General features: G+C 35.2%; 54 protein-coding genes and 1 pseudogene. 31 read left to right on the forward strand and 24 right to left on the reverse strand.

Features of this window, described 5'->3' with window-relative positions; genetic code table 11:
* Window positions 1-332: 332 nt before the first annotated feature.
* Both WH267_RS22910 and WH267_RS22915 read left to right on the forward strand, forming a co-directional pair.
* Window positions 333-1676: a cytochrome ubiquinol oxidase subunit I gene (locus tag WH267_RS22910; RefSeq protein ID WP_340011225.1), complete on the forward strand. Its 1344-nt coding sequence runs from the start codon at window positions 333-335 to the stop codon at window positions 1674-1676.
* Window positions 1673-2677, forward strand: a complete 1005-nt coding sequence (locus WH267_RS22915) for a cytochrome d ubiquinol oxidase subunit II (RefSeq protein WP_115971053.1) — start codon at window positions 1673-1675, stop codon at window positions 2675-2677. Before WH267_RS22910 ends, WH267_RS22915 begins: the two co-directional genes overlap by 4 nt.
* A gap of 203 nt (window positions 2678-2880) precedes the next feature.
* Here the strand turns inward: WH267_RS22915 and WH267_RS22920 are convergent.
* From WH267_RS22920 to WH267_RS22930, 3 genes and pseudogenes are all read right to left on the reverse strand, one after another.
* A pseudogene (locus WH267_RS22920) lies at window positions 2881-3048 on the reverse strand (transposase); the annotation flags it as partial.
* Between the two features lie 199 nt (window positions 3049-3247).
* Window positions 3248-4432 (reverse strand): NAD(P)-dependent alcohol dehydrogenase, encoded by a 1185-nt coding sequence (locus WH267_RS22925; protein ID WP_340011228.1) that lies wholly within the window; start codon window positions 4430-4432, stop codon window positions 3248-3250.
* Window positions 4433-4619: 187 nt separating this feature from the next.
* Window positions 4620-4784: a transposase gene (locus WH267_RS22930; protein WP_228455724.1), complete on the reverse strand. Its 165-nt coding sequence runs from the start codon at window positions 4782-4784 to the stop codon at window positions 4620-4622.
* A 325-nt stretch (window positions 4785-5109) separates the two neighbouring features.
* Between WH267_RS22930 and WH267_RS22935 the strand changes: the two genes are divergently transcribed.
* On the forward strand, window positions 5110-5292 hold the full coding sequence (locus WH267_RS22935; protein ID WP_340011230.1) for a hypothetical protein: 183 nt from the start codon (window positions 5110-5112) through the stop codon (window positions 5290-5292).
* Between the two features lie 340 nt (window positions 5293-5632).
* Window positions 5633-5935, forward strand: a complete 303-nt coding sequence (locus tag WH267_RS22940; protein ID WP_340011232.1) for a hypothetical protein — start codon at window positions 5633-5635, stop codon at window positions 5933-5935.
* A 361-nt stretch (window positions 5936-6296) separates the two neighbouring features.
* On the opposite strand, the gene WH267_RS22945 is transcribed toward WH267_RS22940, so the two are convergent.
* From WH267_RS22945 to WH267_RS22975, 7 genes are all read right to left on the reverse strand, one after another.
* The gene (locus tag WH267_RS22945; RefSeq protein WP_340011234.1) at window positions 6297-7733 is read right to left on the reverse strand and encodes a glutamate synthase subunit beta; all 1437 of its coding nucleotides are present in this window, start codon (window positions 7731-7733) and stop codon (window positions 6297-6299) included.
* On the reverse strand, window positions 7733-12265 hold the full coding sequence (gltB, locus tag WH267_RS22950) for a glutamate synthase large subunit (RefSeq protein WP_340011235.1): 4533 nt from the start codon (window positions 12263-12265) through the stop codon (window positions 7733-7735). Before gltB ends, WH267_RS22945 begins: the two co-directional genes overlap by 1 nt.
* 679 nt (window positions 12266-12944) lie before the next feature.
* On the reverse strand, window positions 12945-14282 hold the full coding sequence (locus tag WH267_RS22955) for a T9SS type A sorting domain-containing protein (protein ID WP_123319760.1): 1338 nt from the start codon (window positions 14280-14282) through the stop codon (window positions 12945-12947).
* A gap of 345 nt (window positions 14283-14627) precedes the next feature.
* On the reverse strand, window positions 14628-16328 hold the full coding sequence (lysS, locus tag WH267_RS22960; protein ID WP_340011237.1) for a lysine--tRNA ligase: 1701 nt from the start codon (window positions 16326-16328) through the stop codon (window positions 14628-14630).
* Window positions 16329-16493: 165 nt separating this feature from the next.
* Entirely contained in the window at window positions 16494-17423 is a 930-nt protein-coding gene (rlmF, locus tag WH267_RS22965) for a 23S rRNA (adenine(1618)-N(6))-methyltransferase RlmF (protein WP_340011238.1), read from the reverse strand.
* Between the two features lie 3 nt (window positions 17424-17426).
* Window positions 17427-17798, reverse strand: a complete 372-nt coding sequence (locus WH267_RS22970) for a c-type cytochrome (protein WP_340011239.1) — start codon at window positions 17796-17798, stop codon at window positions 17427-17429.
* On the reverse strand, window positions 17798-18010 hold the full coding sequence (locus tag WH267_RS22975) for a hypothetical protein (protein WP_115971047.1): 213 nt from the start codon (window positions 18008-18010) through the stop codon (window positions 17798-17800). Before WH267_RS22975 ends, WH267_RS22970 begins: the two co-directional genes overlap by 1 nt.
* Before the next feature lie 204 nt (window positions 18011-18214).
* On the opposite strand from WH267_RS22975, the gene WH267_RS22980 reads away from it, so the two are divergent.
* The 15 genes from WH267_RS22980 (at window position 18215) to WH267_RS23045 (ending at window position 29968) form a co-directional block, all read left to right on the forward strand.
* On the forward strand, window positions 18215-18670 hold the full coding sequence (locus WH267_RS22980; RefSeq protein ID WP_123319763.1) for a cupin domain-containing protein: 456 nt from the start codon (window positions 18215-18217) through the stop codon (window positions 18668-18670).
* A gap of 250 nt (window positions 18671-18920) precedes the next feature.
* Entirely contained in the window at window positions 18921-19565 is a 645-nt protein-coding gene (locus tag WH267_RS22985; protein ID WP_340011240.1) for a hypothetical protein, read from the forward strand.
* Between the two features lie 257 nt (window positions 19566-19822).
* Complete coding sequence (locus tag WH267_RS22990) at window positions 19823-21250, forward strand: anthranilate synthase component I family protein (RefSeq protein ID WP_340011241.1); 1428 nt, start codon at window positions 19823-19825, stop codon at window positions 21248-21250.
* 36 nt (window positions 21251-21286) lie between these two features.
* Window positions 21287-21889 carry an anthranilate synthase component II gene (locus tag WH267_RS22995; protein WP_340011243.1) on the forward strand — a complete coding sequence of 201 codons (603 nt, stop codon included), beginning with the start codon at window positions 21287-21289 and terminating at the stop codon, window positions 21887-21889.
* Between the two features lie 68 nt (window positions 21890-21957).
* Entirely contained in the window at window positions 21958-22944 is a 987-nt protein-coding gene (trpD, locus tag WH267_RS23000; RefSeq protein WP_340011245.1) for an anthranilate phosphoribosyltransferase, read from the forward strand.
* Window positions 22945-23004: 60 nt separating this feature from the next.
* Window positions 23005-23778: an indole-3-glycerol phosphate synthase TrpC gene (gene trpC / locus WH267_RS23005; protein ID WP_340011246.1), complete on the forward strand. Its 774-nt coding sequence runs from the start codon at window positions 23005-23007 to the stop codon at window positions 23776-23778.
* Window positions 23779-23823: 45 nt separating this feature from the next.
* The gene (locus WH267_RS23010) at window positions 23824-24534 is read left to right on the forward strand and encodes a phosphoribosylanthranilate isomerase (protein WP_340011247.1); all 711 of its coding nucleotides are present in this window, start codon (window positions 23824-23826) and stop codon (window positions 24532-24534) included.
* Between the two features lie 69 nt (window positions 24535-24603).
* Window positions 24604-24762, forward strand: a complete 159-nt coding sequence (locus tag WH267_RS25215) for a transposase (protein ID WP_445223283.1) — start codon at window positions 24604-24606, stop codon at window positions 24760-24762.
* Window positions 24698-25057 carry a transposase gene (locus WH267_RS23015; protein WP_340011249.1) on the forward strand — a complete coding sequence of 120 codons (360 nt, stop codon included), beginning with the start codon at window positions 24698-24700 and terminating at the stop codon, window positions 25055-25057. The genes WH267_RS25215 and WH267_RS23015 overlap by 65 nt, the downstream gene beginning before the upstream one ends.
* Before the next feature lie 93 nt (window positions 25058-25150).
* Complete coding sequence (locus tag WH267_RS23020) at window positions 25151-25696, forward strand: GNAT family N-acetyltransferase (RefSeq protein ID WP_340011251.1); 546 nt, start codon at window positions 25151-25153, stop codon at window positions 25694-25696.
* A 4-nt stretch (window positions 25697-25700) separates the two neighbouring features.
* A complete protein-coding gene (trpB, locus tag WH267_RS23025) occupies window positions 25701-26879 on the forward strand; it encodes a tryptophan synthase subunit beta (RefSeq protein WP_340011252.1) in 1179 nt (392 codons plus the stop codon).
* Window positions 26880-26927: 48 nt separating this feature from the next.
* A complete protein-coding gene (gene trpA / locus WH267_RS23030; RefSeq protein WP_340011253.1) occupies window positions 26928-27662 on the forward strand; it encodes a tryptophan synthase subunit alpha in 735 nt (244 codons plus the stop codon).
* A gap of 31 nt (window positions 27663-27693) precedes the next feature.
* A complete protein-coding gene (lipB, locus tag WH267_RS23035) occupies window positions 27694-28422 on the forward strand; it encodes a lipoyl(octanoyl) transferase LipB (RefSeq protein WP_115971036.1) in 729 nt (242 codons plus the stop codon).
* A 204-nt stretch (window positions 28423-28626) separates the two neighbouring features.
* Entirely contained in the window at window positions 28627-29586 is a 960-nt protein-coding gene (locus WH267_RS23040) for a protein-glutamine glutaminase (RefSeq protein ID WP_148060772.1), read from the forward strand.
* A gap of 70 nt (window positions 29587-29656) precedes the next feature.
* Window positions 29657-29968: a hypothetical protein gene (locus tag WH267_RS23045; RefSeq protein WP_340011255.1), complete on the forward strand. Its 312-nt coding sequence runs from the start codon at window positions 29657-29659 to the stop codon at window positions 29966-29968.
* Between the two features lie 18 nt (window positions 29969-29986).
* Here WH267_RS23045 and WH267_RS23050 read toward each other — a convergent pair whose 3' ends face one another.
* Window positions 29987-30742, reverse strand: a complete 756-nt coding sequence (locus WH267_RS23050; protein WP_340011258.1) for an SDR family oxidoreductase — start codon at window positions 30740-30742, stop codon at window positions 29987-29989.
* A gap of 243 nt (window positions 30743-30985) precedes the next feature.
* Between WH267_RS23050 and WH267_RS23055 the strand changes: the two genes are divergently transcribed.
* The 5 genes from WH267_RS23055 to WH267_RS23075 all read left to right on the forward strand — a co-directional run bounded on the left by WH267_RS23055 (window position 30986) and on the right by WH267_RS23075 (window position 34008).
* Window positions 30986-31618, forward strand: a complete 633-nt coding sequence (locus WH267_RS23055; RefSeq protein ID WP_123319776.1) for an NAD(P)H-dependent oxidoreductase — start codon at window positions 30986-30988, stop codon at window positions 31616-31618.
* 30 nt (window positions 31619-31648) lie between these two features.
* Window positions 31649-32083, forward strand: coding sequence for a MarR family winged helix-turn-helix transcriptional regulator (locus WH267_RS23060; RefSeq protein ID WP_123319777.1), 435 nt, complete (start codon window positions 31649-31651; stop codon window positions 32081-32083).
* Complete coding sequence (locus WH267_RS23065) at window positions 32084-32509, forward strand: organic hydroperoxide resistance protein (RefSeq protein WP_123319778.1); 426 nt, start codon at window positions 32084-32086, stop codon at window positions 32507-32509.
* A gap of 152 nt (window positions 32510-32661) precedes the next feature.
* On the forward strand, window positions 32662-33114 hold the full coding sequence (locus tag WH267_RS23070; RefSeq protein ID WP_340011261.1) for a hypothetical protein: 453 nt from the start codon (window positions 32662-32664) through the stop codon (window positions 33112-33114).
* 3 nt (window positions 33115-33117) lie between these two features.
* Window positions 33118-34008: a chitinase gene (locus WH267_RS23075; RefSeq protein WP_340011263.1), complete on the forward strand. Its 891-nt coding sequence runs from the start codon at window positions 33118-33120 to the stop codon at window positions 34006-34008.
* A gap of 51 nt (window positions 34009-34059) precedes the next feature.
* On the opposite strand, the gene WH267_RS23080 is transcribed toward WH267_RS23075, so the two are convergent.
* The 9 genes from WH267_RS23080 to WH267_RS23120 form a co-directional block, all read right to left on the reverse strand.
* Window positions 34060-34689 (reverse strand): peptide deformylase, encoded by a 630-nt coding sequence (locus tag WH267_RS23080; protein ID WP_340011265.1) that lies wholly within the window; start codon window positions 34687-34689, stop codon window positions 34060-34062.
* A gap of 309 nt (window positions 34690-34998) precedes the next feature.
* On the reverse strand, window positions 34999-35871 hold the full coding sequence (locus WH267_RS23085; protein ID WP_115971026.1) for a ChaN family lipoprotein: 873 nt from the start codon (window positions 35869-35871) through the stop codon (window positions 34999-35001).
* Window positions 35872-36020: 149 nt separating this feature from the next.
* Window positions 36021-37049 (reverse strand): hemin-degrading factor, encoded by a 1029-nt coding sequence (locus WH267_RS23090; protein ID WP_340011266.1) that lies wholly within the window; start codon window positions 37047-37049, stop codon window positions 36021-36023.
* A 4-nt stretch (window positions 37050-37053) separates the two neighbouring features.
* Window positions 37054-37704: a class I SAM-dependent methyltransferase gene (locus WH267_RS23095; RefSeq protein ID WP_340011268.1), complete on the reverse strand. Its 651-nt coding sequence runs from the start codon at window positions 37702-37704 to the stop codon at window positions 37054-37056.
* A gap of 2 nt (window positions 37705-37706) precedes the next feature.
* Window positions 37707-38480, reverse strand: coding sequence for a heme ABC transporter ATP-binding protein (locus tag WH267_RS23100; RefSeq protein ID WP_340011269.1), 774 nt, complete (start codon window positions 38478-38480; stop codon window positions 37707-37709).
* Window positions 38480-39520, reverse strand: coding sequence for a FecCD family ABC transporter permease (locus WH267_RS23105; RefSeq protein WP_340011271.1), 1041 nt, complete (start codon window positions 39518-39520; stop codon window positions 38480-38482). Before WH267_RS23105 ends, WH267_RS23100 begins: the two co-directional genes overlap by 1 nt.
* Window positions 39504-40382 (reverse strand): heme/hemin ABC transporter substrate-binding protein, encoded by an 879-nt coding sequence (locus WH267_RS23110; protein WP_123319785.1) that lies wholly within the window; start codon window positions 40380-40382, stop codon window positions 39504-39506. Before WH267_RS23110 ends, WH267_RS23105 begins: the two co-directional genes overlap by 17 nt.
* 48 nt (window positions 40383-40430) lie before the next feature.
* The gene (locus tag WH267_RS23115; RefSeq protein ID WP_340011274.1) at window positions 40431-41546 is read right to left on the reverse strand and encodes an HmuY family protein; all 1116 of its coding nucleotides are present in this window, start codon (window positions 41544-41546) and stop codon (window positions 40431-40433) included.
* A gap of 11 nt (window positions 41547-41557) precedes the next feature.
* On the reverse strand, window positions 41558-43666 hold the full coding sequence (locus WH267_RS23120; RefSeq protein WP_340011277.1) for a TonB-dependent receptor plug domain-containing protein: 2109 nt from the start codon (window positions 43664-43666) through the stop codon (window positions 41558-41560).
* 390 nt (window positions 43667-44056) lie between these two features.
* Here WH267_RS23120 and WH267_RS23125 point away from each other — a divergent pair, with 390 nt between their 5' ends.
* Window positions 44057-45367 (forward strand): T9SS type A sorting domain-containing protein, encoded by a 1311-nt coding sequence (locus WH267_RS23125; RefSeq protein ID WP_340011279.1) that lies wholly within the window; start codon window positions 44057-44059, stop codon window positions 45365-45367.
* A gap of 280 nt (window positions 45368-45647) precedes the next feature.
* On the opposite strand, the gene WH267_RS23130 is transcribed toward WH267_RS23125, so the two are convergent.
* The 4 genes from WH267_RS23130 to WH267_RS23145 form a co-directional block, all read right to left on the reverse strand.
* Window positions 45648-45938, reverse strand: coding sequence for a putative quinol monooxygenase (locus WH267_RS23130; RefSeq protein ID WP_115971017.1), 291 nt, complete (start codon window positions 45936-45938; stop codon window positions 45648-45650).
* Window positions 45939-46026: 88 nt separating this feature from the next.
* On the reverse strand, window positions 46027-46914 hold the full coding sequence (locus WH267_RS23135) for a sulfite exporter TauE/SafE family protein (protein WP_123319790.1): 888 nt from the start codon (window positions 46912-46914) through the stop codon (window positions 46027-46029).
* Entirely contained in the window at window positions 46908-47039 is a 132-nt protein-coding gene (locus WH267_RS23140) for a hypothetical protein (protein WP_340011284.1), read from the reverse strand. The genes WH267_RS23135 and WH267_RS23140 overlap by 7 nt, the downstream gene beginning before the upstream one ends.
* Window positions 47040-47127: 88 nt before the next feature.
* Window positions 47128-47535, reverse strand: a complete 408-nt coding sequence (locus tag WH267_RS23145; RefSeq protein WP_114820611.1) for an RrF2 family transcriptional regulator — start codon at window positions 47533-47535, stop codon at window positions 47128-47130.
* Between the two features lie 140 nt (window positions 47536-47675).
* Here WH267_RS23145 and WH267_RS23150 point away from each other — a divergent pair, with 140 nt between their 5' ends.
* From WH267_RS23150 to WH267_RS23175, 6 genes are all read left to right on the forward strand, one after another.
* Window positions 47676-48104 carry a DUF4268 domain-containing protein gene (locus WH267_RS23150; RefSeq protein WP_123319791.1) on the forward strand — a complete coding sequence of 143 codons (429 nt, stop codon included), beginning with the start codon at window positions 47676-47678 and terminating at the stop codon, window positions 48102-48104.
* 107 nt (window positions 48105-48211) lie between these two features.
* Window positions 48212-48850 (forward strand): hypothetical protein, encoded by a 639-nt coding sequence (locus WH267_RS23155; protein ID WP_340011289.1) that lies wholly within the window; start codon window positions 48212-48214, stop codon window positions 48848-48850.
* 41 nt (window positions 48851-48891) lie between these two features.
* Window positions 48892-49707, forward strand: a complete 816-nt coding sequence (locus WH267_RS23160; protein WP_340011290.1) for a DUF2314 domain-containing protein — start codon at window positions 48892-48894, stop codon at window positions 49705-49707.
* A gap of 222 nt (window positions 49708-49929) precedes the next feature.
* Window positions 49930-51171 carry a serine hydrolase domain-containing protein gene (locus tag WH267_RS23165; RefSeq protein ID WP_340011291.1) on the forward strand — a complete coding sequence of 414 codons (1242 nt, stop codon included), beginning with the start codon at window positions 49930-49932 and terminating at the stop codon, window positions 51169-51171.
* A gap of 59 nt (window positions 51172-51230) precedes the next feature.
* Complete coding sequence (locus WH267_RS23170; protein ID WP_340011293.1) at window positions 51231-51596, forward strand: helix-turn-helix domain-containing protein; 366 nt, start codon at window positions 51231-51233, stop codon at window positions 51594-51596.
* Window positions 51597-51653: 57 nt separating this feature from the next.
* Window positions 51654-52265 (forward strand): toll/interleukin-1 receptor domain-containing protein (locus WH267_RS23175; protein WP_340011295.1); only part of this gene is annotated, 612 nt, incomplete at its 3' end.

The raw sequence follows: 52265 nt of genomic DNA on the forward strand, positions 1-52265 counted from the left end.
ATAGAAATTTGGCAGAGATGTTTTTTTTGATGAAAAACTGAACAAATGAAGAATTGTTATTGAACCCATAAATGCGTGGCCATATGAATTCAAATCCTTATTAATTCGTTTTTAAAACCAGATCTTCACATTGGAAATGTATTCTAATCAGAAAAATTCGGGCAAGTTCATCATATCATCTCTGGATTTAATTGATATTTTTCAAATACATTACCTGTGAAAATCTTTAGCTCTTTTATTTTTTCAAATAGATCCGAAAAAACCTTACTGTTTTAAATCATATTTAACATCAATAATTTATGCGTAAATTTATTTACTGAAAAGTTGATATTATGGATGATTTTATAGCTGCCCGTGCCCAGATGGCACTTTCTCTGGGCTTCCATATCATATTCTCCTGTGTGGGAATGGTAATGCCTTTCTTAATGGCATTTGCCCATTGGAAGTACTTAAAAACCAACAATGAAGTATATAAAGGACTTACCAAAGCCTGGAGCAAAGGGGTTGCGATCTTATTTGCAACAGGAGCTGTTTCAGGAACGATGCTTTCCTTTGAACTGGGGCTTTTATGGCCCGGGTTCATGAAACATGCAGGTCCAATTTTTGGGATGCCTTTCTCATTAGAAGGCACTGCTTTCTTTATTGAAGCAATCGCTATCGGCTTCTTTTTATATGGATGGGATAAGTTCAATAAATGGTTCCACTGGTTTTGTGGTTTTCTTGTAGGAGTAAGTGGGCTGGCATCAGGTATTCTGGTGGTAGCAGCCAATGCCTGGATGAACTCTCCTACCGGTTTCGATTATATAAACGGACAATACCTTAATATAGATCCAATTAAAGCTATGTTCAATGATGCATGGTTTCCACAGGCTCTTCACATGACGGTTGCTGCTTTTTGTGCCACAGGATTTGCAGTAGCTGGAGTTCACGCTTTTTTAATTATGCGGAAAAAGAATGTGGAGTTTCATACTAAAGCATTCAGAATCGCAGTAGGCTTTGCCTTAATTGGAGCATTTGGTGCACCTTTGAGTGGTGATGTGGCGGCAAAATCTGTTGCTGAAAGACAACCTATCAAGTTAGCTGCTATGGAAGCTCATTTTGAAACGGAAAAAGGAGCTGCATTTGTTATTGGTGGAATTCCTGATGAGGAAAAAGAGGAAATAAAATATGCGATTAAAATTCCCAAAGTATTAAGCTTTTTGGTAAGCAATGATTTCAATGCTGAAGTAAAGGGGCTTAAAGACTTTCCAAAGGATGAATGGCCTCCGATAGCGGTTACCCATTATGCTTTTCAGATTATGATCTTCTTTGGAGTGGTAATGATTTGTATTGGAGCTGTATATCTTTATGCTTTCTTCTTTAAAAAGGAATGGCTGACTAAAAACTGGTTATTAAAAACATTTTTAATTGCAACACCTTTCGGATATATTGCTCTTGAAGCAGGATGGACTGTTACTGAAGTGGGAAGACAGCCATGGATTATTTATGGAGTCATGAGAACCATTGATGCCGTAACCCCAATGCCTGGAATACAGTACTCATTTTACTTCTTCACTGCAATTTTTATATCATTATCATTGATTCTGGTATTCCTTTTAAGAAGACAGGTACAAATGGTACCTAAGCTTTACGACCCTACAGACCCACAGTTTAACGATAAAAATAAAAAATCATGATCTACATTGTTATAGGCTTTCTCTGGCTTTCCATCTGTCTTTATATTATTCTTGGTGGTGCTGACTTTGGAGCGGGTATTGTAGAGCTTTTTACGAATAAAAAAGCCCGCCATAAAACTCATGAGATTATGTACGAGTCTATTGCTCCTGTCTGGGAAGCAAACCATATGTGGCTGATTATTGCCATTGTTATTCTCTTTGTGGGCTTTCCTGAAATTTATACCACGATGTCTACCTACCTTCACATTCCTTTAGTCTTAATGCTTGTAGGTATTATTGCAAGAGGAACCGCATTTACGTTCAGGCATTATGATGCAGTAAAGGATAACTGGCAGGTTTTGTACACCCAGATATTTTATTACGCCAGTCTCTTAACTCCTTTTTTCCTGGGATTAATAGCAGCCGCAACAGTATCACACTCTATTAATCCTGATGCAACCACCTTTCAGGATCTGTATATTTACAGCTGGCTAAACTGGTTCGGAGTGTCTGTAGGATTATTTACAGTAGCATTGTGTGCTTATCTTGCTTCTATCTTCTCATTGAGAGAAACCCGTGGTAAGGAAGAATTATTATTAATGATCAGAAAGTCAAAACAAACGATGATCTTTGTCGTCGTTACAGGAATTCTTGTATTCGCTACTGCTTATCTTTCGGATATTCCGCTTTTGATGTGGGTATTTTCAAAGCCATTAGGAATCATGGCGATTGCTTTTGCTACCGTTGCCTTATTACTTATTTTAAGAGCTCTGAATACCCAAAAATTACTTCCTGTAAGAGCATTGGCGGGTTTCCAGATGGTGATGATCCTTGTGGCAGCTACCTATCAGCATAATCCGGATATTATTTTATTAGGGAATGGACAGCGTCTTTCACTGCTGGTTCACATTGCTCCTGAAAAAACGATTGCCGCTTTGGGATGGGCTTTAATGCTTGGATCACTGTTTATTTTGCCGTTTTTATTTTATCTGATGTTTTCATTTAGCAGACTAAGAAAATAAAATGCTATAATACGGTATCCAGAAAAACGATTTGACCAGAACAGATTTTAAATTTGTCTTTGACCATAAGTTTTACGTCATTGATAAGTCATACCTCCATATTTTTCTCTATTGCTTATATACTATAATGTATACTGCTTTAGTATTTTCAGGAATACAAGTCTTTTCTTAAAGAAAAGACTTATAATTACTATAAATATCTTTTCTATAAATTCAATCTCATAACGCTCTGAAATTTCTTTGCACATGAGCTGTAAAATTGCTCCAGAAACTTCATCTAGTAGAACTTTTCTTCTATATTTCATAGGGAAAACAAAATGATACAGAAGCAAAGTTTTATTATGACTCTTGAAAATATGTTCATCTTCCATGAATCAAATCTACAGTTTTACAACTTATTTTGAAAAACCATCTATTTTTCAAACTTTTCCTCTTTTAAGAAGATGTATCACAACTAAATGATGTGGGTCGAGAATCGTTTAAACGAAAAACCTTCTCGTATAGGGATACAGGAAAATTTCATAAAAAAGGCCGTTTCCACGAGTTGTGAGACGGCCTCAATTCTTTAGATTAAAATGTTGTGGCATCAATTACAAAACGATAACGGGCTTCTTTGTTTACTACTTTGTCCCAAGCGTCATTTATTTCTGATGCTTTTATCACTTTTATTTGAGGATAAATTTTATTTTTTGCACAATAATCTATCATTTCTTGGGTTTCTTGAATGCCACCAATCAGCGAACCGTTAAAATTTACTCGATTTTGAGTCATATTGAAATTATTGATTTCCAAAACACCATTTATCGGTTCCCCAACTTGCGTAAAAAAGCCGTAAGGTTTTACACAGTCGATGTACGGTGACATTTCGTAAGCATAAGGAACGGTAGAAATCATATAATCCAATTTGCCTTTGTAGGGTTTTAAATCTTCTGCCGATTGTACCACGATTACTTCCTTTGCACCAAAACATTTAATGTCTTTCACTTTTGAAGCAGACGTGGTAAAAGCAAAAACTTTTGCACCTTTTGAAACCGCTAATTTCACAGCAATATGACCTAAACCGCCAATGCCAACCACACCAACTTTATCGCCCTTTTTTAATTTTGCTTTCATTATTGGCGAATACGTCGTGATACCTGCACAAAGTAATGGTGCTGCATATTTCAGTTTAATAGTCGCAGGAATTTTAATGGCAAAATGTTCTGTTACTACAATGTTGTTGGCATATCCACCTTGTGTAATTCCAGTAGGCGATGATTTATCTGGCGTGCCATAAGTTTCCACCCATCCTGTTGTTTCACAATGCTGTTCTTGGCCACTTTTACAACTATCGCATTGCATACAGCTGTTTACCATAGCGCCAACTCCAGCTTGGTCGCCAACTTTAAATTTGGTTACATTTTTACCAACTGCAGTTACAATTCCGGCAATTTCGTGACCTGGAACTAGCGGATATTGTTGTTTACCCCAATGTCCTTTAACCATATGAATATCGGAATGGCAAATACCCGAAAATTTAATATCGATTAAAATATCATTGTCGCCTATCGCTCTTCTTTCAAAGTTCCAAGCTGTTAATTTTCCTGCCTCGTCATTTCCTGCGTAACCTTTAGATTTAATATTTGCGCTCATTTTTTTTGATTTATTTGTTTGTGAAAAAATTGAAATTTGATTTACAAGCAACAAACCGGCACTTGCAATTGCCGTTTGCTGAATAAATTTCCTTCGGGATGGGTTGCTGTTTTTTTCTTTCATTTTTTTGATATAATTTAGTTAAAACTTGTTGAGCATTTTAGAAAATAAATAAGAAAAAGATTATTCAACTGGATAAAAACACTATACATTAGATTAATTATCAATGTGTTAAATAAATTATCCCGAGATATTGGTCAACCCATAGTTTGAGTTGCTCAACGTGGATTTTTTTATATTCTTATTTTCCTTAATTTTCAATATATTTTCGAATAACATCTTTATTTCCGTACTGACTAACTGTATTGACATAGTAACCACTTGTCCACAAATTACCATCCCATAATATCCGGATGTTTTTTTTGTTTGTTCTATTATGTTTAAGAGCATTTTCTACCAATAGCTGTAAAGTCATTGGAGGTAGTTATTGGTATTTTGCTTCTTTACTCACATCAATCATAAAATGTAGATCTTCTCCCTGTCTGTGCTTAATCAAAAAAAATAGGCATCCAAAAATCTAAGTTCCCTTTCTAAAGAGATCATATCCTTTTTAGAATTTATCAACATATACCGGTGTACAATATGATTCCATATCCCATATATGTAATACGAAATTGATAATTAAATGTATATGAAATTCGAATTTTATTACCTAAACGTATTTTAAAGCTTCTGAAACGAAGAATAAAGGCACTAAAATGAGAAAGTGAAGATATTTATTTGAAATAGATTCAGATGGTGTGGTCTGTGTACCAGTCTTCACCTACCGTACTAAAGATAATAATGAATACACTTATGAATTGTCAGAAGGAACTAATCCTTTGAGCTGGTCTGAAGGAGATACAGAGACCACGATATATGATCCGAAAGATGCTTCTAAGATAGAATTGTATACTTATTTTAGAATTTTGTCTGGCCTTTGATTTTGTCGTCTGCCACCCTGCTTCTGGTGGTGATAGGAGGTGGATACTTTATCACAGAACAGAATTACAATAGAATCTAAGGGGTACAATAAATGCATATAAAAGTTGGAAACAATAATAAAAAGAGTACTGTTTCTTGTACTCCTTTTATTAGAGCCTGTTTAAATTTCATAATTTAATTTTTTGTATAGCATATAAATCCTTCTCTGAGTCTATATTTTGAATATTTATTTGTTAAAAAAGATACAGCAAAGAAGTTCCAGGGCATAGAGTTCAACTGGATGTTACTAAAATCAGGAACAAGGCTTATCAATTTACAGCTATTGATGACTGTACAAGAATGAAAGTTATTGGGATCTACTCTAATAAAAAAGCAGAATGTACGATACATTTTTTAAGTGAAATTTTGGATACATTTTATTTTCCTATACAGCAAACTGACTGGGGAACGGAATTTTTTAATTATTCCTTTCAATACGAATTGCATGAGCATTTTATAAAACCCAGATCCCCTCATTTAAATGGTAAAGTAGAAAGAACCCAACAGACTGACAAATCCGAATTCTGGCCACTAGTGGATTTATCTGATTCAGATCTTGATTTAAATGCTTTAGCTATTGAATGGCAGGAGTTTTTACAATAAGAAAAGACCACACTCTTCTTTGAATGGAAAAATGCCTTGGGAAAAATCACATTCGTTGGAACATCTCATCCCTATTCAGCCTGATGTTACTGCAAAATTTTAGGACTCGAATGAAGTAATATTGCCCAGAAATTATACTTACTTAATTTATATAAAACAAAAAAAATATTAATTTAGTTTCAAAGCCCAGGAGGAAGTAGGCTCTTCTGGAGAGCAACCTACCAGTAATAGGCTTTTAGATATACGGAAAGGGAGACCCAAAAGGTCTCCTCTTTTTATTTCCGGTATCTTCTATGGTTAAGAAAACCTTCTCTTAATTTGTAGCGAATCTACTGTTATAGTACATATTATTAACTAAAATTTACATTTCGCTTATTAAAAACTCATTGACTTTCTCTGCACACTCTCTACCCTCAGCAATTGCCCAAACGACAAGACTTTGCCCTTTTCTTGCATCACCACAGGAAAACACTTTATCCTGGTTTGTTTTGTATTCTTTATTATTTCCAATTAAATTTCCTTTAGGGTCTAAATGAATATCTAACCCCTCAACCAATCCTTTGTGCTCAACATGAGTGTATCCTAACGCAATAAAGACAAGGTCACATTCAAGTATAAATTCAGATCCGGGTTTTTCAGTATACAGATTCCATTTTCCATCATCGGAATCTTTAGTCCATTCCGCTTCTATCAAACGAACTCCTTTTAAGTTTCCGTTTTCATCTTTCACAAATTCTTTGGAATTCACAGACCACATCCTTTCGCATCCTTCTTCATGGGAGGAAGTAATCTGTAATAACGCAGGATAGGCAGGCCATGGCATTGTTTCATCCCTTTCCATTGGCTGCATAGGTTTATAATAAATCTGATATACAACTTCTGCCCCCTGACGATTAGAAGTCCCGATACAATCTGAGCCTGTATCTCCTCCACCTATTACCACCACTTTTTTCCCTTTTGCATCAATTTCTTCTTCTTCAAAAGGAATTCCACTTACTTTTTTATTACTTTGTTTCAGAAAATCCATTGCAAAATGAATTCCTTTTGCATCATGATTAGGAATAACGAGCTCTTTTGGAACCGTACTTCCTGTTGCAAGAACGATAGCCTCAAAATCCCGATTTAATTGCTCCACAGAATAATCAATCCCTACATTAACTCCTGTAGAAAATAAAACACCTTCTTCTTTCATCCATTGAACTCTGCGCTCTACAATATTTTTATCCAGCTTAAAATCCGGAATTCCAAATCGTAACAATCCTCCTATTTCAGGATCCCTTTCAAAAACAGTTACATAATGCCCCATCTGGTTTAACTGGTATGCTGCTGCTAATCCCGCAGGTCCGGAGCCTACTACTGCCACTCTTTTATTGGTTCTTAACAGTGGTGATTTTGGTCTGGCAAATCCTTGTTCAAAAGCTATTTCTATAATATTCTTTTCTATCTCTTCAATGGTAACCGGCTGATCGTTAATTCCAAGTACACACGCACTCTCACACGGAGCCGGACAAATCCGTCCTGTAAACTCAGGAAAATTGTTCGTTGAAATTAAAATCCGATAGGCTTTCTCCCATTGCTTCTGGTAGACCGCTTCATTAAATTCAGGAATCAGATTTCCGAGAGGACAACCACTCTGACAAAATGGGATTCCACAATCCATACATCTTGCCGACTGACATTTCAATTGTTCATCTGACGGTTTTTGGATAAATTCTTTATAATCCTGAAGTCTTTTTTCAACCTCCAACTTAGGAGGAAGCTCCCGCTCATGTATCAAAAATCCATTTATCTTTCCCATTATTTCACAACATTTATCAGGTTTTCTATCACTTTCCTATATTCTCTTGGATATACTTTGGTAAAATATTTACAACTATTATCCCAATCATTTAATATAAATTCGGCCAATTGACTTTTTGTATTTTCAAAATGTTCTTTCACCAAAGCGGAAATTATTTTTTTATCTTCTTCAGTAACAGATTCCAAATCTGCCATATCAGAATTAAAATTATATTGTAAGGTTTCATTAACATCCCACACATAAGCAATTCCACCACTCATTCCCGCTCCAAAATTCCTCCCAACACCTCCCAGAACAATAACCTTTCCTCCTGTCATATATTCACATCCATGATCACCGATTCCTTCTACCACTGCCGTAGCCCCAGAATTACGAACTGCAAAACGTTCTCCAGCCATTCCATTGACAAATACCTTTCCGGAAGTAGCACCATATAAAGCAACATTTCCTACAATACTATTTTCATTAGCTTTAATAATTGCTTCTCTATCCGGAAAAACTATCAATTGAGCTCCGGAAAGCCCCTTTCCTAAATAATCATTAGCATCCCCTTCCAGACGCATTGTAATTCCTTTGTTACAAAATGCACCAAAACTCTGCCCCGCAGTTCCTTTAAAATTAAACTTTAAAGAATTTTCTTTCATTCCTTCGGATTGATATATTTTGGTTAATTCATGAGAAAGAATGGTTCCAACTGCACGATCCGTATTTTTCAGATTGAATTCAGCCTCCATAGCTGTATTATTTTGAAGTGCATACTGAGCAGCCTCAAGCATCTGCCAGGAAACAGAAGAATCTAAGCCATCATCCTGCTCTTCTGATTTAATAACATCTAAATCTGTTTCTATTTTTTGAAGAAGCCTGCTTAAATCAATATGTTGATGTTTCCAGAAATTAATCACTGATTTTCTTTCCAGACATTGAGATTGTCCTACCATCTCATCAATGGTTCTGAATCCCAGGTTAGCCATGATTTCCCTGACTTCTGTTGCAAGAAACCTGAAGTAATTCACCAAATGCTCAGCCTTACCCTTGAAATTCTTCCTCAAATCTTCATTTTGAGTAGCAATTCCTACCGGACAGGTATTCAAATGACATTTCCTCATCAAAATACATCCTTCAACAATAAGCGCGGAGGTTGCAATCCCCCATTCTTCAGCTCCCAATAAAGTAGCAATTGCCAAATCACGCCCTGTTTTTATCTGCCCGTCTACCTGCAGGGTAACTCTTTGTCTGAGCTTATTTTTAATTAAAGTCTGATGTGTCTCTGCTAACCCAAGTTCCCAGGGTAATCCAGTATGACGGATAGAACCTAAAGGAGAGGCTCCCGTTCCTCCATCGTATCCTGAGATCAGAACATGATCTGCTTTAGCTTTAGCAACTCCGGACGCTATGGTCCCTACTCCTGCTTTTGAAACTAATTTTACAGATAACCGGGCATGGCGGTTCGCATTTTTTAAATCAAAAATTAGCTGAGCAAGATCTTCAATAGAATAGATATCATGATGAGGCGGTGGAGAAATTAATCCAACTCCCGGTGTAGAATGTCGTGTTTTACCAATCCATGAATCTACTTTATCTCCCGGTAACTGACCTCCCTCTCCAGGTTTTGCTCCCTGAGCCATTTTTATTTGAATCTCATCAGCCTCAGCTAAATACCTGGCAGTAACTCCAAACCTTCCTGAAGCAATCTGTTTAACAGATGAACGCAAATTATCCCCATTTTCAGTAAGTATATATCTGGCCTCATCTTCTCCTCCTTCTCCTGTATTACTTTTTGCCCCTATTCTATTCATCGCTATCGCCAGTGTCGTATGCGCTTCCCATGAGATTGATCCAAAAGACATCGCTCCTGTTGCGAATCGCCTCATAATATTTTCAACAGACTCTACTTCTTCCAGAGGAATAGCCGCCCTATCGTTTTTAAATTCTAAAAGCCCTCTTAATAAAGAAGCCTTACCCATCTGCTGATTGACCAACCTTGAATATTTTTTAAAAATATCATAGTTATTACTCCAGGTAGCCTGCTGTAATAAATGAATCGACTGTGGGTTGAACTGATGATATTCACTACGGTTTCTCCACTGATAAACACCACCTGTATCTAAAAGGCTTTCAGCCCAATCACCTTTAAAAGCTTCTCTATGCTTCATTAATGCTTCTTTGGCAATTTCGTCAAAACCAATTCCTTCAATTCTGGAAATAGCCCCGGTAAAACAAGTATTCACTACTAATTTATTCAATCCTATAATTTCAAAAATCTGGGCTCCATGATACGATTGTAACGTTGAAACTCCCATTTTGGAAAAAATCTTTAAAAGTCCATCACCGACTGCCTTTTTATAATTCTCTCTCAGTTTTTCTAAATCTTCAATCTCTCCAAATTCCCCATCATCAAACATCTGCCGGATACTTGCCAAAGCCAGATATGGATTAATTGCCGTAGCCCCAAACCCCAGGAGTGTTGCAAAGTGATGAACTTCCCAAACATCTCCCACTTCCATTACCAGCCCGATTTTTCTTCGGATTCCTTTTCTTATCAAATGATGATGAACTGCTGAACAAGCCAGCAATGAGGGAATAGCTGCATGCTGAGAGTCCAATGACCGATCGGAGAGGATAATCACTTCAAACCCATCGTCTACTGCATCTACTGCATATCTGCAAATCCTGTCAATGGCTTTTTTTAAACTTCCTTCTTTTCCCGCTGCATTAAAATAAGTATAAATAGTTTTTGATTGAAATTTACCCGTATCAACACTTCGTAATTTTTCAAGCTGATTATTGTTAAGGATAGGATTTTCCAATTTAATGGAATGTGCAAAATTCTTATCTTCCTCCAAAAGATTTCCATTACCTCCAATGATGGTAGTCAGAGACATGACCAGTTTTTCTCTGATCGGATCTATCGGCGGATTAGTTACCTGAGCAAATAATTGTTTAAAATAAGAGCTCAGATGCTGAGGCTTTTCGCTTAAAACAGCCAATGGAACATCAAAACCCATAGAACCAATAGGCTCTTTTCCATGAGAAGCCATTTCTTTCACCATCACATCAAGATCTTCTCTTGAATACCCAAATGCCTTCTGATACTTGAAAATATCGTCTGTCTGAAGTTTATTGAACCGTATTTTGGGATGAGGTAATTCATTGATATTAATTCTCATATTGTCTAACCATTCACGGTATGGCTTTGAAGTGCATATTTCTTTTTTCAGCTCATCATCGCTGATTATTCTTCCTTTTTTCAGATCTACAAGAAACATTTTCCCAGGTTGAAGATGGCCTCTTTTAATAACTTTTTGGGGATGTACAGGTAAAGCTCCTGATTCGGATGCCATAATAACCAAATCGTCTGATGTCACACAATATCGCGAAGGACGAAGGCCATTTCTATCTAAAGTTGCACCGATAATATCTCCATCCGTAAAAGAAATGGAAGCAGGCCCATCCCAAGGTTCCATCAAACAGGCATGAAATTCATAGAAGTCTTTTTTATATTGTTCCATTTGTTCGTGCCCATCCCATGCTTCAGGAATAAGCATCATCATTGTATGAGGAAGGGAACGTCCTGAATGATAAAGGAGCTCTACCATATTATCCAGATAAGAGGAGTCAGATTGCCCTGGTTTTGTTAAAGGAAGAATCATATCCATTTCCTGAGGGCTAAAAAACTGACTTTTGAAAATCTTTTCAGAGGATTTCAACCAATTCAGGTTCCCTCCTATTGTATTGATTTCCCCGTTATGCGATAAGAATCTAAAAGGTTGTGCCAAACTCCATGTTGGTGATGTATTGGTTGCAAAACGGGAATGCACCATTCCAAATGCGGAACGGGTTTTAGGATTTGTAAGATCTTTAAAATAATTTCTAATCTGAATACTTCTTAACTGCCCTTTATAAATAAGTTTTTTACAGGAAAAAGAGGCAACATAAAATCCTATAGGGTCATTATTGGTAATACTTGTAACCTGATGCGAAATATAATTGTTGAAAACAAATAGCTTTCTTTCGAAATCCTTTTCAGCTTCAGTATCAAAAGGACGTTCTATAAAGAGCATTTCCATAACAGGTTCCACACTCTTTGCCAATGCACCTAAATCAATATTACTTACTGGCACAGGACGGTATCCTAAAATTTTAAGATTCAGCTTTTCAGCGGATTGAGCAATGACTTCCTTACATTCTTCACGAATAAAGTTATTTTGAGAAAAAAATAGCATACCAACCCCATAGTATCCAGGTTCCGGTAAGTCTATTCCATAATTCAATGCCTCATCATATAAAAGCTCATGGGGAATCTGAATCTGAATACCAGCTCCATCACCTGTATTATTTTCATATCCGGTAGCCCCACGATGCTCCATGTTTTCAAGCATAGTAATAGCATCACTTACAATTTTATAACTTTTAACTCCTTTTATATGGGCAACAAAGCCTACCCCACAGGAATCAAATTCAAATTCCGGTTGGTAAAGTCCATAGCTTTTCGAAAAATTATCAGGATTTTTTTTGTGTGTTTTTCTCATCTTCCTATCCATTTGCTTATCAAATATAGCAAAAAGAATACCTTTAAAGATTATAAATTATATTTACTTCATTGAAAAACTAATAATAATAAACAATAGTTAATTAATCAATAAAAAAGACAAGAAAAACATATTAAAACATGAAATAAAATACATAATACATAATTGAACTAGGTAATTATAACAAGCTGATTATCAACCAATAAACTTAATAAAACAAAGATACATTTCAAGTTTACCTTAAGTCAAATACATATAAAAATAAAATACAGAATGATTGTGTTATATACTATAATACTGATAGTCATGATGTTAAAAAACAAAATCATTTTGCTGATTATCTATAAACACTTTAACTTATTAGATATAATTACCTAAAATTAAACGCTTAATCTACAATTACATTCTAATATAACTGTTTTTTTTAGATTAATTATCTAAAAAATGCCTATAGATCAAAAATAATATCAATAATGCAAAAATCACCCCATAAAAAAACCTCCCAAGGCTTCAAGCCAGGGAGGTTATATTTGATATTTTTTTATTTTAAGTTAATTTCTTCAAAAGAGCTTCATCAATTTTTTCTACTTTCACAATATTATTCTTTGTCAAAGTTTTGGAAGTCTGATCCCGTTTTACTTAGATATTGTGCGCAAATACATATTTTAAGATATTGTATTTAATTTTTAATTCCTTTTCTTGAAATTATTTTATTAGATAATGTTGTTATTTTAATAAAATAGACTCCTTTTATCAATGAAGATGTATTAAGCTCTGAAGTATTTCCTTTTAAAACAAACTTTCCACTTTCATCATAAATTTCTACATTTTTAATCTTTTCTTTTAAGTTAAATTTTAGTTCGTTATTAAATGGATTGTTAAAATGAACCTCATCAGCTTTATGACTAATCTCACTTACTGATAAAGAAGAGCCTGTTCTCCTATATTTTATAAAACCATGTGCAGTATCTAATCCGTTAGACCAATTTGAACATAGGTATTCATTGTCATTAATAAGCTTTATTCCTCCAATAGCACTTCTGTTAATTTCATCATAAAACGAAGCACTTCCATTATTAAAGCTATTATCCAATTGCCCAGAAGAGGTAATCCTTACTAATGTATTACCATCTGGAACCATTCCATGTATAGTACTAATACGAAAATGATTAACTACTACAACAAGATTTCCAGCAGAATCAAAGGTTCTTCCCCCTAACCTATCAAGATTATCTCGAAACTGAGGAAGCTGAAAAACTCCATTCATTCCAAAATTATTATCTATTACACCATTGGATGTATACTTATAAATAATATCTGAATTCCCTTGTCTTCCAAAAAGAGCAAGCTCATCATTATTATTTACTATTCCCCACATATTAGATGGTAATGTAAGAATTCCATTATTTCCAAAACTTGTGACCACATTTCCTTGAGAATCTATCTTTTTAATCAATCTTAAATAATCAAATCTATAGAATATATAAAAATAGTTAGTTTTGGTTTTAACAATATCCTGTAATACACCAAGATCAACACCTAGAGGGAAATCATGTTCAAAGATACCATTTCCAGTATATTTTTCAATCTGGCTGTTCTTTAATATATAAAAACTGTTATCTGAGTTTATAAAAATATATTGACGTCCTAATGTTCCTGCAGACCAATCTATCATCCCACTATTTCCGAATGAAGTATCAAGTGTTCCCTCTAAGAAATGCCTTTTTAAATGAGTTCCGTTAGCAATTAAAAGTTTATTATCAGCAACACTAAGACTTGTTATTGCTCCAATATTTAAGTTTCCAAAGTTAGGATCAAGGCCCCCAATATTTTTCACCTTGTTAACATAACCTGATTCATTTTTCAAATATACTGTACCATCATTTTGAATCCAATACAAGAATGAGTTATTCGTTGTATATCCATAAGTGCCTTTGTTATACGCAGGATCTAAATACACCTGAGACTTACCTATGACTCCACATAAAATAAAAAGACCTAATACATATTTTTTCATAATTATTAATTTTTGTAAAAATACAAAAAAGCGACTTAATAATCAGATCCCATTGATCAATGATAATATATTCATTTTCAAATATTTTGGCTCCAAAATCAAATACCCATTCTCATTATAGACCTCATTTTTCTTAATTTTTCCTTTTATATGTAATGTCTATTCATTTTTGAATGGATTTTCAAAAGTAAATTCTAAAGCCTCCTCTAACTTCCCAACAGTTGTAGAATATATTTGTATATTTTATGTTTTTACTATAAACAAGTTTATTTATTTGATATACAAATAAAAAAGAGTGAACATAACATTCACTCTTTTAAACTTATACTATTAATATTGTATATCTTACGCCAGTTTCATCAAAAGATTCTCATCAATCTTCTCCACTTTCACAATATTATTTTTTGTCAAAGTTTTAGAAGCTTTATCCCATTTTTTACCGGATAACTGGCTTCTTTCTTTTACTTCAGCTAAAGACATTGCTTCTTCCTGAGAATTAAGAATTTCAAGGATTACTTTTTCATCTTCTCCCAGCTCAATTTGAGGAACCGCTTTCTCCGGTCTCATCTGAGGAAAGAATAACACTTCCTGAATAGAAGCATTGTTCGTTAAGAACATAATTAATCGGTCCATACCAATTCCCATTCCTGACGTTGGTGGCATACCATATTCCAATGCTCTTAGGAAATCTTCATCGATGAACTGTCCTGCTTCATCATCACCTTTCTCAGACAATCTCAGCTGATCTTCAAAACGTTCTCTTTGATCAATCGGATCATTCAGTTCAGAATAGGCATTGGCAATTTCTTTACCACAAACCATCAATTCAAAACGTTCTGTAAGACCTTCCTTACTTCTGTGTTTCTTTGTTAATGGAGACATTTCAACAGGATAATCTGTGATAAAAGTTGGCTGAATAAAGTTTCCTTCGCATTTCTCACCGAAAATTTCATCAATTAATTTTCCTTTACCCATCGTTTCGTTTACCTCAATTCCGATAGATTTTGCAAAATCAAATATTTCCTGCTCTGTCTTCCCTGTAATATCAAACCCTGTATATTTCAAAATGGCTTCCGTCATAGAAACTCTTGCAAAAGGAGCTTTGAAACTGATTTCATGCTCACCAAATTTTGCATTAGATGTTCCGTTTACCTGAATCGCGCAGAATTCCAATAATTTCTCTGTAAAATCCATCATCCAGTTATAATCTTTGTAAGCTACATAGATTTCCATTACAGTAAATTCAGGATTGTGGGTTCTGTCCATTCCCTCATTTCTGAAGTTTTTAGAGAACTCATAAACTCCGTCAAATCCACCGACAATCAGTCTTTTCAGATATAATTCATTGGCAATTCTTAAGTATAAGGGAATATCCAACGCATTGTGATGCGTAATAAAAGGTCTTGCAGCAGCTCCCCCGGGAATTGACTGTAAAACAGGCGTTTCCACTTCAAAATATCCTGCTTCGTTGAAGAAGGTTCTCATGGCATTGAAAAGCTTTGTTCTTTTTACAAAAACATCCTTCACGTATGGATTTACTAATAAATCAACATAACGCTGTCTGTACCTTAGTTCCGGATCGTTGAATCCGTCGTGTACAACACCATTTTCATCTGTTTTTGCCTGAGGAAGCGGACGTAATGCCTTAGTAAGAAGCGTAAAGTTCTTTACTAAAACCGTCTTCTCTCCTACCTGAGTGGTAAACAATTCTCCTTCAATACCGATAATATCACCGATATCTAAAAGATGTTTGTATACTTCATTATATAATTCTTTATCTTCTCCCGGACATATCTCGTCTCTGTTGAAGTAAACCTGAATTTTTCCTTTAGAATCCTGCAATTCTGCAAAAGAAGCCTTCCCTTGAATTCTGCGGGACATTAATCTACCAGCGATCTTCACCTGTTTACTTTCAGAAAAGTCCTGTTTTATAGATTCTGTAGTATCTGTAATGGTATACTCATCCGCAGGGAACGCATTAATCCCCATTTCAGTAAGCTTATTAAGCTTTTCTCTTCTAATGATTTCTTGTTCTGATAATTGCATTTCTTATTTTTCTAAAAGCGTACAAATTTAGGCATTTTTGAGTTGACCATCAATTGATTTTTTCAGAAATTTTAAAATGTCAGCCGGAATGGAGTTGAGATGTAGGATATGAGGTATCGGGATGTTAGATATAAATTAATGTGTTATTAACTTTGAACTTTAAATTTAAACAAACCAGCTTTTCCTATCCTGCTGAGGAATAAATGTCCAGGCCAAGATTCTGCTTACTTTCTGTCCCTGAGCCATATCAATGGTTTTAACGTCTACAGCCTTTACTCTCTTTAAAAGAGTAGTTAACTTATATAGATTGTCTTTTTTGGAAACCAGGCAGGTAAACCAAAGGAACTGAGATGAAAATTGAGCACTTTCATTAATCATATTGGTAATGAATGCCAGTTCACCACCTTCACACCATAATTCCGACTGTTGTCCGCCAAAATTAAGCATCGCTTTCTGTCTCTTTCCTTTATTTAAATTCTTTGTTTTTCTAAGATTCCCTTTGATCATAGATTCTTTTGAATCATGAAAAGGTGGATTACACATAGAAAAGGTAAACCGGTCTTTAGGATTTACTATATTTTTGAATACATAATTGGAGTCAGGCTGATGCGCCAATTCAATTGCCAATGATAAACCTGGATTCTGATCCAGAATATGCTGAGCATTTTTTAGTGAATCTTCATTGATATCCGTTCCAAGCATCTTCCAGCCATAGGATTTATTAGCAATTAAAGGATAAACAAGGTTAGCTCCTACTCCAACATCAAGTCCTGTCACAGAAGTTTCTGTTGGAATTTGACCTTTCTGTTCTGCTAAAAGATCAGCAATATAATGTATATAATCTGCCCGTCCCGGAATAGGTGGACACAAATTGGTATCGGGAATATCCCAATCCTTAATATTGTAAAAGTGTAGTAATAAAGCTTTGTTGAGTAATTTTACAGCTTCGGGAATACTGAAATTAATAGTTCTTGTCCCATGAACATTCACAAAGACGTAATGTTTCAGTTCTGGCACACAAGAAATAAGCAGATCAAAATCATAAGGATTACGATGCAGATTTCTTGTGTGCAGACTTGATTTTTCTGTGGACATATTTTATTTCTTCTGGCTTAGAATATACTCCACCATTTTTTTGGCATCTTCTTTAGACACCTGTGGATGAGCAGCCATAGGGACTCCGCCCCAAACTCCACTACCGCCATCTATAATCTTGGAAGCCAGCAATTCAATATCCTTATCAGAATATTTAGCCGCTATTTCCTGATAAGAAGGTCCTATCATTCTCTCATTAACAGAGTGACACCCTGAACAATCTAATGTTTCCATGATCTGATCACCGGAAAGATTAGACTGTGCAGGAGCAGACACTGATGCAGCATCTGAAGATGCTACTTCTGTTTTATTTTCTTTTTTAGAACAGGAAAAGATCAGAAGACCCAAAGTTCCTGCCAAAAATAAGTTTTTCATTATTTCTTCGCTGTAGAATCTGTTTTAGCAGCTTCAGGAGCAGCTGGAGTTGCAACAGCTGGGGCAGCAGGCTTAGCTGTAGAATCTACCACTGTAGTTGCTTCCGGCTCTTCAAGCATTGTGTTGCTGTCCTGTAATGAGTGATCTGCTTTTTTAGTGCAGCTTGCTAATAATAAACCTCCAATAAATGCGATTGCGAATACTTTTTTCATTTTTTTCTAATTTGAAAGCAAAAATATAAAAAATAAATGTTTCAGCTTATGACAAATGTTTCTTTGAAGAATATTTTTAAGTGAGGGATGTTTTCATTCAGCCAATAAGAAATAATAATTCAAATACTAGGGAAATTTAAATATGCATATTATTTTTGTGTTGTTAATTATTTAAACCAAAAATAATCCTATTAATTTGAAATTATGACTAAAAAAAATTTATTGACCACAGCCCTGTTTGCTGCACTCGCTACCCTCCCTTTGTCTTGTGACAATTCTTCATCAGATGTTCAACCTTCAGAATATTCTGATAAAATAGAATCCGTAACCTTATTAAAAACAACAAAATCCTGGGAAGGGACAACATATCCCAGTTATCCTAGCGGACAACCTGAAATTTCTGTACTTAAAATTTCCGTTCCACCCCATAAGGCTTTAGACTGGCACAAACACCCGGTGATTAATGCTGCCTACATAGAAAAGGGTGAAATACAGATTGAAAAGAAAGAAGATGGTAAAACCAAATGGGTAAGACAAGGCGAAGTACTTCCGGAAATGGTTAACATAGCTCACAGAGGTAAAACCGGAGACAAAGGAGCGACTTTAATTGTCTTCTACAGCGGATCACCTGATTTACCAATTTCAGAGCCGGTACATTAAATTATCAAAATGCTAAGTTCGCACTGTTTTTTCTGGCCACAGAACTATTTCACTCAGTAAGATAACTCCCTTCTTGAGTAAAAAGTCGCTGTACCTCTTTTATTGCTGCTATATAAACGCACTGCGAACTTAGTATTACAAACTATTCAGTCATTATAAGCTGACATCCATTATCTTAACCGTAAATTGACACAGTCCTTTTAATTTTTTTTATAATTTTAAATAAATTTTAGATTAACAAGCAAGAGCGATGGTTTTAATTTCAAAAATACTGTTTTTCACCAGCCATCACGGCCTTTATACAGTGATCCTTCTTCTTCTGGTTTTTGGATTACTATCCTATCTTACTAAAAAAGCATGGTTTTTAATTTTTGTGCTTCCTCTCTCTATTTTAAATGGGTTTTGTGGACAATTTCTCAATGCCTGGTTTCTGAATCAATATGGTGTGAAAAGTACCGCCATCATTACCTCTGATGTGGAAACCAATTCTACCCTGAATGATATGTACATCCACGATTATGAAGCGGTTGTTAAAAAACAGGACGGAAAGTATATTTCAACTTTTTTCTCTACAACAAGCGCAACGATATATCCTATTGAAAATTCCATCAGAATCCCTCCCACAGAAATTGCCTTTCCAGTAAAATACATTCCGGGATATGAAAAAAACATAGTCATTCTTTATAATGAATCAGAGGAAGGAAAAGCAGTTCTTAAATACTCTAAACTGGCTCCGGTAAACTCTGCAAGGATCAAATATGAAGCAGACAGAACCAATAAAGAATTTATTGCAGAATATATTATAGCTTTAGAAGCTTATACTGCATCGTATGATGAGGAAAGTTATAAAGTAAAGCTTGAAGAACTTAAAGAAGAACTTAAACAACTGAAATAAAAAGATTTAAATCATATGTTTTTTATTTTTTTTGAATTTTTTGTTTTTTGTATTAAAAAAATTTCTACATTTGTCACATGTTTACAATGAGCAATAATAATTGGTGGTGGCTTTCAAACTCTTCGTCGGGTCTGAAGGTATTGTCATGTTGCTAAACAAACAGCAGATATAAGCAAAACAATATACAATATAAGGCTTTGACGGATTCCGTTAAAGCCTTTTTTTTATTCCTAAAATCTAAAAAAATAAAACAGCAGATGTTTACACAGAAAATCAAAATAAAAACCGTTTCGAAAAAAACTCTTGGAGATCTTCATACTCCAATGAATATTTATCTTAAGATCAGAGACAAGTTCAGAGACACTATCCTTCTGGAAAGCTCCGATTCGAAAAGCATTGATAATAATTTTTCATTTATTGCTATCAATGCTGTTGCAGGAATTGAAGTAAAAAACTTAAATGAATTTGAGATTAAATTTCCTGATTCCTCTCCAGTAAAGCAATTCATGATGGAACGTAATATCACCGAGATATTTGAAGATTTCCGCACTGTTTTTGACTGTGAAAAGACCAATGATCCTATTGAACAAACCGCACAGAGTCTTTTTGGGTATACAAGTTTTGAAGCGGTACAGTTCTTTGAAAATGTCAGTTTAAAAGCCCAAAGCCCGGAAGTAGAAATTCCGATCCTCAGATACAGATTATATCAATATGTGATTGCCATCAACCATTTTAATGATGAAATGCATATCATAGAAAACCAAATGGACGGTGTAAAATCTGAGCTACATTTACTGGAGAACCTCATTAAAAATCAAAACACTCCGGTTTATCCTTTTGAAAAAAACGGTTATGAAACTTCAAACATTACCGATGAAGATTATATTGAACTGGTAAAAACTGCCCAGAAACACTGCATGAGAGGTGATGTATTCCAATTGGTACTGAGCAGAAGGTTTGAGCAGAAATTCAAAGGTGATGAATTTAATGTATACCGTGCTTTAAGGAATATCAACCCTTCTCCTTACCTGTTTTATTTTGATTACGGAAACTATAAATTATTCGGATCAAGCCCTGAAAGCCAGTTAATCATTAAAGATAACAAAGCTATTATTCATCCAATTGCGGGAACTTCCAAAAGAACAGGAAATTTGGAGACGGACCTTCAGGCTATTGAAGTATTAAAGAATGATCCTAAAGAAAATGCTGAACATACAATGCTGGTAGACTTAGCCCGTAATGATCTTGGAAAACTGGGTAAAAACGTAACCGTTACCAAGCTTAAAGAAATTCAGCTTTTCTCTCACGTAATCCACATGGTAAGTGAAGTAACAGCAGACCTTCCTGAGCAAATCAATCCTCTTGATATGATCTCCGCCACTTTCCCTCAGGGAACCTTAAGCGGAGCCCCTAAACATAAAGCCCTTCAACTCATCAATCAATATGAAAAAGACTCCCGTGGGTATTACGGAGGTTGTATAGGAATTGTCGGTTTAAACGGAACCTGCAATCAAGCCATTATGATCAGAACCTTTTTAAGCAAAAACAATACACTTTATTATCAGGCAGGAGCCGGTCTCGTTGCTAAATCTGTCCCTGAAAATGAGCTGCAGGAAGTCAATAACAAATTAAATGCTCTGAAAAAAGCAGTAGAAAAGGCAGAAAAAATAGTTGTAGAAAGCTAAAAATCAAAAACAAAATTAACCTTCAACAAAAAAGAAATGAACAACAATATCAATACTCAACAATCACAGCTTAAGGTTCTCGTTTTTGATAACTACGACAGCTTTACCTATAACCTTGTCCAGATCATCGAAAGAATTCTAGATCAGAAAGTGGACGTAGTAAGAAACGATCAGATCACTCTGGAAGAAATCGGAAAATACGATAAGATCATCCTTTCTCCAGGTCCTGGGATTCCCGAAGAAGCTGGGATTTTATTGGATCTTATTAAAGAATATGCTTCTACTAAAAGTATTTTAGGGGTATGTTTAGGGCAGCAGGCCATTGCAGAAGCTTTTGGTGGAAACCTTATCAATCTGTCTGAAATTTTCCACGGAGTGGCTACCACTACTGAACTGGTAAAAGAAGACACCAAGCTTTTCAAAGATTTAGCATCAGGTCTCGAAGTGGGAAGATACCACAGCTGGGCTGTGAATCCTGACAATTTCCCTGATGAATTGGAAGTTACAGCAGTGGATAAAGATGGAATGATTATGGCCCTTCAGCATAAAACATATGATGTACATGGGGTACAGTTCCACCCTGAAAGTATTTTAACTCCTGATGGAGAAGTAATCATCCGAAACTTTTTAAATCAGTAAAAGTTTAATGTAGTAAACCAAGTATGAAAACAACAACACAAGATCCATCAACCCTAAAAACTCCTCAAATGAAAGAAATATTGCAATACCTGTTCAATCACAATACCTTGTCGAAGTCTGAGGCAAAGGCTATGATGATAGAAATTGCTCAGAATAAGTTCAATGCTGCAGAAGTAACTGCTTTCATCAGTGTTTTCCTGATGCGGAATATCACATTGAAAGAACTTGAAGGCTTTAGAGAAGCCTTGTTACAGATGGCAGTTCCTGTACAGATTGATGCAGCTGAGGCCATTGATCTCGTAGGAACAGGAGGTGACGGAAAAAACACAATCAATATATCAACATTGGCCAGCTTTGTGGTGGCCGGAGCCGGGCAGAAGGTAACAAAACATGGGAATTACGGCGCTTCAACCACTACAGGCTCATCCAATGTACTGGAAGAACTCGGGTATCAGTTCAAGAACAGTTCAGAACAGCTGAATGAAGATCTTGAAAGAGCAAATATCTGCTTTTTACATGCCCCTTACTTCCACCCTGCTCTTCAATCAGTTGGACTATTGAGAAAATCCTTAGGATTAAGAACTTTTTTTAATCTTCTCGGACCCTTGGTAAATCCTGCAAAACCTCAATATTCTATGATTGGAGTGTATAACCTGGAAATTGCAAGAATCTATCAATACCTTTTACAAAAAGAGGATCAGGAGTTTATTCTGGTTCATGGATTGGATGGTTATGATGAGATCAGCCTTACCCACGACAGTAAAATCATTACTAAGAAAGGAGAAGAAATCTATTCTGCAGAAGATTTAGGCTTCAGTCCTGTAACTTTAGAAGATATCAAAGCCGGAGACTCTATCAAGGAAACAGCAAAAATTTTCATGAATATTCTGGAAGGAAAAGGAACAGAACAGCAAAACTCAGTAGTTTTGGCCAATGCATCTGTAGCCCTTTATCATACTCACAAATTCGGTACGTATGATGACTGCCTACTGTTGGCTCAGGAAAGCTTAGAAAGTGGAAAAGCGTTGAAAACCTTTGACCTTTTAATTAATTAGGAACTTAAAATTACTTATTGATAACGAATAACATTCTCCCCTTAATCTCTCATTTCACCCATGACCATACTAGATAAAATTATTGAAAGAAAAAAAGAAGAAATCTCAGCTTCAAGGAGTCATATTTCCATCGATCAGTTGAAAAATTCAGAATTATTTGGAAGAAAGAGTACCTCATTAAAACAATCTATTAGAAATAAAAGCGGAATTATCGCCGAGTTTAAAAGACAATCTCCTTCCAAAGGAATCATCAATGATAAAGTTCAGCCTTTGGATGTTACTTCTGCTTATGAAAATTTTGGAGCAAGTGGAATTTCAATATTAACAGATAAAGATTTTTTTGGCGGAAGCTTTGATGATATTCTGAAGGTAAGGAATCATATCAACATTCCTATTTTGCGAAAAGATTTCATGGTTGATGAATACCAGTTTTATGAGGCTAAAAGCATGGGAGCAGATGTTATTCTACTGATCGCAGCCTGTCTTTCACCTAATCAGGTTAAGGAGTTTACAGAACTGGCTCATGAACTGGATCTGGAGGTGTTACTGGAAATCCATACTGAAGAAGAGCTGAAACATTTTAATGCTAATATTGATCTGGTTGGAATTAACAATAGAAACCTGAAAGATTTTAAAGTTGACTTACAACACTCTGTTCAGTTAAAAGATCAACTTCCAAAAGACACTTTATCTGTTGCAGAAAGCGGAATTTATAGTCTTGAAGATTTTAAATATTTAAAGGAAAAAGGATTTGACGGATTCCTGATGGGAGAATATTTTATGAGAAATGCAGATCCGGCAAAAGCTTTCGAAGAGTTTTCTTTATTAATTTGAAAATTTGAAAATAATTTTTCCCTTGACAACCAATAATTAACTCTCATGAACCAGCAACCATTAATTACACAATTCTCTCCTGCTCTCAAAGTCTGTGGTCTTACACAACCAGATCAGGTTCAGGAATTGATTACTATGAACATAGATTTTCTAGGCTTTATTTTCTATGAAAAATCACCACGATATGTTCTGAATCATTTGAGTCTTGAAGATATTGCACAGATGAATCATCAGGGAAAAGTTGGAGTTTTCGTCAATGAAAATATTGAAAAAATAATAGAAATCGCTAAGAAAGGAAAGCTTAACCTGATTCAGTTACATGGTGATGAAGATGCTCATTTGATTATTGAATTAAAAAAGCAGCTACCTCCTGATGTTAAAATAATCAAAGTAATAAGAATTGGAAATGATACAGTTGAAAACAAAAATAAAATAAATCAAACGTTCAGTAACAATATTGAAGAGCAGAACCAGCAGCCTATCACCTATTACCTGTTCGATACAGACAGTAAGGCATTTGGAGGAACAGGACAACAGTTTGACTGGAAGGTATTGAATGAATTTGAAATTCCATTACCCTATTTTTTAAGTGGTGGCATTTCAGAAGGGAACATCAAAAATATTGAATTATTGGATCAAAAACCTTTTGCCATAGATATCAATTCAAAATTTGAAATAGCACCAGGTGATAAAAATGTAGGTAAAATAAAAAAATTTAAAACGATTATTCAGGAGAGTCCCAACGGGACGATTTAGCCCAGAATTGGAAACATTCCAATTAATATATAACAACCACATTAATGATAACCACCAAAAAACACACAAATGCCACAATCATTGGTCAAAAATTACATTCACATTGTATTCAGCACCAAATACAGGAATGATTTTATCTATGAAAAAATAGAAAAAGAATTGTATGCCTACATCGCCACATTATGTAAAGATTTTGAAAGTTATGCATTACCAGATTGGAGGAACTGATAATCATATCCATATTCTTTGTAGATTGTCTAGGAAGATTGCCTTAATGAAATTGGTTCAGGAAGTAAAGGCACATTCATCAAAATGGATCAAAACGAAAGGTAAAAAATATGAGAATTTCTTTTGGCAGGATGGCTATGGTGCATTTTCGGTAGGTGAAAAAGATGTTTATGTTGTCACAAGCTATATTAAAAATCAACGCCAGTATCACCAAAAACAAAATTTCAAAAATGAATTTATTGAAATGCTGGAAAAACATAAAATGGAATATGATGAAAAATTTTTATGGGATTGATATATTTTAATAGCTAAAGGATTTTATCCTTTGCTAGGGCTAAAACGTCCCTTCGGGACTTATTATGAATCTTGATTATTATTTAATATAATTATGAAATATCAAATAAAACAAGCCAACGAATTAACAGACAAAGAAATTGAACATATTCTGCAGCTTTGGGACATTTCTGTATGGAACACAATGAAACCATCCTATTTCCGTACCTTTTTTAAAGATTCGGAGTTTCATTTACTGTTGGATTCGCATTCAGAGATTCTGGCTGTAATCCGTCTTAATTTTGATTTTATGCTGGAGATTTCAGGGCAACAATATGGTTTTGCAGAAGCTGTAGGATTAGTTTCGGGTCATAGAAAAAAAGGATATGGAGCTCTTTTGGTTCAATATTTTAAAGAAAATGTTACCCAAAGAAATATGGAAACGATTGGTTTCTGTCATGCAGACCTTCGTCCGTTTTATGAAAAATGCAATATTGAAATCCTTTATGATAAGGCAAAAGCCATTAAGGAAAATGAAGGTTCTGAATGGATCAATTCGGAAGATGATGATATTTTAATTTTTAATATCTCTCAAAAAGAAAAAGAACAGCTCAGTATATTGAGCACCCAAAACAACGCTTATTTAATTACTAAAGAATAAAGAAATGAATTATAAAAACCCTGATGAACATGGATATTATGGAGAATTTGGAGGAGCTTTTATCCCCGAAATGCTTTATCCGAATGTAGAAGAACTTCAAAAGAATTATCTTGAAATCATTGAGTCGGAGGACTTTCAGAATGAATATCAGGATCTTCTTAAAAATTATGTGGGCAGAGCAACCCCGTTGTACTTTGCTAAAAACTTAAGTAACAAATACAATACACAGATCTACTTAAAACGGGAAGATCTTAACCATACCGGAGCCCACAAAATCAATAATGCTTTAGGGCAGGTTCTCCTTGCAAAGCGTCTTGGAAAGACAAGAATTATTGCAGAAACCGGAGCCGGACAGCATGGAGTGGCCACTGCTACAGCCTGTGCTTTGCTTGGCCTTGAATGTATCGTGTACATGGGAGAAATCGATATCCAAAGACAAGCTCCCAATGTAGCCAGAATGAAAATGCTGGGTGCGGAAGTTATTCCAGCCACTTCAGGATCTAAAACACTGAAAGATGCCGTAAATGAAGCTTTAAGAGACTGGATCAACAATCCTGTTACGACCCATTATGTGATTGGAAGTGTGGTGGGACCTCATCCTTTCCCAGATCTTGTGGCAAGATTTCAGAGTATCATTTCAAAAGAAATTAAGGAACAGCTTAAAGAGAAAATCGGGAGAGAAAATCCTGATTATGTAATTGCCTGTGTAGGCGGTGGAAGCAATGCTGCCGGAACATTTTACCATTTTGTAGATGAAAAAGAGGTGAAAATTATCGCTGCTGAAGCTGGAGGTCATGGAGTTGACTCTGGAAAATCTGCTGCTACTACTTTCTTAGGAACGCTTGGTGTACTTCATGGAAGCAAAAGCCTTGTGATGCAGACTGCAGATGGGCAGGTTATTGAACCTCATTCCATCTCTGCGGGACTTGATTATCCGGGAATCGGGCCTTTTCATGCCAACTTATTTCAAGAAAAAAGAGCGGAGTTTTTCAGCATTAATGATGATGAAGCCTTAAAATGTGCTTTTGAACTGACTAAACTGGAAGGAATTATCCCTGCTCTGGAAAGTTCTCACGCTTTGGCGGTTTTAGACAAGAAAAAATTCAACGAAGAAGATATCGTTGTCATCTGCTTAAGTGGCCGTGGAGATAAAGATATGGAAACCTACCTTAGAAACTTATAAGTGTACAGTTCATTATTTAAAGTTCTCCCACATTAATATAATAAAGAAATGAAAAAACTAAATATATACTTCACAGCAGGAATTCCAGCATTGGAAGATACTGCAGACATTATAAAACTCATCCAGGACTCAGGAGCGGACATGATTGAGATTGGAATGCCATATTCTGATCCTGTAGCAGACGGACCTGTTATTCAAAAGGCTCATGAGCTTGCATTACAAAATGGAATGACTATTGGGAAACTTCTTTCTCAGTTAAAAACCATAAAAGATAACATAAAAGTTCCGGTAATCTTAATGGGTTATATCAATCCTGTATTGAGTTTTGGTTTTGAAAAATTTTGTAAGGAATGCTCAGAAAGTGGAGTTTCAGGACTTATCCTTCCTGACCTTCCTCCTATCGAATTTGAGAAAAACTATCAGCATATTCTGAAAAAATATAATCTGAATTTCACTTTTCTGGTAACACCGGAAACTTCAGATGAAAGAATACAGTATCTGGATTCTTTAAGTTCAGGATTCTTATATGCAGTAAGCTCATCTTCTACCACAGGAAATGAAAACACTGTTCTAAAGAATGAAAATTATCTGACCCGATTGGCTGATCTTCCTCTTAAAAATCCGGTGATGATTGGTTTCGGGATAAAATCAAAGGAAGATTTTGAAAATGTAACCGAAAAAGCTGACGGCGGAATTATCGGAACAGCCTTTGTAAATGTTTTGCTTCAGGATAAAGATTGGAAGAAAAGTGCTATAGATTTTATCCATTCCATAAAAGCTTAAAATTCACTAAATTTGTATATCAAAAATTGAAATGAATACAAATCAAAATAAAGCAGTAGAATTTGAAGATTTAGGTATTAAAGAATATCAGCCCGCTTGGGATTATCAGGAACAACTGATGAAGAGTATTATTGATACCAAAATAAAGAACCGCGACCTGCCTGAAGAACAGCATATTACCACCCCAAACCACCTTCTTTTTGTAGAGCACCCTCATGTGTATACCTTAGGGAAAAGCGGGCACGAAGAAAATATGCTGGCCGGAATTGATAAGCTGAAGGAAATAGAAGCTACCTATGTAAAAACCAATCGTGGCGGAGATATCACCTATCATGGCTATGGCCAGATTGTCGGCTACCCTGTTCTGGACCTTGAAAATTTCTTTACAGATATTCATTTATATATGAGAAATCTTGAAGAAGTAATCATCAGAACTATTGGTGAATACGGATTGAAAGGGGAACGTTCTCCCGGAGAAACCGGTGTATGGCTGGATGTGGGAAAACCTTATGCCAGAAAAATCTGTGCAATGGGAGTAAAAGCTTCCCGATGGGTAACTTTACATGGTTTTGCATTCAATGTAAATACAGATATGCGTTACTTTGAATACATTATTCCTTGTGGAATTAAAGATAAACAGGTTACTTCTTTAAAAAGAGAGCTTGAAAGAGAGCTCACTCCGGAAGAAATGGAAGATGTAAAAGCCAAAATCAGAAAACATTTTACAGATGTATTTCAGGCTGAATTGATCTACAAATAGTTTTAATATCCTACAATATATTATCCCTATGTAACCAATACATGGGGATTTTTTATGAATATCATTCATAAAAATAAAATACAAATCATTTTTTTTAAAAAAAACTTGCTCATATTTAAATTTTTCATAATTTTATTATCACTAAATAGTGAATAAACGAAATACTATTTAGTAAAAATCATTAACCACCAAAATATGAGAACTATGAAAAAATTTTTGCTATCCATGATGGTATTTGTATCAGTACTATCCATCAATTCCTGTTCGGATTCCAATGCGAATCAGGAAAACATGAATTCACAATCTAAGGAAGTCACCATGAAAGACTTCGGCAGAACTGTTCCGGTAGGAATTGACAAAGAAGATGGAAAATTTAAAGTTTCCTTTATTCTTTCTGCTCAGCCTTATGAAATTAAAGACACTAAGGAGAACGAAGCTTATGTTTCTATGATCACCCAGGCTGTAAAAAACGAATCTCCTGTTCACGTTTTTCTTAAAGCCAATTCTAATGAAATTGCAAAAGTAGAAAGCCCAACACAGGAAGACATCCGTTTCTTTAAATCTACTTTAACAAAAGAAGAAAAATCAGGTAATGAAGTATCCAGAAAATTAACCAGTGTCATCCCTAACCTGGCGACTCTCAACAGTCTCTTTACGCAGATCAAAAATCAGTCTTGTGGAACTTCTACGGCATCTTCTCCTTGTATCACGTTCAGATATCCTGTAGACGGATGCTATGCAAGAGCGCACAAAATGAGACAGATCTTAAACAATGCCGGATATGAATGTGAAAAACAATTTGTATATGGTAACCTAAGAGCTTCTACCGGGACTTGCTGTGTATCATGGGTATATCACGTTGCTATTCTGGTAAGCTTTAAAAACGCTTCCGGCGTGGTTGAAAAAAGAATTATTGATCCTTCTCTAAACTCAACGGGACCTATAACGGATGTTGCATGGAGAGCTGCCTGTACCAATTCAACCTGTGGTTCCACTTCTGTATCTTCTTTTGCTAATACAGCTGGAAACGTTTATTACAGAAGTCCGTCAGGATCTTTATTATATGATAACAATCTGGTAAATACCAATTGTACATTAACTGCTTTCTCAGCTCTTTCAGGCTGTTCAGCGCCAGTACCTAGTACAGCACATTGCGGATTCTAATTAACTTTATTATAGAGCTCCTGCATTAATTTATATATTGCAGGAGCTTTTTACCCAATCCTTTATTATTATGAAAACCTGGACTTATTTATTATTACTGTTTACCTTGATTACTTCCTGCTCCTCTAACTCAGAATCCCAGAAATTAACCTGGTATAATAATGCTACCATCAATAATATTCTTGAAGATCCGGACAAACCGGAAGAAGTTGTACGTGTAGCCATTGGAATAAGTGCTCAGGTTTTTTATATTTCAAAAAAGTCTTCTGACTATAAAACCTTGATGGAAAAGGCTAATCTAAGTTTTAAAAAAGGTAAAACCTACAATATAGGTATTGAAAATAAAACCAATATGGTCAAAGAAATCAATGAAGTGAAATAATCTTCTTCAAACTTTCATCTATGGTCTTATTACAGAAATTCCGGCATCTACCTTAATCTCTGTCCCATGAATATAGGAAGCTTCATATGAAGCAAGAAACAGAACTACATTGGCAATCTCCTCAGGATCGCCCTGTCTTTTAAAAGGTATTGTAGGAATAATATCCTGAACTGCAGCATCAATTTGCTCAGGAGCTAAGCCTGTATTGTTAAAAATATTAGTTTTGATATGACCCGGGCTTACTCCATTCACACGAATTCCACGTTCTGTAAGCTCTACAGCAAATGTTTTAATAAATGACTGCACCGCTGATTTTGCCGCAGAATACACTGAAAAGCTATTCATCGCAATCTCTGTAGCCACAGAAGTATTAAAAATGACCGAGCTTCCTGTTTTCATCAAAGGCAACAGCTGCTGAACAGTGAAAAAAGGCCCTTTTACCAATACATTAAAGAGTTCATCAAAAAGATATTCATCCACACTTTCAACTGGGGCAAATTTCCCATAGCCTGCATTAGCAAAAATAACATCAATCTGTTCAGTATACTTTCTTACTTCTTGCTGTAAATTCAGTAAGTCTTTCATATTTCCTGCGTTGGAAACAATACCAAAAGCATTCTCCCCTAATTTCTCCAAAGCATTGTTAACCGTTTCTTTACTTCGCCCGGTAATAATGGCACTTCCCCCCTCTTCTATGAATTTCTGAGCAGTAGCCAGACCCATTCCGTTCGTTCCGCCAGTAATAATTGCTGTTTTGTTTTTAAATCTCTGCATTGTTTTTAAGTTTAAAATTCTATAGCAAAGATTGGAATCCTTATAATGTAAAAAAATCCGAAACATGCGAAAAACATAAAACCTATTCCTATCCATTTTATAAAATAAATAATAGTCATCAATAAAATCTTTCAAAATTAAATTGTACACAATTTAATTGTTTATATATTTGCATAGTTAATTGATCACAAAGTAAATTTGGAACTCGATAATTGCCAAGTAATTTAATTTAAAATAAAAAAAATGTCATTAATAGAAAACCTAAACTGGAGACATGCTGTAAAAGCTTATGATCCAACTAAAAAAGTATCAAACGAAGATTTAAACACCATTCTGGAAGCGGCAAGACTGGCTCCAACTTCATCGGGACTGCAACCTTTCCGTATTATTGTTGTGGAAAATCAGGAATTAAAGGATAAGATGGTTGCAGGGGCTTTAAACCCTGAAGTAATGAGAGATTCTTCTCATGTTTTAGTTTTTGCTGCATGGGACAGTTACTCCAATGAAAAAATCGATAAAGTATACGATCATCATACCGATGTAAGAGATCTTCCAAGAGGACGTTTTGGAAGCTACACAGATAAGATCAAAGAAATGTATGGAGCACAAACTGCTGAGCAGCACTTTGCCCACACTGCCCGCCAGACTTATATTGCTTTAGGTATTGCCCTTGCACAGGCTGCCGAACTTAAAATCGACAGTACTCCGGCAGAAGGATTCAGCAATGAAGTGGTAGATGAAGTATTGGGATTAAAAGAATTAGGTTTAAAAAGTGTAAGCCTTTTATACCTTGGATACCGTGACAACGCCAATGACTGGCTGTCTTCTATGAAAAAAGTGCGTATCCCAATGGATGAATTTATCATTAAAAAGTAATACCTTCACGAATCTTTCGTGTTTAATATTATGGAACATTCAAATACACCCAAATTAGAAAACCAGATCTGTTTCCCGTTATATGTAATCGCCAAGGAAATCACCGGATTATACCGACCTTTTCTTGATGAGCTGGATATCACTTATCCTCAATACCTTGTCATGATGATATTATGGAATGGGGACGGTCTTACTGTAAGCCATATAGGGGAAAAACTGTTTCTGGATAGCGGAACACTGACACCTCTTCTCAAAAGACTGGAAACAAAAGGGTTTATTATAAGAAAACGTAAAAAAGAAGACGAGAGAGTTGTTGAAGTATTTTTAGATGAAGCCGGGAAACAGCTTCAGAAAAAGGCCTGCGAAATTCCGGGTAAGATCCAGGAAAAAATCGGGATACAGCCTGAAGAACTGTTGGAGCTCAAAGAAACAGTTTTAAAAATATTAAACAAAATTGAAAAATAAATGAAAACGTTATATACAACAAAAGTTACTGCTACAGGCGGAAGAAATGGTCATGTAAAAAGTGAAAACGGAGTCTTGGATCTTGAAGTAAAAATGCCAAAAGCACTGGGAGGAGCGAATGATGACTTCACCAATCCTGAAATGCTTTTTGCAGCCGGATATTCTGCATGCTTCGATAGTGCGTTAAACAGAGTGATCAGTCTGGCCAAAGTAAAAACCGGTGAAACAACTGTTACAGCTCAGGTAAGTATTGGACAGATTGAAAACGGAGGTTTTGGATTGGCTGTGGAACTGGATGTTAATGTTCCGGGGGTTTCTATTGAGGAAGCTCAGTCTTTAACGGAAAAAGCGCATCAGATCTGCCCTTATTCTAATGCAACAAGAAATAATATTGAGGTTAAGCTTTCTGTAACGAACAACGACTAATCCAATTTTTTTATAATTATATTTGAAATGAGCTGTTTTGAAATTCAAAACAGCTCATTTTTGTTTTTAACCACAGATTTTCGCTCATGAATACAGATGATTGAATATATTTTAATACTAAATTTGTGAAGGTTATACTTTAATTTATAAAAATGGAAATAGTTAGAGATATCGTTTGTCAGGTTTATGCAGGAGAAAAATCAAAAAATATAATTGATCTTGTACTTGACACATTCATTCCTGATTATGAAAAATTAAATACGGATTATACTTTCCCACCCAATAATAAAGATTATGTATTTACAACCGAAATTGAAATGATAAGTTATTTTATTGAAAATAAAGGGCTAAATCAAACTTTTTATTGGAATAAATCCCTTCATAATCCTTATAGAATAATGGTTGGAACCAATATTACTGATGATGATAAACTAGTTATGAGCTTAACGCTGGATGCAAGTCTGGAAACGGGAGAAGAATATTTAAATAAACTTAAAAAAGTCTTACAATCCAATATAGGGGTTATTTCATTCGCAAATCCGGTGGACTATGAAAATGGTGAAGATTTTGTTTTAAGATATCAGAAAAGTACCCAATATCATTAAATAATGAAAACACTACCAGTCATAATACTTTCCTTAAGTCTTTTTTTGACTTCTTACAGCTGGTCTTGTGCACAATCGCCAAAGAAGGAAAACCTTTTGGAACAGATTAATGATACTAAAACAGCAACACGTATTAACCGGATTTTGGATGCTAAAACGTGGAATCTATTGTTCCCCAACAGAAATAACATCCAGGATAAAAACAGGAATCATCAGGATTTTTATTCTTATCAGGCATTTATAAAAGCAGCAGCCCACTTCCCTAATTTTCTGAATGAAGGAACTCAGGAAGATCAGAAAAGAGAGTTTACTGCATTTCTGGCCAATATCGCTCAGGAAACAAGTGGCGGCTGGGATAATGCTCCGGGAGGTTACTATAAATGGGGACTTTATTTTATTGAAGAAAACAATAAGGGAAATGGAAATAATTATACTGATATTTCTAAGGTTAACTATCCGCCGGTAGCAGGGCAAGCTTATTATGGTCGCGGTCCTAAGCAGCTCAGCTGGAATTATAACTACGGACAATTTAGTGAAGCCTGGTTTGGTGATAAAAATATACTTTTAAAAAATCCCGGACTTCTGGCTGAAAACAATGTTTTATCTTTTGCCTCTGCCATCTGGTTCTGGATGACCCCTCAATTTCCCAAACCCTCCTGTCATGATGTGATGACCGGAAAATGGCAGCCTACAGAAAAGGACAAAGAAAGCGGAAGAATTCCCGGTTTTGGAACTACTGTCAATATTATCAATGGAGGTATTGAATGTGGGCAATCTACCACACAGCCCAAAACACAATACCGCTATGAATACTACCGTTATTTTTGCCAATATTTTGGAGTAGATCCTGGGAAAAACATCAGCTGCAGCACTCAAAAACCATTTGGTAATTAATAAAAAAGGCTATAGCATTGTGTGCTGTAGCCTTATTATATTATCTGGAATCTATCTTTTATTCAAATCGCTTCTCTGATAAGCATCTACCTTTTTATAGGAATCGTTTTTCTCTTTTTCTTTTTTATCAGAAATCAGAATTCCGAAGAGGTGATCTATTTCGTGTTGAAAGATGACAGCCGTGAAACCCTCTACGATTTCTGAATATTTCTGTCCTTTCAAATCCACATATTCCAGCTGAATGACTTTACTTCTGTAAAACTGATCTCTGAAATCAGGAATTGATAAATCTCCTTCAGGTCCAAGGTTCTGCAGATCTGATCTCCACACAATCACCGGATTGATAAAATATTCCAGTGGTGTTCCTTCTTTATCAAAACGCTGTACCCAAACCACTTTTCTGTTGACTCCCACTTGTGGCGCAGCAATTCCTACTCCACCATCAGTTGAAAGAAGAGATTCTTTCATTCTTTTTACAAGTACAGCTGTGCTAGGATCAGTGGGATTGATTTCTGAGGAAAGGCTCAGCAAAGTTTTATGCTGATGGTCATCAGTAGTCTGATAGATTGGCAATGCAGCATTTATATCTCCTTTATTGATAAGGGACAATTCATCCGGAGTGAATTTTTGAGCATTACAGAATCCTATAAAAAGTATAAATAAAATGGATAGTTTTTTCATATTGACTGGAATGTTATACAAAGGTAGAGATTGTCAGGTGAAAATGGGTGATTATGTTGAAGTTTTAAGGCTGGGAGAGGGATGCTGGAAGTTACTATTAGTCGTTAAATATCTATAAGTCAATTATTAATTTTTGGCTAAAGCCGTTGGAGTTTTTATATAAAAAAGAACGGGCTAAAGCCCGTTCCCATTGAATTTGATATGATTCTGTTAATTAAGTCCTATAATAATAAGATTAGTGTAAAATTGTATGTAATTACATTTCACAATTAAAAATCTGCGATATCTGTGTGATCTGCAAGAAATAAATTAAAAAGTCTTCGTCATATCACCAGGAATAATCAGGTTGAACTCTGTTGGTATATAATCTTTTGCAGGAACTTTCAATTCAGGATCTTCAGATTCAAAAACAGAAATTACAGCCATTTTGAGATTTGGGTTTTTCTGTTTGATATACCAATACGTCCCGCCAAATTCCTTACTGTGGTAGTTCCCGTTATAGTGGATGAAAGTTTTTCCAGCCTGGATATTTTTAAGGATAGATTCTGCCATTGTAGCATCCTTTGTAGCCTGTGCTGAAATAAAGTTCATTACTTTTGTTCCTTCCGCATGATCACCCATCATTGCCTTCATTTCCGGATATCCCGGAGTATCTAATGTTACTTTAATTGGGAGCTGGGCAATGTATGATTTTTCTTTATCACTTAGCTTATTCAGAGATTCTAATCCTTCTTTTGCAGTTTGTGAAGCATATCTTCTCGGAATATTGGTTGCTATGAAATTCAGTTTTTTATTTTTAGCAAAATCTACCAAGGGTTTATAATCTGTTGCGTAATTATTCCACAGACGGGCAGAGTCTTTCAGTGTTTTTGCATCAAACTTACCGGTCAGATATTGGTTTAGCTGAGCCTGATTATCTCTTTCAAACATTTCTGCTCCCAGGATAAGCTGTCCGCTTTTCTTTTCAAATAAAGCTTCTGTTATTTTAAGCTGAAGCCAGTGATTGATGGAGCTGTTATGATTTTCACCAAAGAAAACAACATCATAATCAGCCAATTCTTTCACCAATTTATCTGTTTTTATTTCTTTTCCTTTTTGGTCATAAAACTGATATGCCTTAAAGTTCTGTGCATTAAGTGAACAGAAACCTGCCAGCAAAATCGCTATGAAAATATTCTTCATTTCCTATCTTTAATATTTTAATTTAACCACAAATTACATAATATTTTGGTACTGTTTTACAATCCTTTATGATTGTTTCCAAAATCTAAAAGAAAAAGACCGCTTTGAATATTACAAACAAAACGGCCCTCTTAAAAATCATCTAATTATTATTGTTCAAGAGTTGCTACAAGGTCTTTCCACTCCTGAAGTTCAGGAATTCCAGGTTTTCTTTTTCCAAAGAACTGAACGATGAAGTCACCTTCTTTATTGAATACTTCGATAGCAGTTACTTCTCCGTCTTCAGTAGGTTTTTTCACGATCCATGCTTCTGCAATTTTCGTTACATCAAGATGCAGGTTAAAATCAGGATCCATTACATTGAACCACTGCTGGTGCCAAAGGGTTTTCTTTACGTTTCCGGTGTGAATCTGGATAATTCCTCTGTTTCCAACGAAAACCATGATTGGTGTACTCTTTTCTGAAGCTTCTTCAAGAATGTTAACTACTTTTGAGTTATCAATTTTCTGAGTAAATCCTTCCGGTGCCAATCTTAAAGCCTGAGTTCTGCTTACACCAAACTTTCTGGTCATCATAAAGAAATCGTGAGTATCTTTTAATTCTGCCCATGCTTTTTTGAATCCTTCAATATCTATTTCAGCATCTGGTTTTTCAGCCTGTTTAGGAGCTACCGCTTCAAAAGTGAAAGTCTGATTCTGATCTTCGGCTTTAAATTTTTCAATAATAGCATCAAAAGCAGCTTCCTCACTCTTTTTAGTCAGGTATATTTTATGCAATGCCAATCCGTCTTTTCCAAAGAACTGAAGGCTTTTTTTATCTCCCTCTACTACAGAAAAGGCAAACTTCCAGTGATTAAGGAAAATTCTAAGATCAATATCTTCTCCTACGAAAAGCTGTGCATGCGGGCTGCTGAAATCTCCGTTCAGATAGATTCCTTTTCTTTCATGAACACATTCATCATTACGGGTAAGAGCCATTACTTTTCCCAGTTGCTCTGCAGCTGTAAGAATTCCCGGAAAATCAGGATTCAAAACAGTTACTCCTTCTCCTACACTGGTTACCAGTAATTCAGCCTCGCTTACTCCAAACTGTGCAGCAGCGTTTCTTATTCTTACATGTGGATTTTCTGCTTTCAGAGCTTCCCATTTTTCCTTTAAATCATTAACTAATATGCTCATTATTTTATTTTTTTATAGTTAAAATTGTATAGATTCTTTTTATTGTTTCGTTTTCTGTTTTGCTTTTTGTTTCTTCTTCTTTTTCAGAAGTCCTCATTCTTTTGAAATGGCTTTTGGAAATCAATTCTTCCATTTCATCATTGCTGTAAAGAGTGAAATTATAGGCTGTAAATGGTAGTTTTTCCATGGACTGTCTTTGTACGAACGTTAAAACAAGCGTTCCGTTATCCTTTAAAACTCTGAAGATTTCATTTAAAAATTCAACCGGCTTTTCCCAGAAATAAACGGTATTAACTGTAAATATTTTATCAAAGGTCTGGTCCTCAAAAGGAAGTTCTGATCCTTCATATAAAACAAAATCAGCCTGTTTTTCAAATCCCTGATTCAGTCTTTTGGCTTCCAGATGCATGGTTTCAGAAATATCAATCCCCGTGTACTTCAATCCTTTAGCCAGGTTTAAAATACTCTTCACATGATCAGCATTTCCGTGTCCTATTTCAAGGATACTTTCATCATCTTCTATCAAAAGAGTTCTGATACTTTCTAATGTCATACTGATGTTAGTTGCATTCATCATTTCACCGACTTCTATGCCTTTTTCTCCCTGAGGATTGGCAAGATGCTGTGCGAGGATTTTTAGTTCTTCTTTTTCCATGGTTATCCAAAAATGATCATTGGGTTATTTGTAATAGGGTGGTCACAAATGGTACATGGGAAATTATAAGCATTGCTGATATTTTCTGCTGTAAAAACTTCCTGTGGAGTTCCATAAGCGGAAACCTGCCCTGATTTCATTAATAAAATTTTATCTGCAAACTGAGCGGCAAGATTCAGATCATGGAGAACAACAATCGCACTGTTTGCTTTCTTTGTAAAATTTTTAATAATTTCCAGTGCTTTATATTGATGTTTTATATCCAGATTATTCAAAGGTTCATCCAGAAAAACCAGTTTATGAGCAATATCATTTTCCAGTTGTGCCATTACCCGTGAAAGGTGTACACGCTGTTTTTCTCCTCCTGAAAGAGAGTTATATTCTCTTTCTTTTAGATGAAAAATATCTGTTTCATACATCTTATTATTCATCGCTTCAAGGTCTTCTTTTCCAGGCTGTGCATCAAAATAAGGATATCTTCCCATCATCACTACATCTTTTACCTCAAGAGGAATATCGTTACTGTTATGCTGTGAAAACTTGGCTTTATGCATAGAAAGTTCTTTTACATTCCAGTCTTCAATGGGTTTATCTTTAAATAAGACTTTTTGCTTTTCAGTTTTCACTTCATGAGCCAAAACACTTAGAAGACTTGATTTTCCTGCTCCGTTGGGCCCTACAATTGCTAAAAACTCGCCATATTCCAATGAGACATCTACCCCATCCAGAATACGGAATTCTTTATGCTTATAATTAATCTGATGTGCCTTAATCATTACAGTGCCTTTTTAAATTTAACCAAAATAGCGATAAAAATAGGTCCACCCATTAAAGCCGTCAAGATCCCTATTGGTAATTCTGAGGGCTCTACAATACTTCTGCTGAATGTATCTGCCGTCAGAAGTAATATACTTCCACATACTGCAGACAAAGGCAGGATGAATGTATAATTGGACTTGAACAACAGTCTTAAAATATAAGGGACGATAAGTCCTACAAAGCCTATTGTTCCTGAAAATGCAACGCAGCTTCCTACCATTAATGCTACAATGATAATAATTTGCTTCTTCAGCCTTTCTACATTGATTCCTAAATGCTGAGCATCTTTCTCCCCTAACATCATTGCATTTAAAGCTTTTCCTTTAGGCAGTAAAATAATATACGCTCCAATCATAACAATCCCAAGAATAATATTCTTCGTCCATGTTGCTGCAGCTAAACTTCCCAAATTCCAGAATGTAAGGTCTCTAAGCTGTTCATCTTTTGAAATGTATATTAAAAAACCTGTAATTGAAAAACCTATTGCCGTAATGGCAACACCTGTCAACAACATCATAACTACATTGGTCTTTCCTCCGCTTGTTGAAATCCTGTATACCAGCATCATGGATAAAAAAGATCCTATGAAAGCAGAAATTCCTACCAGCGAAAACTGTACGGCTTCAGGAAGGTACTCTTTAAAATGTCCACCTAAAACAATCGCAATAGCAGCTAATAGCGTAGCTCCCGATGTAAGACCTATTAAATCTCCTGTTGCCAGAGGATTTTTGAAAAGCCCCTGCAGGCTTGTTCCAGAAACTGAAAGCATTCCTCCAATTAAAATAGCCATAACAATTCTGGCTGCTCTTACATCCAAAACTACATATTTATCACTCAATGATAAATCAGAATCTCCCTGTATTACTTTTCCTAAAACATTAAATGCAGATTTACCACCAAAATCGTAAACCCCTGTATTAATAGACCATACTGCTATGATAGCAAGCAATATGGTACTTATTGTCATGTAAAAGTATAATTTACTTTGTGTTCTCAATTAAAAGTTTGTTTAATCCAACTACTGCTTCTCCTAGTCTCGGTCCAAAACCTGAAACTAATCCTCCATCCATTGCGATGATCTTCTTATTTTTTCCGGCGTTTGTCTGGGAAACTCCTGGCATCTTAAGAGCACCTTCGTTTCCTCCTGCTCCCTGCAATCCTGTTTCAAAGAAGAACAGTACATCAGGATTAGCTTTTACCACGGCTTCCGGCGTCAACGGTTTGAAATCTTCAAATTCATTCACTGCATTTTCTCCACCTGCCAGATTAATCAATGATGCCATTGGGGTATTTTTACCTGCTACCATCAGCATATTTCCTCTTGCATAGATGAATAATACTTTAGGTTTTTTAGCCAGTGGCTGAACCTGCTTCAGGTCTTCATCTATTTTATCAGTTAATTTCTTATAATCTGTATTTCCAATTGCTTTTGCTACCTCTTCAATCAGTTTTTTAGTACCATCGGCAGTATATTCCTGCTTAAAGATATCTACTTTGATCCCGGATGATTTGATTTTTCCCATTAGTTCTGGATTGATATCCTTATCTGAAGCCAGAATTAAAGTAGGATTTACTGCCATAATCGGCTCAATCGTTATAGATCTTACATGTCCAAGGTTTTCAGCTGTCGTTTTTAAGCTTGCAGGATAAGTACTGGTAACATCTGTTCCTACAATTTCTTTTTCGTGACCTAAAGCACTTACGATTTCTGTAATTCCACCGTTTAGTGTTACAATTTTATTATTGCTTTTTGGAGCTTCAGAAGAAGCTTCTGTTGTATTTTCTTTTTTTGCACCTTCTTCTTTTTTGCATGAATACACTGCTACAAGAACAGAAGCTGCAAGGATAAATTTCTTCATAGATAGATATTTTATTTTTTCTAATTCTGATACAATTATCTGAATTTGTTATAAAGGATCAAATTCAAAATTGGTGAAACCACGTTCGCCTGATTTGCTATTTTTCATTGTATTGAATCTCAGCTTAAAATAGAAACCTTCTGCATCTTTCAATACAAAGAAACGGTCTGAGTATACAAAGGCTGTAGGATTCGTTGATGTTCCGGTAGTAGTTCTCCATTTATCTCCAATAGCTCTGTGGTCATTGAAAACAAATTTAGAAGGATCTACATCTTTTAGTTTGAACGCACTGTAGGCTTCATCCAAACTTCCCGTAGCATTTACCTGATAGGCTCCTACTCCATTAAGAGTATTGGTTACAATAAAGTCTGCATAGAAATAACTTCCGGCACTGTTTGCCCCCATAAATACTTCATTGGTGAAGGTAGTAAACGCCAGATCCCATTTTTTCTTTTTAGGTTGTATTTTTACCGGAGTTCCTGTTTTAAGATTAAAGAATGTAAAATTATATTCAGGATCTTTGGTAATAATATATTCTTTGATATTTTCGTTCTCTGCATTGAGATCAGCATAACGGATTTTGTACCCATTCGGGGCTCTCAGGATCTGCATTTTCTTCCAGCCTCTCTCATCTCCTGATAATGAAACAGTTCCTGCAGCTACATTCCCTCCAGCCGGTATTTCTCTGCCCATATTCACCAGGTAGATCGGATTATCTGCATCGTTGGCCTTGATAGCATCAATTCCTGTAGTCTGTTTCAGGAAATCTCCATTCGGATTGTCAATATACTTCAGGTTTTCGGCATCGAAAGTTCCTACCTGAGCAATCTCTTTTAAGCTTTCTACATTGTTTGCCTTTACTTTATTAAGGTCTGTAGCATTGGGAATCTTAATAACGGTCATCGCAAGAGAACCGTTAATACTTACCCTGAAATCATCTCCTGAATAAAACCCAAGGTCCCAGTCTGTTCTTTTATTAATATTAGGATTCTCATGTTCACTTAAATCAATCCAAACCTGGTTAGGTTCTGTAGCGCCTCCCAGTGTTACATTCACTTCTGATCCTGTCATAGGGCGAACGGCCACCGGATCATCATCAGCAGAAAGGCATGACTGCGTGGCTGCCATAATAGAAAGGAGAGATAATATTTTTAAATACTTCATAATAGTCTTATTTAAAATTGAAACATTAGTCTTGCAAAATAGCTTCTGCCATAGTATAAATTAACTGTTCCAGAGGCTGCAGTATGAGCTGAACCTGCAACAGCACTAGATTTTACACTTGTCACATCAAAAATGTTTTTAACTCCTGCAGAAATCTCAAAATGATTATTCCAGAATGGCTGACTTACAATAAAATCCATCATATGGAATGCGTCTGTTATACCTAAACGGACACCTCCTGCTGTATCAGCAACATAAAGTCTATCCTCTCCGGTATATTTATAGTAAAGTGAAAAGTTGGTGTCTGTCTTTTTGAGTTTATAAGTTGCAGAAGCACCTGCCTGCACAATGTATTGGAACTTATCCGAAGAATCATTCGTAACTACTTCATTCAACGTGATGGATCTCCCATTCACTGCTCCTCTTATGGAAAAAGCAAACTGATCTTTTCTGAAGTCTACATTGGCAGATAACAACATATTCTTATACTTATTGACATTCATGTATTGATAAGTAGAAGGTTGCTTGATGACCATCATATCGATTCTGTCACGTACATCAAGGTATAATGCATCTACACTATAACCAATTCGCCAGTCATTAGCCGTTCTAAAGGTCTGATCCCAAAATGCTCCTATTGAAAACCCTGTTTCCGGTTTTAAATTTGGATTTCCCTGAATATCATGATTAAGATTTACAAAATAGGTATACAGCTCATCATATTTAGGAAAACGGTTGGCAGAACCTACAACAGCCCTCAAATTTGAATTTTCGGAAGTTTTATATCTGGCAGAAAGGGAATAGTTATACTGATTATCAAAGTTTTCACTCAAAGAAAGCCTTAGCCCCGGTCTCACAGAAAACCGGTCTGAAATATTCCATTCTGCAGAAAGGAAATTGGAATAGGTAAATATTTTTCTTTTCACAGCCTCACCAAAGAAATCTCCGGCAATCAGTGCTGCATACCCGCTGGTATAATCCAATTCATAGCCAAGCTGGAAATCAAAGGTTTTACTATCCAGGAAATTACTAAACATTCCTCTTGAGTAGATCACATCTGTTTTATAATATGATTTTTCGTCCTGCTGACTCTTGATTGTTCTGTTCGGGATATCATAATTGTAGTCAAAGTATTTTCTGTCCTGGTTTTGGAAGGAGAAATCCCCCATATACCGGATATGTCCCAGATTTGTCTGTATATTGAACTGATGAAGCCAACGGTCTGTATTATATTTTCTATCCCTACTTTCATATTCTACTCCACCTAATCCGTCATTCAGTGGTCGTCTGTTTACCTCTGGATTATAAAAATTGAAGTTTTCTTTCAAATAAGACACTTTATAGAAAAATGATGTTTTATTCTTGGAATATCTTACCAGGGCAGAAGATTCGTACTGATCTTTCGGATTCCACTCGTAACCTCTTCTATTATCCTGTCCGAAATATTTATACCCTTCACTGTTTCCTTCATAACCCATGAATTGGTTATGATTGAAATTCACATTGGCAAACCATTCATTATTAATATTATAATCAACATTAAGATTCTGAATATGTCTTCCTTGTCCTTTTTTCTTAAGATCATAATTATCCCTTACTGTTTCTTCCTGAAGGGAGCCTCTTACACTAACCTTTTTTGTATTATTTTTCTTTGTAATAATATTAATTACCCCTGCTACGGCTCCATTTCCGTATTCTACTCCCATACTTCCCTTCACAATTTCAATACGCTCAATATTACTTAGAGCAATTTTGGTAAGGTCAATATTACTTCCCAGTCCAGTATCTCCTACTATCGGAATATTGTCTATCAGAACTTTCACATAGTCTCCATTAAGTCCCATGATATTGGCTGTAGAATTCCCTGAACGGGAATCTGGAGTAACCTGAATGTTAAGACTTTGATTTAAAACATCAGCAACATTGGTGGCTGCCATATTTTTGATCTGTATGGCGTCTATGACATCTACTTTGTAGATAGACTTATTGATAGCCTGTTGTTTATACTGTCCTGTAATAACAACTTCTTCAACATTCTTTTGATTAAGAGAATCCTTTTTTTGCGCATTCATCCAAAATACAGCGGATAATGACAGAATGGAAAGCACTTTCTTCTTCATAAGGGTAAAAAATTTTCGACAAATATAAAGCTTTATTTAGAACAAGTAAAAATAAATATATCACTTAGTGGAATAATTCTAAATAAAAATAGTTGAGTAAAATTGATACTTGTATTAAACATCCCAGTATTGAAAGGGCTTACAGCAAATTATCAGTCAGTCTTTTTCAAAAAAACAATTCTAAAAGTAAAATAAAAAGATGAAGTTAAAAAAAATGACAACATTCAATATAAAAGCCAGTATTCATGGTATTTTTAAAGCATTCCTTATTTCCTCTCTCCTACACGGCTACAAAAAAAACAAGATAAAAATCATGTTTTTATTTAGAATGATTAAAAATAATTATATACTTTTGTGGAATAATTCTAAATAATAATTTAAAAATAAATTATGAAAACAAAACTATTATTGGCTTCAATGTTTGCCCTTACTGTTCAACAGACCGTTTTGGCACAGACAGATGCATTAGGATATACGCAGGCAAATATGACGATGGGGAATGGATACCAGAACCGTACATTCTTTACTTTTTCAAATGGGAATATCGTTTCTCAACCAGCAAATTCATGGGATATAGCTTTCTTCAGAAATTCTATTTACACTGCAGGAACAAGAATTAATGATGCGAAAAACATCGAAGTATATACAGCTGCCACCAGCTTAGCTGAATGGGATAATATCAGCATCAGCAATGAAGCTTCATGGGGAGAGCCGCTTTATAACCCTGACCAGACTACTGACTGGAGTATTGGTGCTCTTGAACAGGGACCTATAACCGCTCCTAATCCTAATATTCCGTCTACAGGATGGGGAGTTTACAATCCACTGACGCATCATATCATAGGAAAAGCAATTTTCGTTCTGAAATATGCTACAGGAACTTATATTAAGTTTGCCATTGAAGATGCCTATATGGGGTATACTTTTAAATATTCAAAGTGGAACGGTACAGCATGGGGCCCTACTGAAACAAGAACCTTAGCTAATGGGACAGACGATTCTTACTTCAATTATTTCTCATTTGATTCCGGGGCAAAAGTTCCTGATATGGAGCCTTCAAGAAACTCATGGGATCTAATGTTCACCAGATATTTTACAGATTATCCTTATACAGACCCACAGGGAAATCCACAAACCATGAAATACAGAATGGCTGGTGTTATTCAAAGCCCTACTATTTCAGTGGCAAAAGTAAGACCGGAAACACAGGCAGTAGCAACAGGAACTTTACCTGCTACGTTCTCTAGCAATATTACAACCATCGGACACTCATGGAAGCCAACTTCCGGGGTTTATACGGATGCAGTTTACTATATTAAGCAGGGATCAGATTACTACAGAATGTATTTCACTTCCAATGAAGGTATGCAAACCGGAAATATGTATTTCAAATACAAAAAAATCACAGGAACGTTAGGGATTACTGAAGTAAGCAAAAAAGCATCTTTTGGGATTTATCCTAACCCGACAACGGCAGATAAAAGAGTAACCGTTCTGTTTGATGTAAAAGAAAAGGCAAACAATAAAGGGAGTGTAGAAGTATATGACCTTACCGGAAAAAAGGTACATTCTGCTGAATTAAGCAATCAAACCGGATTTTACAGAGAAGACCTGAATCTGTCTCACCTTCCTTCAGGAAATTATATGGTAAAAATTACCTACGGAGGAACTTCGGAAACGAAAAAACTTATTGTGAAATAATATTTTACTCAAAATACTTTCTATTTTTTCTAATAAAAAGGCGGTTTCAGAATACTGAAGCCGCCTTTTATTGTATTATTCTATCGAGATCAGGTAAAAATTCCTGATTTTGCCAAGTATAAAGCTAAACTAAAGAAATCTAAGGCTTTAAACAAAGATCTGCCTTTTGATTTTCCTCTTTTTAAGAAGTCTTAATGACAATCGGTAGTTATATGACTAAAAGTAACTTCCAGCCTCTTTCTTACAGCTTCCAACTTTAAACTAAACAAATTCATATTATTTAATATATTTTAAAGCCTTTGTAAACCTCTACTCCACTTTCCATAATTCTGGAAGCATCCTTGCGGAAATCCAGCAGGTGATCCTGCCCGTTGTGTCTGTTGTGGTGTTCTACACTTTCCCAAAGTTCGATCAGGAAGAATGTTCCTTTGTTATCTTTATCTTCAACAAGGTCGTACTGCAGGCAGCCTTCTTCTTTTCTCGTTTCCTTTACCAGGTTTTGAAAAAGCTCCACCGCTTCCATCAGATAATTTTCATTAAACTTAAAAAGTGCAATGATATGTAAGTTCATATTCTAATATTTATTGATGTAAAAGTAAAATATTTTCAAAATCAAATTTATTTTTGGCCCTTTTATTTTTACCTATTAAAGCATATTTTTAGCTGAACACTGATTTATAAATAGTTATAGAGCTCATCACGATTACCAATACTCCAATCACAAGAAACATTTTCTTCACCGGAAGCTTTGCGGTAAGCATGGCTGAGAAAGGAGCTGTTATAATTCCTCCAATCAGAAGCCCGAGAATAATATTCCAGTGCTGGATTCCAAGGGTAAGGAAAAAGGTAACAGCAGCTGTAACGGTCAGAATAAACTTCGCAACAGTTGAACTTCCTACTGCAAATCTTGGGGTAAAGGCATTTTTAATAAGAGTTCCGGTCACTAAAGGTCCCCATCCTCCACCTGCAAAAGAGTCTATAAATCCTCCGATCACTCCCAGCCTTGTCAGGTTGGTCTTTCTTTTAAGGGCTTTACTCTGTTTTTCTTTAAAAGCATTGGAAAGAATTTGAAATCCAAGATATAGAGTATAGAAAGCAATACCTGTTTTGGTGATTTTTGCATAGTATTCTCCGAGGTAAGTAAGACTCACCGCTCCGATAACCGCTCCAATAACTGCAGGAACAGCCAATTTCTTTACCAGGCTTTTGCTTACATTCTTAAGTTTAATATGACTTACGCTTCCCGCAGCTGTAGTAAAGCTTTCTGCGGAGTGAATACTTGCACTTACAATATGAGGCGGAATATTCAGGAGCAGCAGTGTGGTTGTACAGATCACTCCATATCCCATTCCCATTGACCCAGCTACAATTTCTGCAAAAACACCTACAAGAAGCATCCAGTAAAAAATATAATGATCTTTCGCCAGAATCTGTTGCAGCTCATCAAAGTAGCCCAATTCATACAAAGAAAAAACAGCAACCGATACAATAGCAAGTGTAACAAACAATACATTGAGCCTTATCTGAATCTTTCTTGAAATCACCATCGTTCCGGAATTTTAAATTTATATTCTTTAATACTTCCTATATCGGTGATCAGAATAATTGTATTATTCAGCATCCCTCCTGCCATCAATGGCTCCATATTATCTGCATCTTCTTTTGGAATCATAGTTTATTCTTTTGAAGTGATGCAAATATCCAATAAAAATATTATCCTACAAAACAAGTAGACTAATTATTCAAAAAAAAGGACCAGGTCAATCGACCAGATCCATTAAAGTTTTACTCTCCAGGATATTCAGTGAAGCGTCCCGAACTTCAATCAGTACATCATGCAAGCCACAGTGATCTTCGTTACAGTCTTCACATTTTTCATAAAAGTTCAGACTTACACATGGAAGCATAGCAATGGGCCCATTCACAAGACGGATGATTTTAGCAAGTTTCACATTCTCAGGGTTTTCTTTAAGGAAATATCCACCCCCTTTTCCTTTTTTACTGTCAAGGATCTCCGCTTTTTTCAGTTCAAGCAGAATATTTTCTAAAAACTTTAAAGGTATTTTTTTGTGTTCCGCAATTTCGGAAATAAGAATTGGGCCTTCATTTCTTTTTTCTACAAGATATGAAAGAGCCTTAAACGCATATTGAGATTTTTTTGATAGCATCACAGCAAAAATAAGAAAATTGTTTAATATGTTTAAGGTAAAAGGCAAAATTGCAAAAAGACTAATAACCGACTTTTATTTTCACCTTTTTACAGCTCTACAGTTTTGCCTTTTTCCTATTAAATCATTATGTTTGTCCTATGTTCAGTAAACAAGAAGCGCAACAAATAAAAAAGGAATTTTGGACAGCTTTTGGAAAATCCTTTCCAAGAAAATGGATCCTTTATGACACTAAGGTAAAGGATATGGCATTTAAATTCTCTGCAGATAACAAAAAAGTAGAGGTTTCTTTTGATATAGAAATGAAAGACGAGGTGTTCCGTAATGCTTATTATGAGAAAATATGGTCTTTGGAAGATATTTTAAAAGACTTCATCGGAGATTTTCAGAAAGACGAATATTTCACATTGGAAAATGGGAAAGTCATCAGCAGGATTTGGGTGGAAAAAAATGGTGTTTCAATTTTCAACAGAAATACATGGCAGGAAATTTTTGAATTCTTCGTAGATAAAATGGATGGATTTGAAAGGTTTTATTACGAGTATGAGGATTTTATAAAGGACATATGAAATAATTACGAAATAAATACCGTTTTACACTTTAGGTAAAGATAAAAAAGAAAACTATCTTTGCTTTATACCACTTAAACTAATAATGAAACTAAACATGATTAAAAATGAGAAAAGTGTACAAAAACATTTTTGGAGAAGTTATCTCCAAAAGTAAAGCTATGAAGCTTGACGAATATCACCTGTATTATTACGAAAGTGATTCTGATATACTGAAAGAGATTGAATTCATCAACGAAGACAGTATATACAATATTAATTATTTCTTACATGAAGGCGACAATGAAGAGAAAACTTTGGAATATCTAAAAGAAAAATCAGATTTCTTTGACATCGAAAAAAAGGAAATTGCTGACGGATTTATTATTTCCACCAGTAAACTCTATTCACTGTCTGTAGACGACCTGCCTCTGGTTTCCAAAACTGTTTTCAAAGCTGATGATCCTGAAAATTTCATATGCTCTCAGGTTATTGACAATGAAACGCAGGAACCCCAGCTTGAAAGAACTGTAAAATGCTGGTATACAACTGATGAAAATGGAGAAAAATATGCAGCTATAGAGTGCAGCTATCAGGAAGACGGAAAACTGGAACTCGCTATTGATAAAACTTCAGATCCTGATAATGAACAGAACTGGGCTCACTATGACTACGAAACATTCCATGAGCTTCAGGATCATTTTCCCACAGATATTTCCTATTATAAAACAGCTGCATTACTTCCGAAAGAAGCCTATCAGGATTAGAAATATTTTTACAATACATCAAACAAACCACAATTTATTCTATGGAAGACAATCCTATATTTTGGGCGGATGGAGATGATCCGCAAATGATCGAAGCCTATAAGAAAGCACAGGAAACTTTTAAATATTTCTGGCGTGAACAATCCTGGGAATACAGAAGAATTATCCCCGGGCTTAATGTCTCATGCGTAAAAGTAATGTTTTCGGAAGAAACAGAAACAGGAGAAAACAATGTTGAACATATGTGGATCAATGACGTTAATTTTGATGGTGACCGTGTAACCGGATACCTGATCAATGAGCCCAATACCCTTGGCAATGTTCAGGTGGGTGATTATATTGACATTCCTCTTACTGACATCAGTGACTGGCTTTTTGCGATTACTCCCCATGTAAAGAAACCTAAAGGTATTTCGAAATTATTCTCTTCATCAGCAGATCCTCTTCCAAAAGCTTACGGTGGATTTACCATTCAAAAAATGCGTTCAGACATGTCAGCACCGGAAAGAAATGATCATGACAATGCCTGGCAGCTGGATTTCGGAGATTTCAACGATATTCTTTTGGTTAACAACCAGAACGAGGAGCCTGAAAATCTTGTAGAGCATCCGATGAGCAGAAATATGAAAGAAGATTTTGTGAAATTTTTGCAAGAATATCCTGATGAGATTAAACTTGTAGATGAAAACGGCCAGACTCTTCTTCACCGGGAAACCATTGCCGGAAACTTAACCACAGTACAGGCCGCATTGGAAGCTGGCGCTGATAAAAGCCTTCAATCCAAAACCGGAAAAACGGCATTGGATTATGCAAAGCAGCTGAATTGGGGACATATTATTCCGGTATTGGAAAACTAATAACGGAAGAAATACAATTAAAAAAAGACTTCTTCACTGGAGAAAAAAAAAGAGAAACTGGAATGTTTCTCTTTTTTTATTACCTATTTTTTGAAACCACAAAAGACACATGAGTTTTATAGTTCTAATAGTAAGATTGGAAAATTTTCTTAACTTCTCATATGATTCTCTAATCATAATGTAACAAAACACTCTACACAAATGTCTTATTATTAAAAGCTTATGAGAAAGTATTTCATCTTATTTATGACTTCTCTATCATTGATTTCATGTCAGACCATGAAAACCAATTCACACCCTGTTTCCTATAAGACAAACGATTCTTTAGATCTGGAAATCAATAAAATATATCAACAGGGGAATTTTAACGGTTTTTCCGTTTCTATTGTTAATGACCAATCAACACTTTATCAGAAAGGATTTGGCTTTTCAGATATAAAAGAAAAGAAACCCTACACCATCAATACCATTCAAAATATTGCTTCTGTTTCTAAAACATTGGTTGGAATTGCTCTTCTGAAAGCTCATGAGTTGGGAAAATTGAATTTGGATGATCCAATACAGAAATATTTACCATTTAAAGTCATCAATCCAAAATTTCCAGAAACATCCATTACTATACGTCAACTAGCCACTCATACTTCTTCTATTCTGGATAATGAATTTTATTTATCTAAAAACTATTTCCTGAAACCAAACCAAAATCTAAATGGAGCAAAGCTTAACTTTGATGACGAGCAGGTATTTAATACTTCTGATTCGATCATCACCATGGCTGCATTCCTTAAAAATGTTCTGGCAGAAAACGGAAAGTGGAATAAGAATAGTTTTTCATTGCATAAGCCAGGAACAATATATGAATATTCCAATGTGGGAACTGCTTTAGCTGCATTTATTATTGAACAGGCAACCGGGCAGGAGTTCAGTGCATTTACAAAAGAATACATTCTGAATCCTTTGCAGATGAACGATTCAGGATGGAAGTTTGAGGATATTCAGTTTTCGAAATTCTCCAGACTTTATGAAAACCCTAAGACGGTACTTCCCTACTATCTTTCAGCAACCTATCCTGATGGAGGATTTATTACCAGTATTAATGACCTTAGTAAATATTTAACTGAACTGATTAAAGGATATAACGGAAAAGGAACAATTTTGAACCGGAAAAGCTATAAAGAATACTTCACGCCGCTACTTTCTGCCACTAATTTTACAGAAAGAAATACTCAAAATCCTTACAGTGAATCTTATAATGTGGGAATATTTATGGGATTTGGCTATACAGGCTATATTGGCCATACGGGTGGAGATCCGGGCGTAATGTCTATGCTATTTTTTGATCCTAAGAATAATCTGGGAAGAATTATGATCTTCAATACCAATTTCTCGGATAAGAAAGGAAATGATGCTTTTTATGGAATATGGAATGTATTGGAGAAATATCAAAGTGCATTCAGTAAATAGATTTTAAGTTCTACTCCATTTTTTTTTATTTGTATAAAGACACAAATAAAAAGGTCGTTATGGAAAAGCTAAAAAGTCTAAGAAAGCAAAGAGGCTACACAGAGGAATATATGTCTAAAATCATCTCGACAGATGTTTCAAATTACTCTCGAAAAGAGAATGACGAAGTAAGAATATATGATGATGAATGGGAAAAGCTTGCAAAAGCACTTGATGTTCCTGTAGAAGAGATAAAAGAAGAAAGGAAAACAGCAATCGTTCATAACAACCATGACAATACTACTTTCAATGATAATGCTGGTAGTTACTTTAACCACTTCCATAGTATTCCGGATTCTATCGTAGAAAATTTACAAAGTTATATTAAGGTTTTAGAAGAACAAATTGAAACTTTGAAAGAAGAGAATAAAAAGTTAAAAAAATAACAATTAATTTATTTGTACAAAAAAACACATTTCTAATAACAAAACTAATAACTAAGTATGAAAATATTTATTTCACACTCCTCAAAAGATAAGAATTTTGGTAACTCTCTTGTAGAATTACTTCGTAGTTTAGGAGTGAAAGAAAATGAAATTACATTTACTAGTAATACAGCATATGGAATTCCTATTGGCCAAAACATTTTCAAATGGCTAAAATCACAAATTACAGAAAATCCCTTTGTAATATACCTACTTTCTGAAGAATACTATAGAAGTGTTGCTTGTTTAAATGAAATGGGGGCTGCATGGATAATAGAAAATGAACATGCTGCGATTTTCACACCTAATTTTGATTTATCAAGTAAAGAATTCCAAGGTGGAGCATTAGATCCTAGAGAAATTGGATTTTATATAAATGATGAAGAGAGAATTTTAGCTTTTATACATCATTTGTCTACAAAATTTGAAATTACAAAAAACCCAATTCTCATTTCTCAAAATGTTAAAAAATTTCTTGAACAAATTAAAAATTTCAAACAAGATAAGGTTATTCAAAATCAAACATTTTTTAATACAGAAAGCATAATACTAAGCAATTCTTTAGTTGAAGACAATATAACAACTAATACAAAACAAGTAGAGAAGAATGATGCGAGCTCTACTAAAAAT

This window comes from Chryseobacterium sp. MYb328, assembly GCF_037572595.1.
GTDB lineage: Bacteria > Bacteroidota > Bacteroidia > Flavobacteriales > Weeksellaceae > Chryseobacterium > Chryseobacterium pennae.

Excerpts from the sequence above, each read along its gene's own strand:
- WH267_RS23110 (WP_123319785.1), bottom strand. The coding sequence starts at position 40,382 with ATGAAGAAATTTATCCTTGCAGCTTCTGTTCTTGTAGCAGTGTATTCA.
- WH267_RS23040 (WP_148060772.1), top strand. The coding sequence starts at position 28,627 with ATGAAAAAATTTTTGCTATCCATGATGGTATTTGTATCAGTACTATCC.
- trpC (WP_340011246.1), top strand. The coding sequence starts at position 23,005 with ATGACCATACTAGATAAAATTATTGAAAGAAAAAAAGAAGAAATCTCA.
- WH267_RS22940 (WP_340011232.1), top strand. The coding sequence starts at position 5,633 with ATGAAAGTTATTGGGATCTACTCTAATAAAAAAGCAGAATGTACGATA.
- rlmF (WP_340011238.1), bottom strand. The coding sequence starts at position 17,423 with ATGTCCACAGAAAAATCAAGTCTGCACACAAGAAATCTGCATCGTAAT.
- WH267_RS23080 (WP_340011265.1), bottom strand. The coding sequence starts at position 34,689 with ATGAAAAAACTATCCATTTTATTTATACTTTTTATAGGATTCTGTAAT.
- WH267_RS23015 (WP_340011249.1), top strand. The coding sequence starts at position 24,698 with ATGCCTACATCGCCACATTATGTAAAGATTTTGAAAGTTATGCATTAC.
- WH267_RS22930 (WP_228455724.1), bottom strand. The coding sequence starts at position 4,784 with ATGACTTTACAGCTATTGGTAGAAAATGCTCTTAAACATAATAGAACA.
- WH267_RS23135 (WP_123319790.1), bottom strand. The coding sequence starts at position 46,914 with ATGGTGATTTCAAGAAAGATTCAGATAAGGCTCAATGTATTGTTTGTT.
- WH267_RS23045 (WP_340011255.1), top strand. The coding sequence starts at position 29,657 with ATGAAAACCTGGACTTATTTATTATTACTGTTTACCTTGATTACTTCC.
- gltB (WP_340011235.1), bottom strand. The coding sequence starts at position 12,265 with ATGAGAAAAACACACAAAAAAAATCCTGATAATTTTTCGAAAAGCTAT.
- WH267_RS23140 (WP_340011284.1), bottom strand. The coding sequence starts at position 47,039 with ATGATTCCAAAAGAAGATGCAGATAATATGGAGCCATTGATGGCAGGA.
- WH267_RS23075 (WP_340011263.1), top strand. The coding sequence starts at position 33,118 with ATGAAAACACTACCAGTCATAATACTTTCCTTAAGTCTTTTTTTGACT.
- trpD (WP_340011245.1), top strand. The coding sequence starts at position 21,958 with ATGAAAGAAATATTGCAATACCTGTTCAATCACAATACCTTGTCGAAG.
- WH267_RS23115 (WP_340011274.1), bottom strand. The coding sequence starts at position 41,546 with ATGAAGTATTTAAAAATATTATCTCTCCTTTCTATTATGGCAGCCACG.
- WH267_RS22910 (WP_340011225.1), top strand. The coding sequence starts at position 333 with ATGGATGATTTTATAGCTGCCCGTGCCCAGATGGCACTTTCTCTGGGC.
- trpA (WP_340011253.1), top strand. The coding sequence starts at position 26,928 with ATGAAAAAACTAAATATATACTTCACAGCAGGAATTCCAGCATTGGAA.
- WH267_RS22980 (WP_123319763.1), top strand. The coding sequence starts at position 18,215 with ATGACTAAAAAAAATTTATTGACCACAGCCCTGTTTGCTGCACTCGCT.
- WH267_RS23020 (WP_340011251.1), top strand. The coding sequence starts at position 25,151 with ATGAAATATCAAATAAAACAAGCCAACGAATTAACAGACAAAGAAATT.
- WH267_RS23120 (WP_340011277.1), bottom strand. The coding sequence starts at position 43,666 with ATGAAGAAGAAAGTGCTTTCCATTCTGTCATTATCCGCTGTATTTTGG.
- WH267_RS23095 (WP_340011268.1), bottom strand. The coding sequence starts at position 37,704 with ATGGAAAAAGAAGAACTAAAAATCCTCGCACAGCATCTTGCCAATCCT.
- WH267_RS23145 (WP_114820611.1), bottom strand. The coding sequence starts at position 47,535 with ATGCTATCAAAAAAATCTCAATATGCGTTTAAGGCTCTTTCATATCTT.
- WH267_RS23010 (WP_340011247.1), top strand. The coding sequence starts at position 23,824 with ATGAACCAGCAACCATTAATTACACAATTCTCTCCTGCTCTCAAAGTC.
- WH267_RS22955 (WP_123319760.1), bottom strand. The coding sequence starts at position 14,282 with ATGAAAAAATATGTATTAGGTCTTTTTATTTTATGTGGAGTCATAGGT.
- WH267_RS23165 (WP_340011291.1), top strand. The coding sequence starts at position 49,930 with ATGAGAAAGTATTTCATCTTATTTATGACTTCTCTATCATTGATTTCA.
- trpB (WP_340011252.1), top strand. The coding sequence starts at position 25,701 with ATGAATTATAAAAACCCTGATGAACATGGATATTATGGAGAATTTGGA.
- WH267_RS22985 (WP_340011240.1), top strand. The coding sequence starts at position 18,921 with ATGGTTTTAATTTCAAAAATACTGTTTTTCACCAGCCATCACGGCCTT.
- WH267_RS22925 (WP_340011228.1), bottom strand. The coding sequence starts at position 4,432 with ATGAAAGAAAAAAACAGCAACCCATCCCGAAGGAAATTTATTCAGCAA.
- WH267_RS23060 (WP_123319777.1), top strand. The coding sequence starts at position 31,649 with ATGGAACATTCAAATACACCCAAATTAGAAAACCAGATCTGTTTCCCG.
- WH267_RS22975 (WP_115971047.1), bottom strand. The coding sequence starts at position 18,010 with ATGAAAAAAGTATTCGCAATCGCATTTATTGGAGGTTTATTATTAGCA.
- lipB (WP_115971036.1), top strand. The coding sequence starts at position 27,694 with ATGAATACAAATCAAAATAAAGCAGTAGAATTTGAAGATTTAGGTATT.
- WH267_RS23065 (WP_123319778.1), top strand. The coding sequence starts at position 32,084 with ATGAAAACGTTATATACAACAAAAGTTACTGCTACAGGCGGAAGAAAT.
- WH267_RS22970 (WP_340011239.1), bottom strand. The coding sequence starts at position 17,798 with ATGAAAAACTTATTTTTGGCAGGAACTTTGGGTCTTCTGATCTTTTCC.
- WH267_RS23150 (WP_123319791.1), top strand. The coding sequence starts at position 47,676 with ATGTTCAGTAAACAAGAAGCGCAACAAATAAAAAAGGAATTTTGGACA.
- WH267_RS23070 (WP_340011261.1), top strand. The coding sequence starts at position 32,662 with ATGGAAATAGTTAGAGATATCGTTTGTCAGGTTTATGCAGGAGAAAAA.
- WH267_RS23085 (WP_115971026.1), bottom strand. The coding sequence starts at position 35,871 with ATGAAGAATATTTTCATAGCGATTTTGCTGGCAGGTTTCTGTTCACTT.
- WH267_RS23125 (WP_340011279.1), top strand. The coding sequence starts at position 44,057 with ATGAAAACAAAACTATTATTGGCTTCAATGTTTGCCCTTACTGTTCAA.
- lysS (WP_340011237.1), bottom strand. The coding sequence starts at position 16,328 with ATGCAATTATCAGAACAAGAAATCATTAGAAGAGAAAAGCTTAATAAG.
- WH267_RS23090 (WP_340011266.1), bottom strand. The coding sequence starts at position 37,049 with ATGAGCATATTAGTTAATGATTTAAAGGAAAAATGGGAAGCTCTGAAA.
- WH267_RS23130 (WP_115971017.1), bottom strand. The coding sequence starts at position 45,938 with ATGAACTTACATATCATTGCACTTTTTAAGTTTAATGAAAATTATCTG.
- WH267_RS23100 (WP_340011269.1), bottom strand. The coding sequence starts at position 38,480 with ATGATTAAGGCACATCAGATTAATTATAAGCATAAAGAATTCCGTATT.
- WH267_RS22945 (WP_340011234.1), bottom strand. The coding sequence starts at position 7,733 with ATGGGAAAGATAAATGGATTTTTGATACATGAGCGGGAGCTTCCTCCT.
- WH267_RS22915 (WP_115971053.1), top strand. The coding sequence starts at position 1,673 with ATGATCTACATTGTTATAGGCTTTCTCTGGCTTTCCATCTGTCTTTAT.
- WH267_RS23050 (WP_340011258.1), bottom strand. The coding sequence starts at position 30,742 with ATGCAGAGATTTAAAAACAAAACAGCAATTATTACTGGCGGAACGAAC.
- WH267_RS25215 (WP_445223283.1), top strand. The coding sequence starts at position 24,604 with ATGCCACAATCATTGGTCAAAAATTACATTCACATTGTATTCAGCACC.
- WH267_RS23170 (WP_340011293.1), top strand. The coding sequence starts at position 51,231 with ATGGAAAAGCTAAAAAGTCTAAGAAAGCAAAGAGGCTACACAGAGGAA.
- WH267_RS23055 (WP_123319776.1), top strand. The coding sequence starts at position 30,986 with ATGTCATTAATAGAAAACCTAAACTGGAGACATGCTGTAAAAGCTTAT.
- WH267_RS23160 (WP_340011290.1), top strand. The coding sequence starts at position 48,892 with ATGGAAGACAATCCTATATTTTGGGCGGATGGAGATGATCCGCAAATG.
- WH267_RS23155 (WP_340011289.1), top strand. The coding sequence starts at position 48,212 with ATGAGAAAAGTGTACAAAAACATTTTTGGAGAAGTTATCTCCAAAAGT.
- WH267_RS22990 (WP_340011241.1), top strand. The coding sequence starts at position 19,823 with ATGTTTACACAGAAAATCAAAATAAAAACCGTTTCGAAAAAAACTCTT.
- WH267_RS22995 (WP_340011243.1), top strand. The coding sequence starts at position 21,287 with ATGAACAACAATATCAATACTCAACAATCACAGCTTAAGGTTCTCGTT.